This is a genomic window from Paenibacillus sp. ISL-20 (assembly GCF_018613005.1).
Lineage (GTDB): Bacteria > Bacillota > Bacilli > Paenibacillales > Paenibacillaceae > Paenibacillus_AQ.
Genome location: NZ_JAGGRD010000032.1, coordinates 1 through 57,671, shown reverse-complemented (window position 1 = coordinate 57,671; position 57,671 = coordinate 1). Strand labels below are relative to the sequence as shown.

The window sequence follows — 57,671 nt, the reverse complement described above, 5'->3', positions numbered from 1 at the left end:
CCTCATTGGCGGCAGGCTGTGGTGGAGGATTCTTATGGTTCTCCGTATCGGCTGTACCGGTAAGGCCCGAACCCATCTCCAGGATGCTGTCTCCGCTCTGGAAGGTGGCTTGCAGGGATTGGGTGACAAGTTTGTATTTTTCCGTATCGAGCCGGCTCATGGCATACATCACAACAAAAAAGATCAGGAGCAGTGTAATCAGGTCGGCATAGGTGATCATCCAGCGGTCGCGCTGGTCGCCTTCAGCCTGCTTACGATGACGGCGCCGTCTATTCGGCTGTCTCATGCGCGATCCCCCTTGAGGACGGAATGTCCGTGGTGCCAGCGGAAGCGAAGGAGGCTAGCTTTTTACGAACCAATAGTGGGTGCTCCCCGTTTTGAACAGCCATAATTCCTTCGAGCAGCAGCTCCATATTTGCAATTTCTTCTTCGGAACGTGCTTTAATCTTGGACGCAATGGGCAAAAAGATAATATTGGCACTTGCGACGCCGTATAAAGTGGCAGTGAACGCGACCGCGATCGAAGGTCCGAGATCGGTTGGGTCTTGCAGACTGCCCAGCACGTGGATCAATCCCATGACGGTACCGATGATCCCCATGGTAGGAGCATATCCCCCGGCGGACTCGAAAATCTTGGCATACCCTTCGTGCTTCTGCTCGGCGGCATTGATATCGAGCTCCAGGATTTGGCGCACCATTTCCGGATCGCTGCCGTCGACGACCATCTGCATGCCTTCCCGCAAGAAGGGATCCTCGTGATCGGCGGAGATACGCTCCAGCGCCAGGACCCCGTCTCTTCTGGCCGTAACCGACATATCAACAATGGCGTCAATCAGCTCGTCCGTTGAACGGTTGCTGCGGCCGAAGGCCAGCTTGAGCGCAGCGGGGATGGTGCGGAGCCGGGTGGCCGGAAAACTGACGACGACGGCGGCGATGGTGCCGCCGAATACGATAAGCGCAGCCGCTCCTTGCAGCAGGCCGCTCAGATGCCCGCCTTCCCATAAAAACCCTCCGATCAACGCGACCAGACCGGCGAGAATGCCAAAAATAATTGTAATATCCATAACGCTGTATCATCTCCTTAAGGAAGTTAATTGAAGACCATGGGTTCGCTTGAAGCTAGTCCGACATGGAATATGAAGGCTGTGGGGTCATACAAGTTGAAGCACGGAACATTCGCGCTGGAACTTATTGAAATTTTCATTAAACTATTTGCATCAAAAAAACGTAAAGGGTATAATGAGACGGGAACAAATATTCTTATTCTTTACGTAGACACCACTAATTTCCCATAGTATATCATCGGGAAGTTTCGACATATCTTTTAGCATGAATTTCATTTTAGAGTATGAGGGTGATGAAGGGCAATGAGCGATTTAGTTGTCAGTACCAAATCCTTTGAGATCCAGTCTGAATTCCAGCCGCAGGGCGATCAGCCCACGGCTATTGATGCGTTGGTCGAAGGACTCCGCCAAGGGAAAAAACATCAGACGCTGCTAGGTGCAACAGGAACGGGTAAGACGTTTACGATCGCGCAGACAATCGCCAAGGTAAACCGTCCCACACTCGTCATTGCGCATAACAAGACGCTGGCTGCACAGCTGGCCAGCGAGTTTAAAGAATTCTTTCCGAATAACTCGGTGGATTATTTCGTGAGTTATTACGATTACTATCAGCCGGAAGCTTATATCCCTTCCTCCGATACGTATATCGAGAAGGATTCCAGCATTAATGAAGAGATTGATAAGCTCCGCCACTCTGCAACGAGTTCGCTGTTCGAACGGCGCGATGTCATCATTGTGGCGAGCGTATCATGCATATATGGCTTGGGTTCGCCGCATGAGTACGGAGAATTGCTGCTTTCGCTCAGGGTGGGCATGGAGAAGCCGCGCAATGAGATTTTGTCGCGGCTGGTTGATATCCAGTACCAGCGGAACGATATTAACTTCGTTCGCGGTACATTCCGCGTCCGTGGGGATGTGATCGAGATATTCCCTGCCTCGAAGGGGGAGCATGCCGTTCGCGTCGAGCTGTTCGGCGACGAGATCGAGCGGATCACGGAGATTGACGTCTTAACGGGCGAACTGGTTGGGGAACGCGAGCATATCGCCATCTTTCCGGCGTCTCACTTCGTTACCCGTGAAGAGACGATGCGGGTAGCAATCGTGAACATCGAGCGCGAATTGGAGGAACGCCTTGAACTGCTGCGCTCGGAAGGCAAACTGCTGGAAGCGCAGCGCCTGGAGCAGCGTACCCGTTACGACATCGAGATGATGAAGGAAGTCGGATTCTGCTCCGGCATCGAGAACTACTCCGGCCCCCTGACCTTCAGGGAGCCTGGTGCTACGCCATATACGCTCCTTGACTATTTCCCGGATGATATGCTGTTTGTCATTGATGAATCGCACGTTACGCTCCCGCAAATCCGCGCGATGTACAACGGTGACCGGGCACGGAAAACGGTGTTGGTTGATCACGGCTTCCGCCTGCCGTCCGCGCTGGATAACCGGCCGCTGAAGTTCGAGGAATTCGAGGAGAAAGTCAACCAGATCATCTACGTGTCGGCTACGCCGGGACCGTATGAGATGGAGCACTGCGATACGATGGTCGAACAGATCATCCGGCCGACAGGCCTGCTTGATCCGATCATTGATGTGCGCCCGACAGAAGGGCAGATCGATGACCTGATTAGCGAGATCCATGACCGGGTGGAACGTGACGAGCGTGTGCTCGTGACCACCCTCACGAAGAAGATGTCAGAGGACCTGACTGATTACCTGAAAGAAATTGGCATCAAGGTTCGTTACATGCACTCCGATATCAAGACATTGGAACGGATGCAGATTCTGCGCGATCTGCGGCTTGGTACATTCCACGTGCTGGTGGGTATTAACCTTCTACGGGAGGGTCTTGACCTGCCGGAGGTTTCCTTGGTTGCGATTCTGGATGCGGACAAGGAAGGTTTCCTCCGTTCTGACCGCGCCCTTATCCAGACGATTGGCCGGGCTGCCCGGAACTCGGAAGGTAAAGTTATCATGTATGGTGATAAGATCACAGACTCCATGGATCGGGCGATTAAGGAAACCGAACGTCGTCGCAGTATCCAGATCGCTTATAATGAGGAGCACGGCGTTACGCCGCAGACGATCCGCAAGAAGATCCGCGATGTCATCGAAGCAACGAAGGTTGCAGAGGGCAAAGCAGATTATCTGGTGGGAGAAGGACAGAAGATGTCGAAGAAAGAGCGTCAGAATCTGATCCAGCGTCTGGAATCCGAGATGAAGGAAGCGGCCAAGAATTTGCAATTCGAGCGTGCGGCAGAGCTTCGTGATGCGCTGCTGGAGCTGCAAGCCGAATAAATGTTGGAGATACGAATGACAGGGGGGACGGCCTATGCGGTCGTTCTCTTTGTGAAAATATAAGCACCACATGCATGCCATATGGAGTAGGAGATGATATCGTTTGGCCATTGAAAATATTGTGATCAAAGGCGCCCGTGCACATAATCTGAAAAATATCGACGTCACGATACCGCGTGACAAGTTCGTCGTTCTTACGGGGCTTAGCGGCTCAGGCAAATCCTCTCTCGCATTCGATACGATTTATGCCGAGGGTCAGCGCCGTTACGTGGAATCCTTGTCCGCTTATGCACGCCAGTTCCTCGGACAGATGGAGAAGCCGGATGTCGATTCCATTGAAGGCCTCTCGCCGGCGATATCGATTGACCAGAAAACCACGAGCCGCAACCCGCGCTCTACGGTAGGTACCGTCACGGAAATCTATGATTATTTGCGTCTCTTGTTCGCGCGGATCGGACACCCACACTGCCCGGAGCATGGCGTGGAGATTACCTCCCAGACGGTCGAGCAAATGGTAGACCGCATCATGCAGTATCCCGAGAAGACGAGACTGCAAATCCTCGCACCGGTCATTTCCGGGCGCAAGGGCGAGCATAAGAGCCTGTTCGCCGATATAGCGAAGCAGGGCTTCGTTCGGGTGCGCGTCGATGGAGAGCTGCGCGATCTGTCGGAAAGCATCGAGCTCGAGAAGAACAAAAAGCATACGATCGAGGTGGTTGTGGACCGGATCGTAGTTAAGGAAGATATAGAGGCACGTCTGGCCGATTCGATCGAGACGGCACTGAACCTGTCAGGCGGTCAGCTCCTGGTCGATATCATGGGTCAGGAGGAGCTGCGGTTCAGTTCCAACTTTGCTTGCCCGATCTGCGGCTTCAGCATGGAGGAGCTGACGCCGAGAATGTTCTCCTTCAATACCCCTTTCGGTGCTTGTCCCGATTGTGACGGTTTGGGCGTCGAGATGATTGTGGATCCGGAGCTGCTTATACCGGATACGAGCAAAAGCGTGGAGGAAGGTGCCTTTGCCGCATGGAGCGGGGGCACATCCACTTATTATCCGCAGTTTCTGAAATCGGTCTGCGCGCATTTCGGCATTCCGCTGGACAAGCCGGTCAGTACTTTTAGCCAAGAACAGATGAATAAACTGTTGTACGGTACGGGCAATGAGAAGGTTCACTTCCGTTATGAGAATGACTTCGGTCAGCGCAAGGAGGCGTATGTAACCTTCGAGGGCATCATTCCGAACCTGGAACGTCGCTACCGCGATACCAATTCCGAGGGTATTCGCGAATACATCGAAGGTTATATGAGCAGCAAGCCATGCGATGTTTGTAAAGGTCATCGTCTCCGGAAGGAAAGCCTGGCCGTTACGATCAATGACCGCAACATGGCCTATGTCACTAGCCTGTCGATTGGAGAGTCCCTGAAATTCTTCGATCACCTGGAGCTTAGCGAGAAAGAGAAACAGATTGCCAATCTCATTCTGAAGGAGATTCACAGCCGTTTGGGCTTCCTTGTTAATGTGGGTCTGGATTACCTGACTCTCAGTCGTTCGGCGGGAACGCTGTCCGGTGGGGAAGCTCAGCGGATCCGGTTAGCCACGCAGATCGGATCAAGCCTGATGGGCGTGCTGTACATTCTGGACGAGCCCAGCATTGGGCTGCATCAACGGGATAATGACCGCCTGATCTCAACGCTGGAGCATATGCGGGATCTGGGCAATACGCTGATTGTGGTCGAGCATGACGAGGACACCATGATGGCTGCGGACTATATCATCGATATTGGTCCTGGTGCGGGTATCCATGGCGGCCAAGTCATCGCGGAGGGAACCCCGAAGGAGATTATGAATGACCCTGACTCTCTGACGGGCCAGTACCTGAGCGGCCGTAAGTTCATTCCGGTCAACAGCAAGCGGCGCAAGACCGATGGACGCTGGCTTGAGATTAAAGGCGCGAAAGAGAACAATCTGAAGAATATTAACGTGAAAATTCCGATTGGCGTCTTTACGGCGGTAACCGGTGTGTCGGGGTCAGGCAAGTCGACACTGGTCAACGAGATCCTCTACAAGACACTTGCTCGTGACTTGAACAGAGCCAAAGTACGTCCGGGGCAATACCGCGAGATGAAAGGTTTGGAGCATATCGAGAAGGTCATTGACATCGACCAGTCTCCGATTGGCCGTACGCCTCGCTCCAACCCGGCGACCTACACAGGCGTCTTCGACGATATCCGGGATATATACTCCCAGACGAATGAAGCGAAGATACGCGGATACAAGAAGGGCCGCTTCAGCTTCAACGTGAAGGGTGGCCGCTGCGAGGCTTGCCGCGGGGACGGTATTATCAAGATTGAGATGCACTTCCTGCCGGATATCTACGTGCCTTGCGAAGTGTGTAAGGGCAAACGCTACAACCGCGAAACGCTGGAAGTCAAATATAAAGGCAAGAACATCGCTGAAGTACTGGAGATGACCGTTGAGAATGCAACGGATTTCTTCCAGAACATTCCGAAGATTCACCGGAAGATGCAGACGCTGATGGATGTCGGTCTGGGTTATATTACTTTGGGCCAGCCTGCCACCACGTTGTCCGGTGGTGAAGCCCAGCGCGTGAAGCTGGCTTCCGAGCTGTACCGCCGCAGTACAGGCAAAACGATGTATATCCTGGATGAACCGACCACCGGCCTGCATGTGGACGATATCGACCGTCTGCTCATTGTGCTTCACCGCCTGGTGGAGTCCGGGGAGTCCGTCCTTGTCATCGAGCACAATCTCGATGTCATTAAGACAGCGGACTATCTGATCGACCTGGGTCCGGAGGGCGGCAGCGGCGGTGGTACCATCATCGCTACCGGAACGCCTGAGGATTTGGTGAAGGTGCCCGAGTCTTATACAGGGAAGTACCTAAAACCCATCCTGGAACGTGATACGAAGCGAACCAAGGAATTGAACAAGGTGGAAGCGGCACGTTAATAGCTTCGAATCTGTTCCATGCTGGAAGTGAGCTGTGCAGCCCACAGCTTATTGCATTTCATATTTCAGCAGATTGAACAGGTTAGCGTCATAATGGAGTCCCCATGTATTAATGGGGCTCTTTTTTTTATTTTCATATCATCCTCCAATATCTTCGCATTCCAGGATATGGTATGATCTTGATAATTGCGACAAAATGGAGGGATTGTATGAAGAAAATCGCCTGTTCCGTTCTAATAGCTCTGGCAGCAAGTGCTTTATACATAAACTCATCCGATAACGTTCAAGCAAGTGCTGGTGTACCCGTTTCAGATATGATGGGCTTTAATGCGCAGGAAGCCATCCGGTTAACCGAAGGAGGACTCCATCCCGGTGACGGTGGTAGGGATATCCAGCCGAAAGCGGCCATCAACAGGCAGGATTTTGTCATATTAATCGTCAATGCTTTAAATCTGGGCACAGGTGAACTTCCAGGAGGGGCTACCTTCAAGGATGTACCTAACGATCACTATGCTTTCTCCGCAATCGAAGCTGCGGTTCATGCAGGGCTGGTGAAGGGGGTAGGGAACGGAAGATTTGGAGTTGGACAACCGCTGACACGTCAAGATATGGCCGTGCTGTATCAAAGAGCTCTGCAAGGGGTTACCGACAAGGAAACCACGGACGGGGAAGCCACGCAGCTGGAGTTACATGAAGGCTCCTTCAGCCATTATGCTAAGGAGCCTATCGTACTGGCCATGGAGTTAGGTCTCTTTAAGGAATCCACAGCCGATGCTTTGAATCCCAAGGGTATCGTTACTCAGGAAGAAGCGGCTTCGGTTACAGCGAAGTGGTTGAAAGCTGTGGAGCAAATCAACTTGGATAGAGCCGAGGGTGAGGTAGAAACACCACCAGAAAGTCCGCACCCGGTAATCCATGGTGTCGTAACCTCATCATCGGGATCATCATCCACAACTCCTGCCGTTATCGGATCAGTACAGCCCCATGGGGGGACAGAGTCCCTAGCATCTCAGTCGGGTTCGCCGACAACGATACCAACTGCTCCGATGGATCTGAAGTTCCAATATGTGAAGGGTCAGGTTCAATTAACTTGGACGAAGCAGCCAGGTGAAACCTACAATATCTATTACAGCGAGAAGTCCGGAACGGGTTATACATTATTTGCTGACGGAGCGAATGTGAAGTCAGGCGCCTACGTAACATCCGATGTGCGTTTTCAGGAGACCGTCTACTATGTGATCGAGGCTGTGAACAGCTTCGGCAAGAGTGGCTATTCTAACGAAGTTTCGAGCCGCCCGAATAAAATATCCGGTCTTCAGGCCATCCTAAATGAGGAAGATGAATCCATCGGTTTAATCTGGACAGATACGCAGGAAGGCATAAACTATCATGTATATTACATAGGACCTGACGGAGTATTGTATCGTTTGAATGATGAACCTGTAGTGAGCCGTTCCTATCTTATTCCGAACCGCAATATGTTGGCAGGTCCGTCCGGCCGGTATACGATCCATGTGGTTGCTGTGAACAAATTGAATGTAAGCAGTGAACCGTCCAGTGAGGTTGCGCTGGATGTCAAGAAGTATCCTGAGGATCGGATAACGATCACAGATCCCTCTGTGGCATTGCCAAGTGAAGACTTAGAGGAGGAACCGGCAAAAGAGCAGAAACCGATTCCTGAGGAGTATGAGGAACAGGAGTGAACGTTTCTCGAATCCTGCTCGGAGTCACTTGGAATTACGAAGCAGCCTATGCCTGACTCCATAACGCAACTTGATCTAGCTTCTGCCGTGATGAAAGTCATGCTAATATCTGAAAATTTGGTTAAAAACGAGAAATTTTTATGACTTTTTTTCATTTTTAGGGGCGGAGGGCTTGCATCTGGACGGGCACATGGATAACATAGAAGAAGATATGTAAATTTGCCCGAGAAGAAACCCACGAGGAGGTACGTTTCATGATCCTTGCAGCAGCATCGGATGCGAGCGCGACATTTAAGACATTTGATATTTTCATGATCCTGTTTACGATTCTGATCTTTGTTGGTGTGGTTCGCTTGTTGATGGCCCGCCAAAAAAATAAATTCGCAATCGCTTTCGGTCTCGTCAGCTTATTTGTGTTCTTGTACTCTGACTATGCCATGATTACAGGATGGTTTAACAATTAGGTTGGCCTAGGTACCTTATTTTAAAGCGGCTTCATTTGACGAATGTAATGAAATACATACAAACAAGACGCCCGTCTGCTGTTCGCAGTGTGAAGGCGTCTTTTTGTTTCTTCGGGAAAAAGTTACAAGGTCCGCAGGAAAAACGTAAAAGAAATAGGTCTAGAAGCAATGGCTGCAAATGGAAAAACATGATAAATTGAGGAGTACAGGTTGGGTAGAGGATGGAACCGGGGGAGGAACAAACGAATTGAAGAATTTACAATGGCAAAAACGGTCGGCGGTTGCACTGTTAGGGGCCATCATTCTGACAGGAAGCAGCGATGCGGTTGTGCATACAGACATAGCGGCTGCAGCAAGCGCTAAGTCCAAGAATACATATGAACAAAGTGCGGTGCCTCAGGTTATCAGCCGGATGTCGCCATCGGTTGTTGGCATTATCGGAAAGGCACCACAAGGAAGCAGCGAAGTGGATGACAGATACAACCTGGCGCACGGTACGGGGGTGATCTGGAAGTCAGACGGCTGGATCGTCACCAACGCTCATGTGGTGGACGGGCTTACCGGAATCACGGTCGTGACGTCAGACGGAAAATCCTATAAAGCTAAGGGTGTATACAGCGATCCTATGAGTGATATTGCATTGGTCAAAATTAACGCCAAGTCTCTGAAGCCGGCCAAATTTGCCGCATCCGCGCAAAATGCGCTGGTTGGAGAAACGGTGGTTGCCATAGGTACGCCAATCTCCTTCTCGTTACGAAACTCGGCATCTGTGGGTGTGGTAAGCGGCTTAAACCGGAGCGTAGACGGCTCTTATCGCCTGATTCAAACCGATACCGCCATTAACCCGGGCAACAGCGGAGGGCCGCTCGTCAATCTGAAAGGCGAGGTCATTGGCATCAACAGCAAGAAGTTTGCCGCTATTGGCATTGAAAATATGGGCTTTTCCATTCCTGCGGAAACGGTCCATTATATTGTGGATCATTTATTGGAATACGGTGAGGTTCGAAGAGCCGGTCTCGGGTTGGAACTGGAAGAAAGCTGGTCCGCCATCGTGGGTCTGCCTTCAGACGACCCATTGACCGTTACGAAGGTGCTGTCCGAGCAAGCCCGGAAAGTTGGAATCCAAGAGGATGATGTGTTATACGCCATTAACGGAAAGCGCATCTATTCCGTCGTTGACATCAACGAGCGGTTAAAGCCCTTCATCCCAGGCCAGCAGGTTCAGCTATTGATGCAGCGGGATGGAGATATTGTAAATGTAAAACTGACGCTCAGCCAGGATGGTAATCGAGCTGCTTCGTCAAGCGTTGAGGAGGCTGAGTCATGGTGAAGAGAGAAAGAACGGAGTCAAGCCGACGTTTGCGGCAGATGACAGCCGGAACCTTATCGGCTTTGATGCTATTCACGTCGTTGTCACTTCCCGTATGGGGTGATGACGTTGTGCCGGAGAAGCGTATACTGACCGTGCAAAGCGGAAGCAGCACAGCTTCGGTCAATGGCACCTCTTATACGATTGCCAAGCCACAGCAGAAGCAGGGCGTATTGATGGTGCCGCTGGGCGTGTTTAAGAAAGCTTTTGGCAGCGAGATCAAGCTGGAGAGCGAGAACCGGGTACGACTGCTGCAAGGACCGCATACGATTGTGCTCGTTATTGACAACAAGACCGCATGGATTGACGGGAAAAAGGTACAGCTGCCGGTAGAACCCACGATGGTGTCCGGAACGCTGATGGTACCGCTGCGTCCGGTTGCCGCGGGGATTGGCGCCAAGGTAAGCTCCTCCCAAGGCAAGCTGTCCATCAGCCTTATGGTCACGGATAAGGAAGAGAAGCATGACGAGGGCGAAATCAACAATACGACCGGGAAGACCCGAATCGGAAATAGCTATTATAAATGGAGTATGAATTACCCTTCCTGGATGATCGTTGGGAGAGGAACGGATGACGAGAGCGGTGCTGCTTTTAACGATGCTACGGGCCGCTATTATCTTGAGGTTCATGCCTCCTCCCAGAAAGTAAAGCTGAGTCCTGACGATTTATTAGAACGGCTCCTGAAAGAACTGAGCGATTCTGGAGATGTTGTGCTTCACCAAGAGACGGTCGCAAGCGGAGCTCTACCGTATGGCAGAGTTATTTCCCGCGATATCGACGGCGTCTTATGGGAAGGTCGGCAGTACTATGCCAATGATCGCGTCTATGAGCTGTATTTTGCCGATGCAGAAGCGGTTCACTATAAGGATATGGACAAGCACGCGAACTTGCTGGGTTCATTTAGAACGACCTATCAGGCGGGAGACAAAACATTAAAAGACGTCTCTTCCATCGTAGGTGGGCTCCGCGAAGCAGGAAATGAAGAATACGGCATATGGTTTGGCATTCCTGCAGGTTGGGAAATTAACAACAAGGATATGTTATACGGCAGCGAAGGACAAGGTTACCTGTCCGTCTCGGTGACATCCGCTGGGGCAGGGGTTGATGGCACGCTCACAGCTTGGGGGCAGCGGCTTAAAGACTGGCTGTCGGAATCCTTCGTCCAAGATTCATACGAATACGTCGGACTTACGCCTGTGGAGATCTCGGGCGTCAAAGGGCAGATTCAAGAGGTGCGGTACAACTTCGGAGATAAATGGGTGACGGAATATGAAGTGATGATCCAGAAGAACGGCTACCGTTATTATCTGGAGTATGCTGTACCGGATGGCCAGGAACGGACGGCTTCCAACTGGAAGAAGGTGCTGGAATCGATCGAGATTGATTATGAGGTGGTACCGGAGAACTTCGGCCGCATTGGCGATGAAGGCTATCTGACCGATAAAACCAAGATGAGAAGCAAGAACTCTGAAACGTACTGCTACCATATCGATATTCCAAAATATTGGGAACCGCTGAATGATCAGTTCGAGCAGGGAACGGTGGAATATGGTTTTGCAGGAGGCGGGTTCGAAATTAATGCTCAGAAGGATACATCCGCAGACTTCATCGTCAGCAACCTGAAGCGTTATTATAATGAAGCCAGCACGGCTTCTGGGACGACGGTGAAATTGCTTGGTGTGGATAAGATCACGTTTGCTGGTGTGCCTGCCGTGTCGTTCAAGGTGCATCAGGTGAAGAACGGCGTTGGCTTTACGACTCAGGAGATCGTCTTTGAGAACGGAGATATCGTGTACGCGATTACGACGACGTTGAATGATGCCAATGCAACGGAAATGCAGCAAGCCGCGCTTACGCGTGCGTTGTCCTCGTTTGAGCTGGTGAAGTAATCCGAAGGATGGAATTATAAACGTATATCACACACTTTAGTGGGAGTCATATTTTTGATAATGCTGATAGCTGTCCTGCTGCATCCATAGGGGTGCGGGCAGGCAGCTATTTAGTTTTATAAGGAGGATGGTTCGATCCTCACCCGAAATTATAGAACGTATGTACGCTCATGGGATCTGATATGTTAAAATTAAATCGTGAGAGCAATGGATATGTAATTAAACCGGCTTGCAGAAGAGGGAATAAGCGGATGAAAAAAACGATAGGCATGTTCGCCCATGTAGATGCAGGCAAAACTACGTTGGCGGAGCAGTTGTTATATATGACCGATACGATTCAGGAACGCGGTCGCGTGGATCATCAGAGTGCTTTTCTTGATCGACATGACATTGAAAAAGAACGGGGTATCACCGTATTTGCCGATCAGGCCACCATGCATTTTAACGGTTCCACTTATTACTTAATCGATACGCCGGGTCACGTCGATTTCTCGCCGGAGATGGAGCGGGCCATTCAGGTCATGGACGCTGCCGTCGTCGTCATAAGTGCCGTGGAAGGTGTCGAAGGGCATACGGAGACGGTATGGCAGTTATTGCGTAAGCATGGCGTCCCTACGTTCTTGTTTATTAATAAAAGCGACCGGGAAGGCGCGGATGTGGCGCGTGTGTTTGCAGAGATTCGGAGTGAGCTTACCGAAGACGTCTGTATGATCACGGAGGAGGATGTGCTGCACGAAGGCAAGATGCAGTCCTCGCTCATTGAGGCTATCGCGGAGCGGGACGAGAAGCTTCTGGAGCTCTATATGGTACAAGGATATGAGGTTTCTCAGTGGCTGGATACGATGAGCGCGATAATAAGGAAAGGGCAGCTATTCCCCTGCTTTAGCGGATCAGCTCTGCAAAACGTGGGCGTGTCCCATTTTTTGCATCAGCTGGATCTGCTGACGGTTACGGACTATGATCCCGGAGCTGATTTTGCCGGAAGGGTATATAAGATTCGTCATGACGAACAGGGCGCAAGACTGACTTATATCAAAGCCACGGGCGGAACGCTGCGGGTGCGCGATGAGATCGCTTATTTCTCCGGAACGGAGACGGTCACGGAGAAGGTGACGCATATCCGATTGATCAATGGGGGACGCGTGACGAATGTCGATCAGGTGCATGCGGGTGATCTGTTTGTCGTTACGGGTATTTCTTCAGTTGCGGCGGGCGACGGGCTTGGGGCTCTGAGTGGCCGGACGGTATATGAGCTTATACCGACACTGAAGTCGAAGGTGCAATTCGAATCCTCGATTCATCCCAAGGATATGCTGCGCGAGTTCCGTCTGCTGGATGCGGAGGATCCTTCTCTGTCTGTGCAGTGGGATGAGTTCGCTCAGGCGATCCATATCCATGTGATGGGTATCATTCAGCTTGAAGTGCTGGAAAGAATCGTATTCGAGCGCTTCGGTTACCGGATCACCTTCGGTGAACCGGAGATTTTATATAAAGAGACCATAACGGAGGACGTTGTGGGCTGTGGTCATTTTGAACCGTTGAGGCATTATGCGGAGGTGCACCTCCGGCTGGAGCCGGGAGAGCGGAATAGCGGCATCGTGTTCGCCAATGCTTGCCATCCCGATGTGCTTCCGGTCAATTATCAGCATCTGGTTGCCCAGCATGTCGGCGAGAGAGATCATCACGGGTTGCTTACAGGCTCTCCCATCACGGACATCAAGATTACCCTGCTAAAAGGACGGGCGCACAACAAGCATACGCATGGCGGGGATTTTAGGGAAGCCACCTACCGTGCATTACGCCAAGGGCTGGAGAAGACAGTCAATATGCTCCTGGAGCCTTACTATCATTTCAAGGTGAAGGTGGATGCCGAGTATATCGGACGGTTAATGTCGGATCTGACCCAGGCGAAGGCAAGCTTCGAGCCGCCGGAAACGGCGGGAAACAAGGTGACGGTCACGGGATCGGCTCCTGTATCGACCATGATGAATTACAGCATGGAATTAGCCGCCTACACTAAGGGAAGAGGTACGATATCCCTGGTTTACGGGGGATATGGCCGTTGTCATAACGAGGCTGAGGTCATTGAACGTAAAGGATACGATAAAAATGCGGACCCGGAATACAGCTCCTCTTCGATATTTTGTGCGAAGGGAAGCGGTTATGCGGTGCCATGGGATGAAGCGGACCGTCATATGCATATCTAATGCTTGATGTTGCGGAAGCGATAGGTGGTTAGGCAAGATGTTTCGCGGTCGTGAGGGAGTCGTTGGATTTAACATCGTTGACAAGTGAATGGTGCAGCAATGAATTGAATGATGTGTAGCGAGGCAGTATGCTGTGAAGTCAATCATGCGTAACGAAGTGGTTATCAGCAGGATTAAATATCAATGACATTAATTATGTAATGAAGTATGTAGGTAATTGAGCGAATATGAGTTAACGATGTTGAACTAAACAAGCCCCCCGATGATCCAGTTTATATCCGTAATGAGTTACGCACGCGCGTTATGAAATCATCACGCGTGCGCACAGCTTAAAGCCATTATGACGAGAGGGATCCCTTTTCTACAGGATGCAGGCGCGATGGCCGCATTGTCCAATAGGTGATGGCGGTGGTAATGAGCATTAACACACCAGTCATCAAGAATACCGAATGGATGTTAAAGATGCCGCTGATCATGCCGCCCGCGAGCGGCCCGGCCATCCCGCCAATTTGGTTGGCGGTTTGATTGAGGCTAAACGCACGTCCGCGGAATTCACTTGGCGTATGTTTGACAACAAGTCCGTTGAGAGCAGGGAATACGGCACAGAAGAACGCGCCGTAAGCAAAGCGGATGGCCGAGAATGCCCAAATGTTGCTGAACAGGATCTGGGCGAGCGATCCGATTCCGCCGGCGAGCAGACCGATCAGCAGCACCTTTTGAAACCCGATTTTATCAGCCAGGCGTCCCCAGCGGGCCGCAAACAGGATGCTGGCGATCCCAACGATGGAGAACACAAACCCGGCAATCATCGAGGTATGCGAGGAAGAACCGCCGATTTGAGCGATATACAGCGGCAGTACGGGCTCAATTGTCATGACGGAGAACTGTGTCAGCACCGTAAGCATAAGCACGGTCATCAGCGCTTTGTTATGTCCAGCGACCTTAAACGTGTTCATGACGGAGACGCGCTCTTTGCTGGGTACGAATTTTTCCTCTTTGACCCAGAATATGACGAGCAGCGTGGCTGCGAAGCACAGCATCCCTGCTAATCCGAATGCCATTCGGTTGCTGAACAGGGAGGCCAGGGTGCCTCCGATCATCGGGCCCATGATGCCGCCGGTTGCGGTTGCGGTGGACATCATAGAGAGGGCGTAGCCGACTTTTTTCTCGGGTGTGTTGGTGCCTACAATAGCGATTGCACCCGGGATAAAGCCGGAGAGAAGGCCTTGCAGCAGGCGGAGAACCAACACCTGATACTCATTCGTGACGAATGCCATCAGAATATAGATGACAAAGAGCACCAACCCCGCCCGGATAATCATCGGTTTGCGTCCATATTTATCGCCGACGGCACCCCAGAAGGGAGAGGACAAGGCACCCGCAAAAAAAGCGGAACTGAAAAGCAGTCCCGACCACATTTCCGTATGCTTGGTAACGCCGAGCTCAATCAGAAAAAGCGGGAGAAATGGTATGACCATCGAGAAGCTTGATGAAACGATAAATGAGCCGAACCATAATATCCATAAATTCTTTTTCCAGCTTTCCATGTCCTCTTCATCTCCTGATATGCGATTTGTTGTAATCCTTCGAGCTTCGCCTCCTGTCTTTTAAATGGGGTAATGATGTATGTATTACATTTTTCAAGAAATAACAAATGGATAAACTTCGAGGCTTACTGCGCTTATCTTGCAAGAAAAACTTCCTCTAAATGCGGTCTGTCATCTGTGAAAGTATGTCGATAGAGGTTTTTCTTTCGAGATAAGAGAGTTGTTAATGGACTAATCCATCTATGTATCGTATGGCACCCCCACAGGGGAGGCCAGATTCGGATAAAGCAAAACGCCCCCCATTTGGCAAACTGGAATCAACCAGACTACCGCACTAAAGCGAAAGGCGTGCAACTTCATCCTACACCACATGTTTTGGATTGGGAAGAGGCTGGGAATGGGGTTAGAGCGGTTGGCGGCTCTTTTGGAGATGGGTTGGAACCGCCAGGTTATCGCATGAATAAAGGGCTTTCAGGATTCCATTATACAAGGATAAAATATCATAAAAATTATTTTTTGGGGGAGATCTGTTATGAGAGAGACGCTGAAGGATCTATATTCAAATACGTTGTTCCAGCAAGTGACCGACCGGTTGAAGGAGGCATATCCGGCATTCGATGCGAACCGGTTCATGGAGCTGATTCATGATGAAGCCTGGGGACAGGAGGAGTTCAAGCAGCGCATCCGGCATATTACGCTGGCCTTAACGGATACGCTGCCTGCTTCTTATCCGGAAGCCATTGGGATCTTGAAGCAGGTAGCCCCGCACTTTAGAGGCGTGGAATATGTGTTCTTTCCGGATTACGTAGAGGTTAATGGGATGGAGGATCTGGAGACATCGATGGAGGCTTTGGCGGTATTCACGCATTCTTCTACGGCGGAGTTTGCCGTTCGGCCTTTTATCATCCAGGATCAGGAACAGATGCTGGCACGGATGATGACATGGGCACAGTCCGATGACGAGCATCTGCGCCGATTGGCGAGTGAAGGCTGCAGACCACGCTTGCCTTGGGCGCCGCAGCTGCCGGCCCTGATTAAGGATCCGCGTCCGGCTCTGCCGATCCTGGAGCAGTTGAAAGAGGATCCTTCCTTATACGTTAGAAAAAGCGTTGCCAATCACCTGAATGATATCTCTAAGGATCATCCGGACCTTGTGCTTGAGATTGCCGCCAAATGGTATGGCAAACATCCGTTAACGGATTGGATCGTGCGGCATGCGCTGCGTTCGCTGCTGCGGAAGGGGGATATCCGGGCACTGGCCATTTTCGGGTATGAGGAGCTTGAAGAACTGGAGGGACTTGAGGTGCGCGAGCTGCGCATTAAACGTTCCGTGATTGCGATGGGGGACGATCTGGAGTTCGCCTTTCAAGTGGTCAACGAAACCGGCAATCCGATGACGCTCCGCATCGATTACGAGATCGATTATATGAAGGCAAACGGCAAGCTTGCGCCGAAACGTTATAAATGCTCAGACAAGATCTATGCGCCAGGAAGCTGGAAGGTGGAGAAGAAGCAGTCTTTTAAACCAATCTCCACCCGCCGTTTCTACTCCGGCGATCATCGTCTTCACATTGTCGTGAATGGCAAGCGTTTAGCGAGCATGGATTTTGTGCTGGAGGGTGCGGAATAAGAGTAGGGCATGTGGTCAGGACGTGCATTGGCAAACCTAGGGTGCAGGACGTGCACTAGCAAACCTGTGGTGAAGGATTCCTGGACCGCTTGACGGTTCGAAGCGATTCCGTTCCCAAGGATTGTACATCGTGCGCACTGCTCCCAATGCGTACGGTGCGTGGTCCGGGGCATGCTTGGATGGCTGTCATCCGCTGAGATGTTAAGGAGGCTCTGACTAAAGGATTCGGAGATCGAAATGCAAATCCCTGGTAAAGGAAAGGGGAGGTAATCTCTTTAGACAAATAAAAGAGATAAGAACACAGCCCGCACGGATTATCATCCGCCAGTAGCAGCCGCTGCGGATGATGTGAGGCAAGCCTTCGAGTCGGAAGGCTTGTTTTTTGGTTTTTAAGATATAGAGTGCCATTGGGCGGATTATGGCAGCTCTATCAAAAGTGTGGAAATCAAGTTAGCAGGTAGAAGAGAAGCTGGACTTTTGGTAAACTAGATAAGTTGAAAAGCTTTAAAATGGTTTACAATCACATGATATAGATGTCGGATGCCCTTTCTATGAAAATAGAGTATGGCTTGCAGGTTTCAATGAAAGAATAGTAGTACACAGCACGCCGGCTTGAACCGGTCTGGGAGGATATAGATGGACACGAAAGCACTACGAAGAGAAGACGTGGAGTTGCTGGCACCGGCAGGGGATTGGGATTGCATGCGGGCCGCGGTGGCGAACGGGGCGGACGCGATCTTTTTTGGGGTCGAAAAATTTAATGCGCGCGCACGAGCGAACAATTTCCGAATGGACGAGCTGTCCGAAATTATGGCCTTTTTGCACAGTTATGGGGTTAAGGGGTTCCTGACCTTCAATATTCTGGTGTTCGAGAACGAGCTGGAGGATGCCAAGGAGTTGATCGATGCATGCGTGGATGCCGGCGTGGACGCGGTGATTGTGCAGGATTTGGGTCTGGTGAAAATGATTCGCGAGATTTCTCCGGATTTCCCGATCCATGGCTCTACGCAGATGACGATTACGTCGCCGGAAGCCGTCGAGTTCACGAAGCCGTTTAATATGGAACGAGTCGTACTGGGACGCGAGAACAATTTGAAGCAAATCCAGAAGATCGGAGAGCAGGCGAAGCTCCCGATGGAAGTATTCGTGCATGGTGCGTTGTGCGTGTCATACTCAGGCCAATGCCTGACTTCCGAAATGTGGGGCGGCCGTTCTGCCAACCGCGGAGAGTGCGCGCAGGCCTGCCGTCTGCCGTACGATCTGATTGTGGATGGCGAGCAGAAGCCGATGGGCGACGTCGCCTACCTGCTATCTCCGAAGGATCTGGCGGCGATCGATCTGATGCCGGAGCTGATTGAAGCGGGCGTGACCTCGTTCAAGATTGAGGGCCGGTTGAAGAGTCCGGAATACGTGGCTAACGTTGTGAGTAAGTACCGGAAGGCGATTGACCGGTATTTTGACGGAGAAGATGCGAGACCGAGCAAGGAAGAGGTGCGTGAGCTGCAGCAGAGCTTCTCCCGCGGCTTCACCCATGGCTTCCTGGATGGAACGAATAATAAAAAGCTGGTCGAGGGTACCTTCCCGAAAAGCCGCGGCGTATATCTCGGCCGGGTAGAGCAGATTCTGCGTGACGGTGTTGTCTGCAAGCTGGATGCACCGCTGAAGCGTGGGGACGGCATCGTATTCGATGCAGGCGACCCTACGAAAAAAGAAGAAGGCGGACGTGTTTACGACGTGCGCCGCAAAGGCGTCAAGCTGGAGGGTGAAGCGCAGGAAGGCTGGATCGTCGATATCGTTCCCGGCCGGAGCGATGTGGACCTGCGCAAGCTGCATGTCGGCGACCGGATCTGGAAAACCAACGATCCGGCGCTGGATAAGCGCTTCCGTCAGACGTACGAGACGGAGAAGCCGTACCGGGTATTCCCGGTACATGTGCGTGTCAGCGGCCGTCCCGGACAGCCGCTGTCGACCTGGTGGACCGATGTGCAGAAGGGCACGACGGTCCAGGTGAATTCGGAGCTGGAACTGGAGATCGCTCAGAAGCGGCCGCTCAGCCAGGATATCCTGGAGGAGCAGCTTGGCCGCCTGGGTGGAACGGTGTTCCAGCTCGAGGCACTTGACGTCGACCTGTACGGCGACGTCATCGTGCCGATTCGCGAGCTCAACAGCATCCGCCGCCGTGCGGTGGAGCTGCTCGCTGGCGAGCGGCCGAAGCCGCCCGTGTACGTGAAACGGGCGGTGTCGGTGTATGGCGATGCGGCTGTGCCCGCATCGCCCGTGGCTCGCGGTGAGGCGAAGCTCACCGCGCTGTGCCGCAGCCTCCCGCAGGTTGAGGCTGCGCTTGCGGCCGGCGTCGAGATGATCTACGCCGACTTCGAGTTCATCAAGCAGTTCCCGGCAGCGGTGGAAGCCGTGCGTGTAGCTGGCAAACAGATTGCGCTGGCGACGCCGCGCATTCATATGCCGGGCGAGAACGGCTACCACAACAACATCCTGCGCCTTCAGCCGGACGCCGTGCTGGTGCGCAACACCGGTGCGCTGTATTTCTACCTGCGCCACCGGATGGAGAACCCGGGGGCGAAGCATCCCCGGCTGATCGGCGACTTCTCCCTGAACATTGCCAACCACAAGGCGGTTGACCTGTTCGTCGAAGCCGGATGTGACGCTGTCACGCCTTCCTATGACCTGAACATCCAGCAGATGGTGGATCTTCTCGGCAAGGCCGACACGTCCAAGATGGAGATCGTCATTCATCAGCATCTGCCGATGTTCCATACGGAGCACTGCGTATACTGTACGTTCCTCAGCGAAGGAACGGACTTCACGAACTGCGGTCGTCCGTGCGAAGAGAGCCGCGTGTCCCTGCAGGACCGGATCGGCATGTCCCATCCGGTTCGGGTCGACGAAGGCTGCCGTAACACGGTGTACAATGCCATCGAGCAATCGGGCGCCGAGTATCTGGCCAACTTCATGGAGCTGGGCGTTTCCAGCTATCGCGTGGAGTTTCTCGAGGAAACGCCGGAACAAGTCCACGAGGTCATCGATCTCTACAACCGCGCCCTGAGCGGCGAGATCAGCGGCACGCAGGTGTGGAAGAAGCTGAAGGCCACCAACCAGCTTGGCGTCACGCGGGGGCAGTTGGTGAAGTAAAAATGCATGCGTATTGCGTATATACCGAGCGATATAAAGCTTATTAATATGGAGTGATGCCAGATTAGGCATCACTCTTTTTCGCTTCGGAACGCTTCGTTTCAGCGCGTTCATGGCGGTGCTTGGATCGATAATTGAATAGAAACCCGACGTTCGGCTCGACGATCCACCCGAAACCGCGCTTGATCCAGGACGAGGATAGCAGCCAGGTTAAGACAGCGCCAAACAGGATTAGCAGCAGTTTGCCTCCCGCGGACCGGAACGCTTCGAACCATTCAAGATGCTGCATCGTTTTGACGATAAACCCGTGAAGCAAAAAGACGTACATGGTATTGACCCCCGGTCGGTGAAGGGCGTCTTTGACTCTGGGATGAGGGAGAGGACACACAGTCCCATGATGACGGTGAAGGCATAGGTGATGATTCTGTAGAAGCCGGCATACCAGGACTCCAGGCCGAACTCCTGGTAAGGCAGCGCCCCGTAGAACCAGTTGGTGTGCAGGATCAGCAACAGCGTGTACAACAAGGCAAACCCTGCGGCAAGCAGGACTAGCGATAGCAGCTGAAATTGACGGGTCTTGATGACATCCAGCCATTCTCTTTTAAAATAATATCCTACAAGAAAAAAGGGCAGAAAATACAGCGTGCGCGAGATGCTCGCGTAATAATCGACATCGATCGAGTACCCGAGCATGACCGACATCACGACACAAACGACGAGCGGGTATTTGAGCATCAACAGATATGGCAGAAGCATTTTCCATAGCATCATGCTGAACAGGAACCATAAAATCTAGTTAGGGTAGAAGTACGTGAAACCGAGCCGATCCAAGCTTTGCATGTAATAGTCCCAAGACCACCAACAGGATCAGTATGAATTTGAGGTTATCGAAGTAGACGTCTCTCTCTTTCATCTTTAACCAGCTCCTTTGGCTTTTTAGTCCATCGAAGTTTCGTACTAGTATATCGGAGAGGTCTTGGACATTACCATGGTTAAACCTGGAAGGGGTTATCTCCGGTTATCAGCCCCTCCTTGCGAGAGCCGCACCAACAACCGATATAAGACCAAAGTCATTTTCAGCTCCTTAGCATTCGACTCGAGATGGGGGAGAAACTTTAGCATGACGCAAGCGGATGCTGTCCGGCGGATGGTTGATCACGATGGAGGACGTGACCGATACCGATTTCAGCCTCTTGATGGCGCTTGCTTCGCAAACGTTTGGCATATACTGTCCCAATAACCAATTTACCGACTGTTATAACGTCAAATTTGGCGAAGGGAAGGGCGACACGTTCAAAGTCATGGAGAATTGGGTGGCTTATGATCCCAAGTAAGCTATCTCCACGAAAAGCTTCATGGCCGGAGGCGCTAAGATCAAATGAAAAAGCAGTTATAAAAACAATACCTACCCATTGACCTATTTAGGTGTCTGATGCGGATCGTGCCGTCTTTGGGAATGTGCAAGTTGTGCTTAATCATGACCGGAGCTTGAGCATTCGCATGCAGACCAACCACGAATACGGAGAGACGTTTTCGGCCTTTACTCTGAAGATGCCTGACTTTGACAAAAATCGATTTTAATGTCGAATGACCATTCGGAACATGCTACAATAGCATTATTCGGGAAAATACGGAAATGGAGACGATAGTTAGAAATGAACATTCGTAAAGCGATTATACCGGCAGCGGGACTCGGCACTCGCTTCCTACCGGCTACCAAAGCGATGCCGAAAGAGATGCTTCCCATAGTGGACAAGCCGACCATCCAGTACATCATCGAGGAAGCAGTAGCTTCCGGCATTGAGGATATTATCATCGTAACCGGGAAGGGTAAACGTGCGATCGAGGACCACTTCGACTCCTCTTTTGAGCTTGAGCATAATCTGGCGGAGAAGGGCAAGTGGGGGCTTCTCGAAGAGGTTAGGAAGCCATCGGACATGGCTGATATCCATTATATCCGGCAGAAGGAGCCCAAGGGGCTCGGACATGCGATCTGGTGTGCGCGCAAGTTCATCGGGGACGAACCGTTTGCAGTGTTGCTTGGTGACGACATTGTAGAGTCGGAGGTCCCTTGCCTGAAACAGATGATGAAGGTCTACGACACCTATCAGTCAGCCGTTGTAGGCGTGCAGCCTGTAGCTTGGAATGAAGTTGATCGGTACGGCATTGTGGACGGCCTAAGAAAATCGGAAAGAATCTATGAAACGTCCAGGCTCGTTGAAAAACCTTCTAGAGATGAAGCACCTTCCAATTTGGCCATTATGGGGCGTTATATTTTACCCTCGGTTATTTTTGATTTATTGGAGGATCAAGAAGCTGGCAAGAATGGCGAGATTCAGCTGACCGATGCTCTGTCTGTACTAGCCCGCCGGAGTCCGATATTAGCCTACAATTTTGAGGGCATACGCCATGATGTCGGTGAGAAGATGGGCTTTATTCAGACCAGTATTCACTATGCACTGCAGCGAGAGGAATTACGAGAGGATTTATTAGCTTATATGAGTAAAGTAATGGAGAAAGTGAGATAGTCATTTAGGCAAAAATATAGCGGGTGTGTTCCGGTAGAGGTTGAGCTACCGAACGCACCCGCTATTTTATTTAGAATTGAAGATCTGACAGTTGCTTGACGTTTTGTTCCGCATTCGGATCAACTTGCTTTAACTTCTCAAGCAGCACTTCATCGTTCTGGTCTAGCTTATTTAGCGCGGCAAGGTACCATCTGACGATCTCTTGCGCAGATGGCTGAGACAGGTCATCCTGGATGCCTATCTTGAGCGCATTTGCCGCCTGTTCCGGTTGATTCATCATGAAGTGCATTTTGCCTGCATGCAAGATCATTTCTGGCGTGTTCTCAAAAGGATTACCTTGTAGTTGCCCTTCTGGTAATGTGGTTAGATGCTGAATGCCGGCTTGGACATCAGTGAACACCTCAGTTGCTTGCTTGAAGTATTTGTCTTTCGTGTCGGTGTCTCCAGCTCCTAGAGCTTTTGTTCCCAGATCGTATCCTTTATTGATAATTTGCTCATACCATGTAATATCCCATTTGAACTTATGAGCATTCTCAATGAGAACTTCAAACGCTTGTTCGGGTTCCTGCTTCATTTCATAACCTTCAACTAAACGCTTAAGCATAGACTTATTATATGGTTCGTCTTTCAATGCGGTATTAAGCAGATCAACAGATGCATTATAGAAACCCTCATCTTGATTTTGCGTGTATATGGTTTGATAAAGTGATGCCAATAACAGTATAGAGTCAGGATGGCTAGGGCGTATGCTTAAGTCTTTGTCAAGAGGAGCTTTGATCTCTTCAAACGATGTGCTCACCTGAACGATTCGTCGCGCATCCGTGCCCGCCTCAGCGGCTTGAACATAGCGGATAGAAGTAACCAGTACAATAATAGCGCACAGACCGACAACGGCACTGTATATGCCTCTAGCGGTCGAATCTTGTAGACTCCATTTTTTAACCGGTTTACTATCCATGACAGCCGCCATTCCGCCAAGTCCCAGAAATACTAGAATTCCCATGAACACGTAACTCATGTTAAAGTCCAAAATACTATGAATCAAAATCGAAAGGACGATAATGAGATAAAGGAAGTGACTATTGCGTTCTTCTTCATTGCCTTTGATATAACCGCGAATATACTTATAGAAAATAAACAGGATAAACGACATGAAGACTACAAATCCGAAAATGCCAACCTCGATCAAGTACTGTAAAAAGAAGTTATGTGCTTGACGGCTTGTATAAGGGTTGTTCTGATACTGCTCATATAGTGAAGCCCAAGCGCCGCCGCCGGCTCCGATGAGAGGGTAGTCTGCTAGCACCTTCAGGGCATCCTTATAGAATGTAAAGCGTTCCAGAACACTATGCTGATTAAAGTTGATGTTCTCGAGTCGGACGCTGATGTTTTGGGGTAGTACATTTTTCAATCCGGTACCGATGAATAGGAAGATCAACATACCTCCTATCACAACGGAACCGATCGGAATCCATAGGTTGGAGGTTTTTCTAGCCGACCAATTGCCTAAGGACTGTTCGAGTTTGGGAGCAATAAAACGTTGAATAACCCATCCAAGGAGTCCTACAATAGCGGACGTACCAAGCAAAATTCCCCAGCCCTTAAGGGCGCCACTGCCGCTGAAGGTTTCATTCAATTTCAACCCTAACTCTGTTACCGGCTTGGAAATGATCAACGAAGCCACACCTGCTATACCGCAATACAGGATCCACAATAATTGTTTAGCTGGCTTTAGGAATAGGAGCAGCAGAACAAACACAACAGGTAACATCACCAGTCCGCCCCGTGACAGCGTTAAGAGCAGGGATACAATGATGGGCACCAGCATGAAGCTATGAAAGGCTTGGCCATACCATTTTCGCGATGTAGTAACGAAAAAGACCGCTGCGAAAAGGAATGCCATTAGAAAAGCTGCATAAGTATTGGCGTACTGGAATACGGAAGTGAGACGCAGACCATTGGAGTCAGTCATGACGGCATGGGCATATGTCCCATATTGAACCGTGTTGGAAAACCACTTGGTTATCGCACCAGCAGTTGTGCCTTGTCCAAACCAATGAAGTAAGCCGAACCCGACGATTAAATAAGCAACCGTCATAGTTGTGGCTTGGATGATCCGATTCCCCATTTTGTCGCTTAACACGTATAATCCGATGATGAACATAATGGCATAGATACAATTAATGATGACCATATTCATGGCAAGAACATGGGAGGCGGCGCTAATGAGTGAGAGTATGTAAGTTACGGGAAGTAAAAGCACACTCACAGCTAGCCAATCTCTTTGATCTTTTAGTTGGATGCTTTTATAGGACTGAGCAATCCAGAGAATTACTAGTAGACATGCTAAGATAGCAGCCCAGAAAATCGGTTTCTCAAATTGTAACTTATTACCGTTAAATAGAGCCGTTTGGAATGGTGTCCAAGCTAGGAAAAGAACAATTCCTGATATTAACGCCCAAAACAAAGCCGATCTCGTCTCAGCTTTCCTCGACGCAGCGGCTTTTTTACCGTATACTGGATTCGACAACGTATTTAGCTCCTTTTCTTGTAGATACGACAATATTTTAGCATATGAGGATGCGAGGAGCTATACGCATTAGACTTTTCAACATTATTTGCAAAGAGGAAGGGTGTAAATATTAGCAAATGTTTTCTAATAATAAGTATTTATTAAAACAATTGGTAAAAAGAGATGTGTTATTACGGTATAAGGGATCAGCATTAGGAATGTTGTGGTCTTTTGTTATTCCGATACTAATGCTAGTAGTATATACATTTGTTTTCAGTGTAGTATTTGAGGCTCGATGGAATGTTCAATCAGATAATCATTTACAATTCGCATTAATAATTTTTAGTGGTATGACGATTTTTAATTTCTTCTCGGAAGCTATTAATAGATCCCCTAGTTTGATGGTTAACAACAGTAACTACGTTAAAAAGGTGATTTTCCCTTTACACTTATTACCACTTTCGACAGTGCTTTCTGCATTTGTTCATATGATAATTAGTTTTGTCATCCTTTTAGCTGGAGTTGCGGTATTAGGTGATGGAGTGCATCTATCTCTTCTGTATACACCAATTGTTCTAGTTCCTATATTTTTATTTACACTGGGAGTAAGCTGGATTTTGGCATCTTTAGGTACTTACATTAGGGATATAAGTTATTTAATTAATGTATTAACTAGTGCACTTATGTTTCTGAGTCCAATCTTTTACCCGATTGATTCTGTACCAGAAGATTTAAGAGTTTTATATTATATAAACCCTGTGAGTTATACAGTTGAGGATATGCGTAGTATTGTGATATGGGGAACAGCGCCCAATTTTCAATGGTTGTTGATTGGATCAGCGATTGGTGCCGTAGTTTCTTTAATTGGTTACTATTGGTTTAATAAAACGAGGAGTGGTTTTGCTGATGTTTTATGAAAATGTTATATCTTTAAAGAATATCACTAAGGTATATAAAATGTACAATAAGCCACAAGACAGACTTAAACAATTTCTATATAGAAAAAAACGCGATTTTTTCAGGGAATTTAGGGCTCTTACGGATGTTTCATTTGAGGTTTCAAAGGGAATCACCTTGGGAATAGTCGGGAAAAATGGATCGGGGAAAAGCACTTTATTACAAATAATTGCTGGTACAGTAAGTGCCACAGAAGGGGAAGTAAATATAAAAGGAAGGATTGCTGCTTTACTTGAGCTCGGAAGTGGTTTTAATCCTGAATTTACTGGTAGGGAAAATGTTTACCTCAATGGGAGTATCATGGGGCTGTCAGAGAGAGAAATTAATGATAGGATGACTCAAATTGAGGAATTTGCTGAAATTGGTGATTTTATTGATCAGCCAGTAAAGTCTTATTCTTCTGGCATGTTTGTTAGACTTGCCTTTGCTTGTGCGGTAAATGTCGATCCAGATATATTAATAGTAGATGAGGCACTGGCAGTGGGAGATATGCAGTTCCAACTAAAATGTATTGATAAAATGAAAGAATTTAAAAAGCAAGGAAAGACCATTATATTTGTAAGTCATGATACGTATTCAATCAAAAATTTTTGTGATGAAGTTATTTGGATGAAGGAAGGGTCCATTTATAGACGTGGTAATGTACAGGTGGTTACAAATGAATATGAAAACTATATGAAGGATAAGGATTCTATAAAAATAAAAGAACATAAAGATGAAGGCATAGAAAAAAACGTTCTTGAAATAAATACAGTCCGATTTAAAAATAATGACGGAATAATAAAACATACATTTGATATGCAAGAGTTGATTTCTGTTGAAATTGACTATGTTCTAAAGAAAGATATGCCAGGTCTTGTAGGTGGAGTAGCTATTATAGATCAACGTGACACCTACGTTTGCGGTATTAATACTAAACTTGATAAATATGAACTGCCGAGTTCACCCGGGTACTACAAGCTTGTTTGTAATTACACTAATTTACGTTTACTTCCTGGCACATATCATATAGATATTGGGTTCTTTGAAAGTTCAGGATTAGTTAGACTCGATTACAAGACTAAATTTGGTTCTTTCGACGTGATTTCTAATGTTTATAACGCAGAGGGAATATTTCTGTTAGAACACAATTGGAGCGTAGGGAGGACTTCAAATGAAATATGATCTAAACGTGGATTTGACTTCTAATACTTCACATTCACTTATTCTAAGTAGAATTCAACCATGTACTAGAGTATTAGAATTTGGGTCTGCTACAGGGTATATGACTAAGTATATGAAAGAAAAGCTTAATTGTGAAGTAGTATGTATTGAAATAGATTCCGAGGCTGCACAAAAAGCTAGCAAATATGCAGAACAGATGATTTTAGCTGATATAGATACACTGAGTTGGCAGGAAAAGATCAAGGGACAGAAATTTGACTATATATTGTTTGCGGATGTATTGGAGCATCTGCGTAGACCTGATGCTGTCTTGATTACTGCAACTAGTTTTTTGAATGAGGATGGGTACGTAATGACATCCATACCTAATATTTCACACAATTCAATTATTATGGAACTGCTGGAAGGTAAATTTAATTACCAAAAAGAAGGACTTCTAGATGACACGCATATCCACTTTTTCACAAGGAAGAGTGTTTTATCACTTTTAAAAGATGTTGGTTTAGAACCAGTGGAATGGTTGACAACTATGAGAACCCCTGAAACTACTGAATTTAAACAAAATTACAACAATTTCCCGCTAGCTGTTCAAAGTTTACTTAAAAATAGGATTGATGGGGATGTATACCAATTTGTAACTGTGTCAAAAAAATGTTCAACAGAATGGGATTTATCCAGGTATGATCAAATACAGCACGAGAATTATTTAGATGGTGACTATTGTCAACTTTATTGGAGAGCAGAAGGAGATTTTAGTGAAATTTGTTCAGCACTCTTGCCAGTAGATTTTAATAAAGGGTTTTCAACGTACAGGTTTGAAATCCCTAATGGAAACTGGAACTCATTGAGATTTGATCCAGCCAATACTCTAGTATATGGTGAAATAAAAAATATCAGACTTATGAGTGTAAATGAAAATGAAGTCAGTAAAAAGAGAGAAATTTCGCTTGAAGATTTATTGTCAATAAGTGAAATTATTACTTTGGACAAGCAGAAGTATAAATTTATATCACTAGATAATGACCCGCAGATTTTATTAAAGGATTTAAACTTAGAGATTAACAATAGATATTACTTGGAATTAGAAATGAGACTTGAAAATAATATCCCTAACATAATTAAAGAATTATTAACTTTTAATGATAAAATACAAGAGCTTCATATGGTAGAGAAAACTGAAAACGAACAACTTAAGAAAGTAATTATGGATAACGAACTTCAATTTAAAGAACAACTCCAACTTTATAGAAATAAGATACAAGAATTGGAATACAATATCTCGGAGATGGCTAGCGAAATCAGTGGATATGAAGCTAAAGTATTTCAAGTAGATAGTGAATTGAAGAGTACTCAAGAAAAACTAGACAATTTAAAAAGAGAAAGGGAGGCTATTTATTCCTCCTACTCTTGGCGTATAACATCACCTTTTAGAGCTTTGGCAAACAAAATTAGAGCAAGAAAAGAGGAGTAATTTTTTGTGAGTAGGATAAAGAAATGCGATATCGTAATTCCTGTATATAATGCGCTAGATGAACTTAAAGAGTGTGTAGAATCTCTAATTAAACATACAGACTTGAATAATAATCGGATTGTTATTATTAATGATTGTAGTTCAGATAAGAATGTAAGTGTATATTTGAATAATCTGAATAACCTTAGTGGAGATAGTATTATTGTTCTAAACAATACTTCTAATTTAGGGTTTGTTGGAACTGTTAATAGAGGCATGAGTTATTCTGATTCGGATGTGGTTCTACTTAATAGTGATACGATTGTTACTGATTCTTGGTTGAAAAAGATGCAAAATGTTGCTTACTCTGATCAAACGATTGCTACAGTAACCCCCTTAACGAATAATGGTAGTATATGTTCTGTTCCAGTATTCTTGGAGGACAATGAAATACCCGAAGGATACTCAATTGATTCCTTTGCACGATTTATTGAGAAAATTTCGATGAAATATTTTATGGAAATACCAACAGCAGTTGGTTTTTGTATGTACATTAAAAGAAACGTGATTAATGAGGTTGGTCTATTTGATGATAAAACGTTTGGTAAGGGCTACGCGGAGGAGAATGATTTTTGTTGCAGGGTCATAGAACATGGTTATAAAAATGTGCTAGATGATCACACTTTTATATATCATAAAGGTTCTATGTCGTTTCAAGGAGAGAAGCTTGAACTACTTAAAAAAAACTTGGAAATATTAAATGATAGATATCCATATTATGAGAGAAATGTCCATGATTTCATTGTGAATAATCCTTTGAAACCAATACATGACAATATAAACATTAGAAAAGATCTTCATAAATATTTTCATGAAAATGGGAATGTTTTATTTGTTTTACATAATTTCTTTGATGAACCATACAATCACCCTGTTGGGGGGACTGAGTATCATGTAAAGGATATTGTAATGGGGTTAAAAGGATATTATGCATTTGTCATCGTAACAAATGGATATGAAATTGTGATGAAACAGTATTTTGATGGAGAATTTATTGCAAAATATCACTTTCCCTTTCATAATCAACTTACTTTACAGCACTTTCATCATAAGGAATACAGTGAAATAATTGAAAATATTATTAAATCTTTTGATATTACATTAGTGCATATCCATCATCTACAAAAACATAGTTTCGATGTCCCATACATTGCAAAAAAACATGATTTAAAAGTTCTATTCACATTGCATGATTATTATTTGATATGTCCAAGAGTAAATTTGTTGGACGAGAATAATAATTACTGTCTCAGTATGAGATCCCAGCAAAAATGTTCAGCATGCTTGCGTAGTTCGCATGGGTTTCATACAGTATTTATAAACAAGTGGAAACAAGAAGTTGAGAAAATGTTGCCATATATCGATCTTTATATTACTCCTTCCCACTTTACTGAAAATCTTTTTAAGGATGAATATCCGGTTATTTCTGACCGAATCATGACTATACAACATGGGAGTTCTAATGGATCCACCCCTAATCGAAACGATAGGGCTGATGAACGGAAAGAGTGGAATATCGGGTTCCTCGGAGGGCTTTCCCCTAATAAAGGTAGTGATTTGATTTATAGACTAATCACTAAATTTCCTAAGAAGAGTATTAAATGGCATTTAATTGGAGGGCTTGGTGATCAGAGACTTAATCTAATAAATCAAGAAAATGTGATAAAGCATGGAGAATATAAACGTGAGGAACTAAGTGGGATTTTGGACGAATTAGAATTAGACTTGATTTGTTTACTTTCACCTTGGCCAGAAACGTTTTCTTATACATTATCTGAGGCGTGGGCTCACAATATTCCAGTTTTAGTTACTCCTATGGGGGCTTTAAAAGAAAGAGTTATTGAAGTTGGTGGTGGTTGGATAGCTGATTCAATGGAGCTAGATGGTATTATATCGAAGTTAAATCAAATTGTGGAAAATCATAACGAAGAGTTTATGGAGGTCAAAACGAGAATAAGCAAATATAGATTTGAAAACAAACAAGAGATGGTTGAGAAGTATCTAGATATTTATAGTCGATATTCCGTGAAAATTAATTTTAATGTCGAAGGCGGTTTTCTGAATCGTGATATTATGCTTGCCTTAAAATACTATCTTCCAGATACTAATTTTGCATCTTCAGGAGAATATTCGAATCAAGTTCAACAACTCCAAAATGAACTACAAAAAATGAGATCAACTATTGGTTGGAAAGTTCTAAATAAATTAAGAGACTCAGACAGTATAGTACTTAGAGTTGGTAAAAAAGTAATATATCTTTTTCTCAGATTCAAAAAAAGACAATTCAGTAAAGGTCTATAAATGGCAACCTAATACCTGATTAACTTATAAAAGGTGAGATTATATTTAATGAAGGAAAACAAGATATCGACTATTCAACAAGTATATAATCAAAAGGATAATTTTTTTGATTTACTTCGTTTTGTATTGGCCATTGCTGTGATATTTTCTCACTCATTTATACTGCTTAAGGGGCAAAGTAATGGTGAGGATCCACTTACAAGTATTTCAAACAATCAGATTTCTATGGGAACATTGGCTGTGAACTGTTTCTTCGTAGTAAGTGGCTTCTTAATAATGCAGAGTTTAACCTCAAATAGTTCCTACATCAAATATTTTCTGAATAGATTTTTGAGAATATTTCCTGCATTTTTCACCTCTTTGTTCCTTGTCTCAATTATCATTGGTCCTTTAATATCGAGTTTTTCAATTAAGGACTACTTTGCAATAAATAATAGTGGTCCATTAGAATTTATTTTTAAAAATATGAGTTTTAATATATTTGGATATTCCTGGACTGTTAGAGATGCGTTTGTTAATAATCCATTTCCGGGATCAGCGAATGGTTCGATGTGGACACTTAAACATGAGTTTGCCCTTTACTTAATCCTGCCATTATTAAATTATTTTCTTATTGTAAAATTTAGAAAGTTATTTTTGATTATGACATTTGTTCTAACTTTACTTAGTATAGTTAATATACTCTATGATTATAAATTATTGAATTTAGTGGGGGATTATTATTGGGTATTAAGTATCAATGAATATACTAACTTCATAAGATTAGCACCTTATTTTATGATTGGATCACTATTATATCTCTATAGAGACAGAGTTGTAATTTCTCATAGACTAATAATTTTATGCCTAATATTAATCATTGTAGGTTTTAAAGCTGGTTTACTTAATATTGTTTTGATGTTTACGATACCTTATATTCTAATAGCAGTGAGTGTGAGTATTAAGTTCTCGGTTTTCAGAAAATACGGTGATTTTTCATATGGTATGTATATATATGCATTCCCAATACAACAGTTATTATCATACTTATGGGGGGATTGGTTGAATGTACCATCATTTTTTGTACTGAGTACATCTATAACGTTGATTACAGCAATTATTTCGTGGCATTTTATCGAGAAGAGGGCTATGAAACTTAAAAATATTAGTTTTAGGAGGAATAAGAATCAAATATTGGAAAAGAGTGTCTAATATTAGTGCATGTTTATCCACGGTAATTCTACTATTAGGTATCCTTTTATACCAAACGATACCTTCCATAAAGGGAGATTTTGTTCTAGTTAAAGATAGATACAACATTATTGTCGACGCTGAGAGAAAAAATTATCAAAATATAATTAGGGATGATTATGAACTTCAAGATTTAATTTCAATAATGGAAAATATTAATGACAAAGAATACACTTACATGTACATTGACCTCTCAGATGAACAAGGGACTATGAATTATTACAGAATGAGATATTCTTTACTGCCTGCAAAAAGTGTAAAATATCAGCATTATGGTTACCAACCTTTTGATGAGAAATTATATCGAGATCTCATAAAACAATTTAAAGTCGATTATATTGTTGTGCATAAAGATAATGGTATTTTGGATTATCTTGGGGAAGATTATATAAATAAAGAAAATATCGTCTTAAGGTTATTAGAGAAATCGTACAGTGATTTGCGCTCTGGAATAGAAATTATCAAGTAAGGAGATCACATGTTTAAATTAATTATTTTTGTAATGATTGTTTCATTAATTGGGTTTTCAGTGATAATTTCTCTGCCTAAAAAAATGAATGTAGTTACTTCTGTTTCTCTAATATTCCCCATAGGTTCTGTTGTAATAACACTATATTGCTGGCTTCTATCGTTAATTCGTATAGACTACAGCTTTGAAGTTATTTTTATTCCTTTAATAGTTTTAGCGCTAATAGGAGTTGCCTATAAACTGTTTTCAAAGAAAACTAATTCATCACAAAACTCACAAATTGAAGAAAAAGTTAAGCAATCACTGTTCTTGAGAATTATATTTGTTTTCGTAATTGCAGTTCTCGTTTTAAAATTTGTAACAATCTTGTTTTATAGTATTTCCACAAAAGTATACCAGCCTGATGAATATTCTCAATGGGCCTTTCAAGCGAAAATGATTTATTTAGGTAAAGGTTTAGAAAGCTTTTATGGGGGGATGGGCTTTGAAACAGGATTCGAAACGTATCCAAGTTTTATACCTTTATTAGTAGCATGTTATTATTTCTTTAGCGGTGAAATTATTGATTCATTTGTTAGAGTTATTGGCCCTATTTTCTTGGCCAGTTTATTGATCTTTATTTATACCCAATTGAATAGTTTTGTTAAAAATAAACTAATAAATCTATTGCTTATTGGAATTTATATTAGTTCAGGATTCGTTGTGTTTGAGATGTCAAGTGGATTGTATGCCGACATTGAATATACATATTTCTACACTATATCAGTGGTTATGTTTATCAAACATTTAATTCAGAAGTCTGATATCTCGGCACTAATATATTCTGGCATGTTTATGGGATTCGCCTCATGGGTGAAAACAGATGGCCAATACTTAGCTTTTATACATTTAGCTATTATCTGCCTGATTTATATAATAAATCATTTATCCAAAGAGAAAATTAGGAACATATTTATCTATGCAATTATTTCATTTGCTATACCGGTATTGTGGAAATTATACACTTCATTAAATGAGTTCCCAATATCGAGGTGGGCTCTTAATCCTAAGCCAGAATATACGCTTCCGATGATCTCTGCATCTATACAACAAATATTAAATACCACGAATTGGGGACTTTTTTGGGTACTGGTATTTGCATTTATGGTTGTAAATTTATATGTCGGATTTAATAAGCAACAGGCATATATGTTGTTAATTATCTTCTCTAATATTGTATTCTTATATATTTCTTATATTTTTATGTTTGGAGAGGAAGCTAAATCTGCTGCATCTTTCTCAAGATATATACTAAGAATAGCACCACTTTCATTGTTATATGTTTCGACTGTGTTATGTATTGTGTTGAAGAAAAATATGGAATTCGGGGTACGATTAAATGAAAATTCTAATAATAATTCCAGCATTTAATGAAGAACATAACATCACGAATTTATTGGATAATATTAACAAATTTAAAGCTGCAAATATTGAAGTCATTGTGATAAACGATAAATCTACTGATAATACTCTTTTTGAATTAATAAAAAAGGATGTACAGTTTATTGACCTACCTTGTAATCTTGGCATTGGAGGCGCTGTACAAACTGGATATAAATATGCAAATCTACATAACTTCGATATAGCAATTCAAGTTGATGGGGATGGGCAGCATGATCCTAGCTATATAGAGGAACTAATTAATCCTATTATTGAAGGTAGAGCTGATATGGTAATAGGTTCTAGATATATCAATAAGGAAGGTTTCCAATCTACATTACTTAGAAGAATTGGGATTCGATATTTCAGTAGAATGATTAAACTTTGTACTGGTCAAATAGTAACTGATCCCACATCAGGTTTCAGAGCGTGTAATTCGAAAGTTATTAGTCAATTTATTAGTTATTATCCAATGGATTATCCAGAACCTGAGTCAATAGTTTCTCTTTTAAGAACAGGCTATAGGATTACTGAAATCCCAGTAGTTATGGTGAAAAGAGAAAATGGTCAATCTTCTATAAATAAATTTAAATCAATATATTATATGATAAAAGTATCTATCGCTATACTTATTGACATATTACGGAAAAAGCAAAGCTATACACAAGCTTAGTAGGAGGTAAGTTAGTGATTCCATTTAAGCTTCAATTTTTTCTTCTAATAGTTTCATTATTGTTATTAGCATTCTTTATTTTAAAGATTAGAGCATATAAGTTAGAATTAAAGTATACAGTTCTTTGGATAGTAATAATCTTAATAAGTATTTTACTAGCATCTTTTCCATACTTATTGTCTTTTGTATCACAAATGTTGAGTATAGAGACACCTACGAATACACTTTTTCTATTTGCGTTGATAGCATGTTTATTCATCTTGTATAGTCTGACTGCAACCATATCTGGATACTCACTGAAAATTAAGGAATTATCTCAAGAATTAGGGCTATTGAAGAATGAAATGAAAAGGTTGAGAGGTCGTGATGAGAACGTGGAGTGAAAGAGAGCCAAAAGAAGTTTTTGGAATAGTTAGCCAATTCACAAAATATGCCTTAGTGGGTATTATTGGTACTGGCATTCAAACTTCAATATTAATAATGTTTGTTGAAGTATATAATTTTCAAGTTATAGTAGCAACAACAATGGGATTTATTTGCTCTCTTCTTGTATCATTTTTTATTAATTTTAGGTGGACATTCGGCAGAAACAAACTTACGATATATTCTTTTGTTAAATACCTTATAGTTTCATTATCAGGTTTATTACTTAACATTTCCATTTTGTATATAATGGTGGATTTATTAGGAATTTGGTATATTTGGGCTCACATTCTTACTTTAGTAGTGGTTCCTATTAGTAACTTTACTTTGAATCGAATGTGGACCTTTTAAACTATTTCAAATTACGGAGGGCTCCTATGAAAGGTATTATTCTAGCGGGAGGCACAGGTTCCAGATTGTTTCCCTTAACAAAAGTAACAAACAAACATCTTCTCCCAGTTGGAAAATATCCGATGATTTTTCATGCCATTCATAAACTTAAACAGGCTGATATTCAGGATATTCTAATTGTAACAGGGAAAGAACATATGGGTGACGTCGTTAGCTTGCTCGGAAGTGGAAGTGATATGGGTGTTACCTTTACGTATAAAGTACAGGATGAAGCAGGCGGGATCGCTCAAGCTTTAGATCTTGCTGAAAGCTTTGTTGGAATTGATCAAATGGTTGTTATTCTAGGAGACAACGTTTTTGAAGATAATCTATCGCCGTTCGTTCAGAATTTTAGAGAGCAGCAACATGGAGCGAAAATTCTTATTCAAAAAGTAGAAGATCCTAAACGCTTTGGTGTGCCTGAGCTTCAAGGGGATCGAATTATCTCTATAGAAGAGAAACCATCTCTCCCTAAATCTGATTATGCTGTTACAGGTATTTATATGTTTGATCATCATGTGTTTAACATTGTAAAAACTTTGAGGCCTTCTGCACGCGGAGAACTTGAGATCACGGATGTGAATAATGCATACATTGCAAGAGGTGAGCTCACGTATGATATTTTGAGCGGGTGGTGGACTGACGCGGGAACCCATGCTTCGTTGGCAAAGGCTAATGAGTTGGCGCATAATGTAATATTCACTGAAGAGTTTGGCAAACTCAAAGTATAGGAGGTATTGAAATGATTGTTACTCCTTTATCATTAAACGGGTCTTCTATTATTGAACCCAAGGTCCACGGTGACAGCCGTGGATTCTTTATGGAAAGTTACAACGATTCGCTATTTAAGCAACATGGCATTACCTATAACTTCATCCAAGACAACCAATCTTTATCCGCCGAAGCTGGGGTTTTGCGGGGGCTTCATTATCAGCTTAATCCCAAGGCTCAGACGAAACTTATTCGCGTCCTTACAGGTGCCATCTATGACGTCATCGTAGACATCAGAAAAAGCTCCCCTACCTTTAGTCAGTGGGTTGGTGTCATCTTGAGCGAACATAACCATCGTCAGCTGCTGGTGCCTAAAGGCTTCGCTCATGGTTTTTGTACACTGGTGCCCAACACCCAGGTTCTTTATAAAGTGGACGCATACTATTCCCCCGAAAATGACCGCGGCATATTATGGAATGATCCGGCTTTGGGAATTGATTGGCCAACGTCGAATCCGATTCTATCGGATAAAGACCAGCGGCACCCGCTGCTGAAAGACGCAGAGATGAATTTTGACTAGGGGGCAGTGAAGATGAAACTACTTGTTACCGGCGGTGCCGGTTTTATAGGCAGTAACTTTATTTTATATATGATGCAACAGTATCCGGATTACCAGATCGTGAATATGGATGCACTTACGTATGCAGGTAATTTGGAAAACTTGAAATCGGTTGAGGGTCAGGCAAACTACTCGTTCGTGCAAGCAGATATTGCTGACAAAACAGCAGTAGATAGAGTTTTCCAACAAGGCATCGACGTTGTGGTTAATTTTGCAGCAGAGTCACACGTAGATCGCAGTATTCTGGAACCGGAAATCTTTGTGAACACTAATGTTTTTGGTACACAAGTTCTTCTGGATGCAGCCAAGAAATATGGTGTGACCAAGTTTGTCCAAGTATCCACGGATGAAGTGTACGGTTCTCTGGGGGATACGGGGCTATTCTCTGAAACGACACCACTTGCTCCCAACAGTCCATACTCAGCTAGTAAGGCAGGTGGGGATCTGCTCGTTAGAGCTTATCATGAAACCTTTGGATTGCCGGTTAACATTACCCGCTGCTCGAATAATTACGGTCCCTACCAATTCCCTGAGAAGTTGATCCCTTTTATGATCTCTCGCGCTTTGAACGATGAATTACTACCGGTCTATGGCGATGGCCTGAACATCCGTGATTGGCTCTATGTGGAGGACCATTGCAGTGCGATCGACTTGGTCATACATCATGGTCAGCTTGGCGAAGTTTATAACATCGGGGGCAACAACGAGCGGACCAATGTTCATATCGTCAAAACCATTTTGAACGAGCTCGGTAAGCCGGAATCATTAATTACTTACGTAGAAGATCGTCCTGGCCATGACCGTCGTTACGGTATTGATCCTGCAAAGATCACCAGTGAACTGGGGTGGAAGCCACAGCACAATTTCGAAACGGGAATCAAGGAAACCATTAGGTGGTATTTGAGCAACAAAGAATGGTGGACGAGAATTCAATCCGGCGCCTATCGTGATTATATGACCCAGCAGTATGGTCGCCGTTTGGGTGGGAACGAATGAAGGTTTTAATCACAGGAGCACAGGGGCAGCTGGGGCAGGATATGGCACGGATATTTAGCAGAGCAGGGCATGAGGTTTTTAGTTACGGTAGAGAAGAACTAAACATAACGGATTTAGATCATAGCCTCCATGTAGTTTCAACTTGCCGACCCGACTGGGTCATTCATTGTGCAGCTTATACGGCAGTAGATGCTGCACAGACGGATGTGGAAGGTGCTTATCTCGTGAATGCAATAGGTACTAGAAACATGGCTCTTGCCGCCGAAAAAATCGATGCCAAGATCGTATTTGTTAGCACGGATTACGTTTATAGTGGTACGACCGAGAGGCCTTATATAGAGTATGATTCCCCCGACCCACAAAGCGTTTATGGAAAGTCCAAGCTTGCTGGGGAGCAGATGGTTCAGAGTTTTTGCTCTCGTTGGTTTATTGTACGAACTTCCTGGCTGTTCGGTCTGAATGGCAACAATTTTGTAAAAACGATGCTTCGTCTTGGACAAGAAAAACCGAAACTGCAAGTGGTTAATGATCAAAAAGGTTCGCCCACCTACACGGTAGATTTGGCACGTTTCTTGTTAAGCATTATCTCCACTGAAAAATATGGTATATATCATGCCTCGAACAGTGGCTCTTGTACTTGGTATGAGTTTACTGGCGCCATTTTTGAAGAAGCTCGTGAACAATTGGGACTGGACATAACAGCTGAGCTGCAGCCTTGTACTACGGCCGAGTTTCCTAGACCGGCTCCACGTCCGGCCAATTCGGTCATGGATCATTTAGCTATCCGTCTAAACCAGTTGGAGGATTTACCGCATTGGCGTGATGGGCTCAAGCAGTTTATGCTGGATATCAAGCAGCACCCTGAACTATACTTAAAATAAATACAGCGACTTGACAGGCCTGATCTGTATGATCAGGCCTCAAGTTATATTTAGCAGTGATTTGGAGGTTATAAAAGAATGAAACAGGTTCAGGTCCTGCTGTCTTCCTATAATGGGGAGGATTATATATCCGACCAGCTTCAAAGTATTTTAAAGCAAAGTTATCCTCATATCTCCGTCCTTGTACGAGATGATGGATCAACCGATCAAACGCAAGCCTTATTAAAGGAGTATACTATAGCTCATTCTGACCGAATCAAAGTGATCACCGGAAGGAATATAGGGGTTGTTTCCAGTTTTTTTGAGCTGGTTCAGCAATCCGACCCCCATGCAGATTATTACTGTTTCTGCGATCAGGATGATGTATGGCTGGAGCAGAAAATTGAGCGTGCTGTAAGTATGCTAAGTTCTCAAGCGTATCATATTCCTGCGATGGTATTCACATCAACGGAGCTTACCGATAAAGATTTGAATTCTCTTGGCACTTGGCCCAAGGCCCCTTTGAAGGAACCTTCATTTTATAATGCCTTGGTGCAAAATATTGCTGTTGGAGCAACCATTACGATAAATAGGGCAGCGAGAAATAAATTTATTGAGGGAAATCAGACCGATCCGAACAAGATCATTATGCATGACTGGTGGTTTTACTTATTGGTATCTGGTTTCGGCAATGTAATGTATGATAAGAATCCTTCGATACTGTATCGCCAGCATGAAAATAATGTTGTAGGTGGGAGTAACTCTTTATTCAACAAACTAAAACAGAAATATCGCAGTTACATAAAATATAAGGGGAAACATCTTCTTATCAAGCAAGCAAGTGAGTTTTATCGAGTTTACGGTCACTTAATGGACAATGAAAAGAGAGAGCAGCTTGAACTTTTTATTGCCCTTAGGGAACGGGTTAGAGAAAAAATCTATTTTCTTTCAAGATCAAAACTTTATCGTCAATCAATTATAGAGCAGTTACTCTTTCGCTTTTTAATTCTTGTGGGCTATATATAAAGAGTCATCAATAACTAGATTTTAGTAATTGAAGTTCTTTATTCCTGCCCGGCCTGCGTCTTTATGCTATAATGTCGATAGATTACTATATTTGTCAGGAGACGTTATGCAATGGATTTAAGCATTTTAATCGTGAACTACAACACATGTCAGCTGACGGTGGATTGTTTGCGATCCGTGTTCGCATCGGAGACGGAGTATACATACGAAGTTATTTTGATAGATAACAACTCGAGGGACGATTCTGTTCAGACCATCCGAGAGTTATTCCCGCAGGTCAAGCTAATCGAGAACACGGAGAATACCGGCTTTGCCAAAGCCAACAATCAGGGGATGGAAGTGGCGGAAGGTCGCTATATGCTGCTGCTAAATTCCGACACGATTATCCAGCAGGATACGATCGAGACGATGGTCGCTTTTATGGACTATAACCCGATCATTGGTGCTTCTGGCTGTAAAATCGTCCTTCCGGACGGTTCGCTGGATAAGGCCTGCAAAAGAGGGTTCCCAACGCCGTCGGCTTCTTTTTACTATGCCTTCGGGCTCAGTAAGCTGTTCCCGAACAAGCCGGAGTTTAACCAGTATCAGTTGGGATACTTGAATCCGGACGTAGAGTATCCGGTGGATTGTTTGGTTGGTGCGTTCATGTTGGTACGTCGGGAGACGATTGAGCAGGTTGGTGGCTTGGATGAAACCTTTTTTATGTACGGGGAAGACATCGACTGGTGTTATCGCATCAAGCAGGCGGGATGGGGAATTCACTATTATCCTCGGACGACGATCATCCATTATAAAGGCGGCAGCGCCCGGCGCAGGCCGTTCAAGATTATTTATGAGTTCCATCGCGCGATGATTCTTTTTCATCGGAAGCATTACCGGCAGAAATACAACATATTCGTTAATGGAGCCGTCTATGCAGGCGTTGGTCTGAAATTGCTCCTATCCTTGCTTATGAACCGGCTTAAGCCCATTCGTCCAGCAACGATAACGCAATCTTCAGGTGGAGTGGAGGTGAAATCATGATCCGCCAGAATCAGGGGTTTTTGACCAAATTATATATGATTACCGATTTTGCTTTTATCCAACTGGCATTCTTGTTTGCATGGTGGATCAAGTTTGAGAGCAGCTGGTTTCCGTACGAAGAGCCGCTCCCTCTTGAAACCTATACTTTGTGGAGTTTCGTTTATGGCGCAGTGGCCTTGGCTGTTGGCATCATGATCTCCTTATACTCACCGAAGCGGAAAAAGCGCTTTGCCGACGAATTCATGAAAATCTTCCAGGTGCATTTTATCGGGATGTTCATTCTCTTAAGTATTATGTTCTTTGTTAAAGAGGTGAATATCTCTCGTTGGTATCTTGCCATCTACATGATTCTAAACGTAGCCTTCATTATTCTATACCGTTATTTCCTAAAGAAATCCCTCAAGCATTTTCGGGAAAAAGGCTACAATCGCCAATTCGTGCTCATCGTGGGTGCAGGTACGCTGGGCAAGCGCTTCTTCAAAAATCTGAAGCAGTACCCGGAGCTTGGCTATGAAGTCATCGGTTTCCTGGATGATTACCAGCAGTGGGACGACATCGAAGCCAGACGGCTTAAACCCATTCTCGGTTCGGTCAGCGATTTGCATAAGGTGCTGAATGAAAAACTCGTCGACGAGGTCGTCTTGGCCCTACCATTGGATGCGCACCACAAGTACCCGGAGATCATTGCCGCTTGTGAAAAAGCCGGTGTGCGTACGCTGATTATCCCGGACTTTTTCGATTACCTCCCGGCACGGCCGGTGTTTGATAACTTTGCGGGAATGCCAATGATCAACGTGCGCGATATCCCGTTGGATCTTGCGGCAAACCGGCTGTTCAAGCGAGCGTTTGATATTGTATTCGCCTTAGTGGCGATTATTCTGACCCTGCCGGTGATGATCGGGATTTACCTGGGTATCCGATTGACCTCCCGAGGCCCTGTCATTTTCAAGCAGGAGCGGGTCGGGTTGAACCGTCGAAACTTTTATATGTATAAATTCCGCTCCATGAAGCCGCTCCCGGAGGGGGCACCGGATAGGGGCTGGACCGTGGAAAATGATCCGCGCCGCACCAAGTTCGGCTCTTTTCTTCGGAAGACCAGTCTGGATGAGCTGCCTCAGTTCTTCAATGTCCTGTTCGGTCATATGAGCGTGGTAGGCCCTAGGCCGGAGCGACCTTATTATGTTGAACAGTTCAAAGAGGAAATTCCAAAGTACATGGTGAAACACCACGTACGCCCGGGCATCACGGGATGGGCGCAGAGCAACGGCCTGCGTGGGGATACTTCGATTGAGGAACGGATCAAGCACGATATTTTCTACATCGAGAATTGGTCCATTCTGTTTGATATCAAAATCATTCTGCGCACGATCCGCAACGGATTCAAGAACGCATACTGATCATAATCGATGTTAACGTCATTTGGCATGAGCCAGATGGCGTTTTTTTGTTTGCGTACCTGTCCCAGACGCTTATATGCTCCCCAGGTCCCGACTCACGCAGAAAGATATCGAATGCTGTCGCTTCTTGTAAGGATGTGGCGTATCAGAGAATTAACTTCGGACATTTGATCCATTCATCAAGCCAGAGACATGCATGTGCACCACATCGGACAATAGTCAATCGGATACATTTACAATATATAACTATAATACTATTATAATGAAATGAGAGACTCGTCAATGTCTTCAGTGGCCCATATGTAGGATCGTTAGTACGCAAGGATGATCCAATTCTTGATTTTCTTTGTGAGCTCTAAGCCAATGTCTTTTAATGACCTTGTTTTCATGTTGTCACTTCATTTGCCAGATGGAAGTTAACATCCAATATGGGGAGGAATCGAAATGGAACACGCGAAGGTTCAGGATTTCATTGAAAGCAGTCAACAGCAATGGGACGAAGAGTACAGATCCAACATGTGGGATTATTTATCGGACATCACGGAATATGCCAGATACTCGGTCGTGTACGGTTACATAAGAAAGTATATTGGAGACGAGGGCATTTTGGATATGGGATGCGGGGCCGGGATATTGTATGACATGCTCCTTGATGTTGAACAGTTGAATTACACGGGTGTCGACCTGTCCGAAGAAGCGATCAGAATCGCATCCAGCAAAACATCAAGGAACCTATTCCAGCGCGCGGACATCAATCATTATGTTCCTCATAAGTGTTACAACGTCATTGTGTTTAATGAGTCATTGCAATACGTGCCCAACACCCCGAACAAACTGCTAGAATATGCGCGTTACCTGACCCCGGATGGCGTGATCATCTCTTCTCTATATTCACACAAGAACACCAAAGATCCTGATTATCTCATGGTAGAGCATAAGATTGGCGAGATTGAAAGCTGCGGATTATTTGATATCGTGGATAAAGTCAGCGTGTTTAACCACAACGCGGGATTGAAATGGTATATTCATCTTTTGAAGGCCAAAAGCTAGTGATCAGCAGTATCCATAAAATCATTCCGTCATTTGGCAGCAGCCGAGTGGCGGTTTTTTGTTTGGCCCACCCTTCAACCGGGTATTTACCTAGCAACAGCGATGAACGAAACAAAGGGTGGGGATACCATGAAACGGATCGTAGCTGTCCTTCTATTATTTTCCGCCATTATGATACTGCTTCAGACTCATCTTGAGATGGATGAGGAAGAACCGCAAGGATTCGCGGCCTATCGCCTGATTGCGCACGCCATGGGGAGTATCGGTGAACAGCCCTATACGAACGCTTATGAAGCCATGGTCGTTAACTACGAGAAAGGCACTCGGGTATTCGAGATTGATTTGATGCTGACGGAGGACCGTAAAGTCGTCGCCAGGCATGAGTGGACGGAGAGCATGACACAGCAGCTAGGCCAGAAGGAAAAACTCCCGGACGATAAGCAGGCAGCCCGTCTGAGCCATGAGGAATTCATTAATACACCGATTTTGGAGCAATACCAACCGATGGATATTGAGGGGATAATGGATATGATGGAGCGTCATCCCGATATCTACATCGTGACAGACACGAAGGAGCAGGAGGATCAGGATATTCAATACCTGTTCACGGAGATTGTAAACGCTGCGAATGAGCGGGACCCGGAGCTTCTGGATCGGGTGGTCATCCAAATTTATAATGAGCCCATGCTCGATATGGTTCTGGACATCTATCCGTTTGAGTCAATTATCTATACGCTGTATGCCACGCAGGATTCACCTGCCGAGATCACGGCTTTCGTGCAGGAGAACAACATTGACGCCGTTACCATGCCGGAGTACAAGGTCAGCCCGAATTTCGTAGCCAAGCTGAGGCAAGCGGGTGCCGTGACTTATGTCCACACCATTAATGACACCACGACCGTGAACAATTATGAAAAATGGGGCGTGTACGGCGTTTATTCAGACCTGCTGACAGAGCCGGAACTGGAGCAGAACAGTTTGAGATATACGATTAAAAAGTGACTGGCATAGAGAGGGCATGGCATTAATTCATGTTGCATGGCCTGTCTATGAAATAGGCTATTCTTCATATAAAGTGATGCTGAACATCGAAGTCCGTTGTCTCCAAAAGAAGACGCGGGCTTTTTCATAATATGAGAAAGTACAAACTTCGAAACATGGCCTACCTTGATATTACATGGAAACCACCATCTAAATGTGGTCTGGGATTGTACGTCGTGCGGTCTGTGATTGTACGTCGGTAGACGCTTTTCTTAGCGGAGTATCAGCCCTAATCCCTTTTCAGCGGCGCGGTTCGGATATCGACTGAACGGATAAACGACAATTACCAAAAAAATGTTCGTATTTTATGCGAACATAAATTGACTTGCTTACCGTGCTAGCATAGACTTATTTTAGTATAATAGTAACCCGTGAACGTGGAGGAATGACGCTTGAAAGAGATGATGCAATCCTGGAGGCATGTGTTTAAGCTGGACCCCGACAAGGAGATCGATGACGAGACCCTTGATGTGGTATGTTTGTCAGGAACCGATGCCATTATGGTCGGAGGCTCAACCGGAGTCACTTATGAAAATACCGTGGACCTGCTGTCCCGAGTTCGACGTTACGAGCTGCCGTGCGTGCAGGAAGTATCCGATCTGGAAGCCGTTGTACCCGGATTTGATCTATATATGGTTCCGATGGTCATGAATACGCAGGATCCGACCTGGATCATGGGCCGGCATCGCGAAGGAATCGAACGCTACGGGTATATGATACCGTGGGATCTGGTTGTGACCGAAGGGTATATCGTGTTGAACGAGAACGCCGCGGTGGCGAAGCTGACCGGAGCAGAGACTTCGATTGATGCGAGCGGAGCCGCTGCTTATGCGCAGATTGCGGACAAGCTGATGAATCTTCCGATTGTGTATTTGGAATACAGCGGCGCCTTTGGGGATATGGAGACCGTCCGCACAGTGCGCAGATCGCTGGATAACGCCCGTTTGTTCTACGGTGGAGGAATAACGAACGCACAGCAAGCGTCGGAGGCTGCAGCTATCTCTGATACGATCGTTGTTGGCAACGTTGTGTATGATCATCTGGAGCAGGCGCTCGAGACGGTCAAGGCCGTGAAGGGCTGACTGGTCTCGGTTATATGATCTGCTGAAAAAATATTGAGACGCGTTACGGTAACCTCAGGTTCTAATAGTGTGTCTTTTCCATCTGCCTTGGGGCGGTTAAGCATGTATTTTGTATTTATTTCATTTAAATATTGTAATTCATCAAGTCAAGCAACGCAGAACTCACAGTGTATTAAATACAGATACGTCGGTAATCTGTATTCATATTTATTCTCTTTAAATTTCAGCTATCTGCCAGACCCTAACCTATTTTTTCGCTTTTCATCGTTACCCAAGTTTCTCCCTTATCAAATCTACACCTATTAGGAGGCAACACTATGCATTCCATTGATATACACGACGCCGTCAGACGTCTGAATCCACAGCAGCGTCAAGCCGTTGAAGCAACCGACGGACCGCTGCTCATTATGGCGGGTGCCGGTTCCGGCAAGACGCGGGTGCTGACGCACCGGATCGGTTACCTGATAGCCACGCGCAAAGCGGCTCCATGGAGCATCCTTGCAATTACATTTACGAATAAAGCAGCCCGCGAGATGCAGGAGCGGGTATCCAAGCTGGTTGGCCGCGAAGGTCAGGACATCTGGGTATCGACGTTCCACTCGATGTGCGTGCGGATTTTGCGTAGAGACATTGAACGGATTGGTTTCACCTCGAATTTCAGTATTTTGGACTCGACGGATCAGCTGTCGGTTATTCGGAACGTAATGAAGCATCACAATATCGATACGAAGAAATTCGAGCCGAAGGCGATTCAAGGGGCCATGAGCGCCGCCAAGAATGAGCTGATCTCCCCGCAGCAGTATGAACAGAAAGCCGGAGACTATTTTGAATCCCTTGTAGCCAAGGTCTACACAGAATATCAGAAGCGCTTGAAGAGCAACAATTCGCTTGATTTTGACGATCTGATCATGACCACGATTCAGCTGTTTAAGGAAGTGCCGGAGGTTCTCGATTTCTACCAGCGCAAATTCCAGTACATCCACGTGGATGAATATCAGGATACCAACCGGGCGCAATACATGCTCTGCCGGATGCTGGCGGACAGCCATCATCGCATCTGCGTCGTCGGGGACAGCGATCAGTCGATCTACCGCTGGCGTGGCGCGGATATCACCAACATCCTGAATTTTGAGCAGGATTATCCCGAGGCGCGGACGATTCTGCTCGAGCAGAATTACCGTTCTACAGCGAACATTTTGAACGCTGCCAACAATGTCATTGGTCTGAACACTGGCCGCAAGCCGAAGAATCTGTGGACCGAGCAAGGTGAAGGACCGAAGATCAAGGTGTTCCGCGGAGATACGGAGCATGATGAGGGGTATTTTGTTACCTCGGAAATTAGCAAGAACATTAAAGATGGCAAGAATTATCAGGACCATGCGATCCTGTACCGGACCAATGCGCAGTCCCGGGTTATCGAGGAAATTCTGATCAAGTCGGATATTCCGTACCAGATTGTCGGGGGCATCAAGTTCTATGATCGCAAAGAGATTAAGGACATGCTTGCTTACCTTCGCCTGATTTCCAACCCGGACGACGATATTAGTTTAACGCGGATCATTAATGTGCCAAAAAGAAGCATCGGCGACACAACCGTCGGGAAGCTGGCTGCTGCAGCCGCAGAGCGGGGCATCTCGATCTTCCGCGTTCTGGAAATCGTGGACGACCTCGGCTTCGCTGGACGGACGCGTAATGCGCTAGTGGGCTTCTACGACATGATTGCCGCGCTCAGCCGAATGGTTGAGTTTCTGTCGGTCACCGAGCTTACTGAAAAAATATTGGAAATGTCCGAATACCGCCTCGAGCTGCAAAACGAGAATACGATCGAATCCAGGTCCCGCCTTGAGAACATCGACGAGTTCCTGTCGGTGACGCAAGAGTTCGAGAAGAACAACGAGGATAAGTCGCTCATCTCCTTCCTCACAGATCTTGCTTTGATTGCGGACATCGACTCGATGAACGATGACGAAGAAGATCGCGATGATGCTGTCGTGCTCATGACCATGCACAGTGCCAAAGGCTTGGAGTTCCCAGTCGTGTTCATCATCGGCATGGAGGAAGGGGTATTCCCGCACAGCCGTGCCTTTATGGATAACGAAGAGCTGGAAGAGGAGCGCCGACTTGCCTATGTCGGTATCACACGTGCGGAGAAGCAGCTGTTCCTGTCGTGTGCGCGCATGCGTACGCTATTTGGCCGTACGACGGCGAACCCGCCTTCACGATTCCTGGAGGAAATTCCGGAAGAGCTGAAGGAAGACACCCAGATGGCGAATGACCGATACCGCCGCGGCGGCGGTAGCAATGTGGGCGGATCTTACGCTGGGCGCGGCTTCGGAGGCGGTGGAGGCAGCAACTTCGGCGGTGGACGCAACGTGGACCTCTCCCTTAGCGGATCGACCGCTTCCCCGCAAGCCGCACCGAAGAGCCGGGTGACCATGACAACCGGTGCGCCATCCCGTTCGGCAGCTTCTTCGGACAACGGCGATTTTAAAGCTGGTGACAAAGTAGCCCATGGCAAATGGGGAACCGGTACGATTGTAGCGGTCAAAGGCAGCGGCAATGACATGGAATTGCAGATTGCATTCCCGGCGCCTGTGGGTGTGAAACGTCTGCTTGCCGGCTTCGCGCCGATTACGAAGGTGGAATAAGGGTTACAACTTATATTATTGAAGGAGGATTGCCCCTGCATGGATTTCAAGGAAAAGATGGAGAAGCTCATTGCGGAGCTGAACAATTACAATTACCATTACTACACGCTGGATCAGCCGCTTGTAAGCGACAAGGAGTATGACGCACTGTACGACCAGCTGGTAGCGTTGGAGGCAGAGACCGGCGTGACGCTCCCGGATTCTCCGACCCAGCGGGTGGGTGGGGAGATTCTGAAAGGTTTTGCCCCGCATCGCCATTTGGCTCCGTTATGGAGCCTTGATAAGGCTCAGAACATCGAGCAGCTCCGTACCTGGCATGATCGCGTCGTCAGGCTGGTCAATGACTACAATACGAAGAATCCCGGCAATCCTCTGCCTACTCCTTGTTATGCACTGGAGCTGAAGTTTGACGGGTTGACGCTGAATCTGACCTATCAGGACGGTAAGCTGGTTCAGGCGTCGACACGGGGCAACGGTGCGGTTGGCGAAGGCATTTTGGCTCAGGTGAAAACCATCAAGTCGGTGCCGATGACGATCCCGTACACGGAAGGTACGATTGAAGTGCAGGGCGAAGGCATCATGAACCTGTCTGTGCTGGACAAATACAATCAAACAGCGGCTGAGCCGCTCAAGAACGCGCGTAATGCCGCCGCAGGGGCGCTCCGCAATCTTAATCCGAAGGTAACGGCCGAGCGTAAGCTGAACGCCTACTTCTATAATGTAGGTTATTCGGATGGAATCACCTTTACCGATCACAAGGAAATGATGGATTTCCTGCGCGAGAACAGGCTCAAGGTCAATCCGTACATTTTCTATTTTGAGCAGTTTGATGATGTAATGGAGCAATTGGCCGATATCGAGAAACGCCGTTCCGAGCTCGATTATCTCATTGATGGGGCGGTTGTGAAGGTGACCGACTTCCGTATTCGCGAAGCTCTTGGATATACCGACAAGTTCCCGCGCTGGGCTGTCGCTTACAAATTCGAAGCGGAAGAAACGACGACCGTGCTGCAGTCGGTAACCTGGAATGTAGGGCGGACCGGAAAAATCACACCATTAGCGCGTGTAGAGCCCGTTGAGCTTGCAGGAGTCACCGTGCAAAATTGTACGCTGAACAATATCGGGGATATTGAGCGCAAGAACCTCAAGTTCGCCCTGGGCTCGCGGGTCTTTATTCGCCGTTCGAATGACGTCATTCCCGAGATCCTCGGCAAAGTAACGGAGGAGCAGGATGGGGAAGAGATATTGTTCCCGGATCAATGCCCATCCTGCGGTTTCCCGCTGGAGCAGCGCGGCGCTCATCTCTTCTGCAACAACAAGACGGGGTGCAAGCCGCAAATCGTGGCCCGCATCACGCATTTTGCTTCCAGGGATGCCATGGACATTGAAACGTTCAGCGATAAGACTGCGATCCAGTTATACGACGAACTGGGTGTGAGAGAACCGGCAGATCTTTATACGTTATCTTTTGATAGTTTGCTGAAACTGGAGCGCTTCGGCGAGAAAAAAGCCCAGAATCTGCTGGATGCCATCGAGAAGAGCAAGGAGCGGGATCTCGCATCCTTCCTCTTTGCACTGGGTATACCGAATACCGGCAAATCTACAACCAAAATGCTGGCTGATCATTACCGTGATCTGGACCGCGTGATGGCGGCAACAGCAGAAGAATTGGTCGAGCTGCCGGACGTAGGCGGCATCGTGGCCGAAAGCATCGCTGGATACTTCGCGGACCCATTTGCCCAAGCGAGCATTCAGAGAATGCTCTCACTGGGTGTCCAAGCGAAGGCTCCGGAAGCACCGAAGCCAGTTAGCACCGATTCCTATTTCAGCGGCAAGACGGTCGTGCTGACAGGGACCCTCCATCTGCTGACCCGTGAAGAGGCAACGGAACGCTTGGAAGCGCTCGGTGCCAAAGTCACCGGTAGTGTGTCCAAGAAAACCGACCTCCTCATTGCAGGCGAAAAAGCCGGCAGCAAGCTGACCAAAGCCCAGCAGCTCGGCATCGACATCCTGGAGGATGAAGAAGAGTTTGTGCGGTTGCTGAACGAATCATAGGATTGACTGGATATATCTTGCAGAAGCAGTTGCACCGCTTAGAAACCGAGGCTATTTCATAGTCTCGGTTTTTCTTTTTCCTCGATTTCATTTCTCCTCCTTACCTCTTATGTAAGCCTTAATTCCTTTGAATCTATGACGCTTCCTGGCATTCGTCAAAACCTCCTATACAATCGACTGGATTTAACAAAAACATACAGAAAAGGATGAAGGAATCTAATTTCAGATTCTAGAATAATTTACCACGGGTCAGTCTTATGCGGAAAGGAGTGGATACCATCGATAGGCAGCACAGTTATGCTGATGACATCCCAGACCCTGAATTGATTGAGAAATCTAATTTTTTGGGAGGGGCAAAGCCTTGAGTAAAAAGTTATGGTCCGCACTACTAAGTTTTATATTAATGCTATCATTGATTGCACCAGCGGCTGAGGCCGCTCCGGCAGAACGGCAGATCGAACTGGGCAATCAGCTCAGTGCCGATGAAGCAAGGCAGTTAAAGGATATTCTAAAACAGAGAGCTAAGCTAGCGGAGTTTCCCAATCTCGATCAAAGTCTACAGAAGTCTGCTGGGGGTCCAACAAGAGTCATTGTAGAGTTATCTACTGAGCCAGTGGCTTTGGCAAAAGGCCTATCCTCCATTCAGGGCCAATCTTTTAGTTCTTCGGCAGAGGCGAAGGTCGAAGCCCAGGTACAATTGGAGCAGCAGACTTTTATTCGCAGTCTGGACACGAAGAATATATCACACGAAATTTCGAACCAATACAGTTACGCATTCAATGGGGTGTCCATGGAGATCGATGGCAGCAAGGTTGAAGCGCTGCTTGATATTCCAGGCGTTTTAGGCGTTTATCCCGATCTGGAGGTAACGGTTGGACCCAAGGGCGAAGTGAACCCATATATGAAAGATACGGGGCCATTCATCGGTGCTCCGGAAGTATGGGATCTCGGATATACAGGTAAAGGCATTAAAGTCGGCGTTATTGATACAGGTATTGATTATGTTCACCCTGTCCTGAAAGATGCTTATAAGGGCGGATATGACTTCGTTGACAATGATAATGATCCGTACGAGACTACTCCACTCGACTGGGAGAACGATCCTTCCAATCCCCCGCAGGTCGATGACAGGGGAAGTATGTATTGGACGGATCATGGAACGCACGTAGCGGGTACCATCGGAGCTCGCGATGTCGGCGAATATGGAGTCGTAGGCATTGCGCCGGGCGCGGATATCTATGCTTACCGCGTTCTTGGGCCCTACGGAAGCGGCTATTCCAGCTGGGTACTGGGAGGTATTGACCGTTCCGTTCAAGACGGGATGGATGTAATTAACCTCTCGCTTGGCAATTCCCGAAATGATCCGGACTATGTGACGTCCGTAGCACTTAACAATGCTGCGCTGGCGGGTGTCACGCCAGTCGTTGCAAGCGGAAATACAGGGCCAAACCGCTGGACGGTTGGAGCGCCGGGGGCGGCGGCTTTTCCTATAACAGTAGGAAACTCTACGGGTCCAAGTGACGAAATTGCGGCAACATCGCATTTTTTAACGGATACGGAATTGCCGGGTGAGCCAATTAATAACAATGACGGCAGGTTGAAACCTGGAACGGAGCCCACACAACCCGTTACGCCTGAAGTGCAGTCGGATTTAGGAGCACAGTCAGATGAAGCATTTGGGCCAACATCGACTGAAGATGCCCGACCGATTGATAAATCTGCCCAGGCAGCGTTGACTGATGACACGGCTGCTATAGATGGAACTGAGCCTTCCGTCGATACGGAGCAGGATTTAAAGCCAGTTCAATCGGGAGATGGTGCAGAAGAGGAGCCTGTCACTGATGAAGTGCCTGTTGAATCTGTCAAGGATGTAGAAGTGCCTCCGGCAGATGATGTCACTCCGATTACTGTGGTAGATGCTACGTATAAGCTTGAATTAATGGCTTGGAACCTGGCTGAGGACCCAGAAGTCGTCCTTGATGGAGATTTTGGACTTTTTTATGCGGATCTGGGTAAGCCAGAGGACTTCGCAGATAAAGACGTAGCAGGTAAAATCGCTTTGATTAAACGCGGCGAACTCGCCTTTGTCGATAAGATTGCCAATGCGAAAGCAGCAGGCGCGACGGGTGTCATCGTATTCAACCAGAACCCTGGCCCAATCGGCGTCTTGCTTGGGGACAGCTTCTCCTTCATTCCAACCTTTAGTATGAGCAAAGAAGACGGCGATTATATCAAATCGCTGCTCAATGCCAACCCGGATCTGAAAGTGAAGTTTTCGGATTTTATTAAAAACCGAACCGCAGGCGATGAGATTAATGATTCCAGCTCCAGAGGCCCGGCTAAAAAGACGCTGGACATCAAGCCTGACGTGGTAGCACCGGGAACGAGCATTTTGTCATCCGTTCCGGCATACGGGAAGGACATTGCAGATGCAGATTACAGTCAGTCCTATGACCGTTTGACAGGTACCAGCATGGCATCCCCGCATGTGGCAGGGCTTGCGGCTCTCATTTTGGAGAAACACAACGATTGGACTCCATTCGATGTCAAAGTCGCACTGATGAATAACGCCAAAGTATTGAACACCGAGTCTTATGATGTAACGGATCAAGGAGCCGGGCGCGTACAAGCACTCAATACGATCCAGGCAGAGGCTCTGGTGAAGGTCCTGGACAAGACTTCGTATCAGGAGAACGGAACAAGTAAAGAGCAGGATAATATTACGGGAAGCATTAACTTCGGTAATTTTACAGGAGCAACCGCACAAACTGTTCAGAAGAAAATAAAAGTTGAGCAGATTGGTGACATTGGTGGTCAGTTTGAGGTTGAGGTTAGTACAACTCAATCTACCCCTGAAGTAGCTGTCACGGTGGATCAACCTTCTTTTGATTTAAGTGGCGAGAAAGAACTGGTTGTAACGCTTCAAGTTCCGGCAGGTGTATCCGGGGTTTCAGAGCAGCAGGGCTACATTATTTTTAAAAATGATACTCGTACTTACTCTGTACCCTATGTAGCTTACTTTAATCTGGAAATGACCGGTGTCAAATATACCAAGGTTTACAGTGAGACCGAGAACTATCTGGCGCACTTCCCTCTGAACGAACAAGGAGAACTGGGTGAACTGAGTGTAGGTTTTGAATTCTATAATCCTATGGGAATCGTCATCGTAGATTTGTATGATAGCCTTCACCCAGAATCAGGACCAGATCAAGATGGAGTGATTGGGCAAATTTTTGGTACGGATGAGTATCTCTTTAATGCTAATACGGAATATACACTCGACTGGGATGGGGAGTACCACAACTATTCATCCGAGGAAATCGAAGAGGTCAAAGACGGCTTGTACTCGGTTGAGCTTCGCTCTCTCGGCACTAATGGGAATATTTATTCTGATTACGCCACAATTCCATTCTTCGTGAAGAGAACGGCACCAGAGATCAAAACCGAGCTTGATGTCAAAATCTCTGGCAAGAACAATCCCGCATTAACCGGCAAGGTCGATGACCTCTATGTAACGGCAGTTCCAGCAATGTGGGATGAATGGGCAATCGATTTTGACGTCAGTGAATGGCTGGATGCCACTTATGTCATTAAAAGAGCTAATAAAACGGTAGCGAAGGAAGGCAGCTTTGATGTCGAGCAGGATGGTTCCTTTAACATTGCATTAGATGGATTGTCTTCTGGCAATTACACTGTCGAACTTTCCGTCAAAGACCATCAAGGACTTCAAGGAAAGGCTTCCGTATCTTTGCAGCTGACGGGCGCGCCTGGACCAGGCAACCCGGATCCAGGTAACCCAGGCGGCGGATCCGGCGGCGGAGGTGGAGGAGGCTCGTCCTCCGGTGGCGGTTCCACAGGGACTCCGTCCACTCCGGCTCCTGAAGTATCTGGGGATGCCAAAGTAACCACGAAGAAAAATGCGGATGGTACCGAGTCCGCAACGGCTGCTCTGTCTGAAGCTGCTGTTACAGCAGGAATTACCGGAGACGGCAAAGAAGTGAAGCTGGATGTATCGAAGCTGGATTTCAGCAAATACAGCGATGTAGCCCTTACCCTCGGTAAGGCCACCGTGGATAAATTGAAAGCATCCGGCAAACCGCTTGTTATTACGGGTAACGGCTTTTCCCTGACAGTTCCTGCTGATGCTTTGGATGATTTTACAACGAGCAGCGGATTCAGCTTAGCGGTTTCCGTAACTGCAAGCAAAGGGGGAGCCGCGGCGGGCAGCTTGAACGCTGTATCCCCGATCGTTTCGGTCAAACACGGGGACAAGTTTAAACATCCGCTTTTGCTGACATTGAACTATGACCCAACAAAAGTGAAGGATTCGCGTAAAGTAGGTGCCTACCTGCAGTCGGAACAAGGAGACCTGCAATCCGCAGGATTGCTGCAATCGGCTGCGCGCGGATCGATCACGTTCCGTGTTAACGGTCCAGGATCTTATGTGGCTGCCGAGAATAATGTGACTTTTAACGACATCGTCAGCCACTGGGCTAAGGATGAGATCGAGGTTGCTGCCTCGCAGCATATCACGAACGGTACAGGTGCAGGTCGCTTCTCTCCGAACAATGCGGTGACCCGTGCCGAATTCGCTACATTGCTTGATCGTATTTTCGAGACAGGCATTGATTGGGAAACACGCAGCAAAGAAGCAGGAGCGAAGAATCCGCTGACCCGTGAGGATATGGTAGTTATGATTGCGGAAGCGTTGAAGATTGATTCTGATACAGGCTCCTTGTCGTTCAGCGATACGAATCTAATTTCGGAGGATGCACGTGCGGCCGTAGCTTTTGCTGTGAACAAAGGTCTGGTGAAGGGAGTAAACGGCAACCGATTCGCACCGGGTGAAACCTCCACTCGGGCTCAGGTATCCGTGATTGTGTACCGTTTGCTTGATTATCTGAACAAGATCTAAATTCGACAGGGTCGAATTTTCACTTAAAAGAAGGGTTTAAAGCAATGGGGAGTTGTCCATGGTTTTTCTTAAACCAGGATAGCTCCCTTTTTATTGATGGGATGAATATTTTGATTTTTAATTTACCGGATGTGCTATATTTTTGGCAGAGAGGTGGTAGTTATGAAAAATAAAAAATGGTAAGGTTATATCCCCATATTGATCTTATCGTTATTTCTTATCATTATGGTATTAAAAGGCTTGATTCAGTCTGATGGGGGAACGGAAGGTCTCCGCTTAACGATCGAGTGGCTAACGAAGTACGTGCTTCCATGGATATTCCTATACTGGTTTATCAAACTCGTTAGAAAAATAAAATAAAAAACACTCACCAGATGCACGCAAAGTGCGGCCGATGAGTGTCTTTTTTATATGTCGATTAATCCCTCGCCCACTGGTCCAGTTTGTCATCACCGGGAAGAAGCAGGGCAAGCAGACCAAGCAGCGGCAGGAAGCCGATGGCGATCATGACATTGCCGATTCCCCAAGCATCCCCAAGATTACCGAGTACAAGCGAACCAATCCCGCCCATGCCAAAAGCGAACCCGGTGATCAGCCCGGATACCGTACCGATATTCCCAGGATGCAGCAATTGGGCATACACAACAGTAACTGAGAAACTGGACAATAGGACAAATCCGCCGATGAGCAGCAATACAGCCGCCCAGAATGGCGAGGCGAATGGCAGAATCAACGCAATGGGTGCCGTACCGATCATGGAGAGCATGATCATATTGCGGCGGCCAAAGCGGTCGGCCAGCGGACCGCCAAAGAAGGTGCCCACAGCTCCGGAAGCGAGAAACAGAAAAATATAAATCTGAGCATTATCAATCGTGATCTTGTATATATCCATGAGGTAGAAGGCATAATAGCTGCTGATGGCTGCGCCATACCAGGAGCGAATAAACACGAGAATGACGAGCACCAGCGTTGCATTGCGCACTCTCTTGCGGCGGGCGGGATCAAGCATGCGCCCGGCAGCCTTCTTTTTAAATGTGTAACCAGCTTTCAGCATACCGTGATACCAATGGGCAACATAGGATTGCACGATGATACCAGCCGCAGCAACGAAGGTGAAACCGATTGCGCCAAACTGTCCGAATGGTACGAAAATGTATCGTGTCAGGAGCGGAGCAAGTGACTGTCCGGCATTGCCCCCTACTTGAAAGATCGATTGGGATAACCCTTTTCGCATACCTGCAGCCATATGAGCGACCCGCATTCCCTCAGGGTGGAAGGTCGCCGAGCCTAATCCGATCAGAACGACCGCGAATAGAACCAGGAGATATGTATGTGCATATGCAAGAATAAATACGCCTGCAAACGTGAAACACATACCGATCGGAAGCAGAATCGGTGTCGGCCTTCGATCCGCGGCGTACCCGATAACCGGCTGAATGATAGATGATGTGAAGTTGATAGCAAAGGAGATCCAACCGATCTGCGTAAAGGTAAGCAGCAGATTATCCTTTAATATAGGAAAGATAGCAGGGATCACGGACTGAATCGAATCATTAAACAAATGCACGAAACTGATGGCGATCAGAATTTTATATACGGTGGCTTGATGTGCTTCTCCGTGCGCAGGACTTGGAGTATCTTTGGGCTTTTGGAGAGCGATGCTTTTGTCTGCCATTCGGCGAACTCCTTTCTTATTAGGTGTAGTCGGGCTCTAAAAAAGCGATGAACTAACCTTAAAACCTTTTTTATAGGAAATCAATTACAATTCGAGATGATACTACGTGAATTTGAGGTCCATGATAAAGCACATTTATAGAGAGTCCACCGACAGACTGGGTTATATATCGATCTCTATAAGGTATAAATCATGATAGGATCGATGTTGTGCGAAACTTTACATATTTTCTTCTAAAAATGCTTGCTATATCTTTTGTATCATGGTATATTACTAACTGTCGCTTTTGACGAAAGCTTTTGAAGCTTGTCGAACGGCGTCGAAAAAAAGTGTTGACATCAAGTTAAATACTTGGTAAGATATAAACCTGCGCTGCTGATTGAAGATGATCGGCAAAGCAGCCAACAAGTTCCTTGAAAACTGAACAAATGGATCACGTCAATGTAACACAAGCAAACGTTAATACGTTAGCTTTGAAATGAGCAAGTCAAACACTTTATTGGAGAGTTTGATCCTGGCTCAGGACGAACGCTGGCGGCGTGCCTAATACATGCAAGTCGAGCGGACTTGATGGAGTGCTTGCACTCCTGAAGGTTAGCGGCGGACGGGTGAGTAACACGTAGGCAACCTGCCCTCAAGACTGGGATAACTACCGGAAACGGTAGCTAATACCGGATAATTTATTTCACGGCATGGTGGAATAATGAA

41 protein-coding genes and 1 rRNA gene (1 of these 42 running past the window's edge) are annotated in these 57,671 nt (G+C 46.2%); 35 read left to right on the top strand and 7 right to left on the bottom strand.

Annotated elements, in window-relative coordinates:
- Together J7E85_RS19465 and J7E85_RS19460 are read right to left on the bottom strand one after the other, a co-directional pair.
- Window positions 1-286: the start of a flagellar motor protein MotB gene (locus tag J7E85_RS19465; protein WP_215160589.1), read on the bottom strand. The gene continues 530 nt to the left of window position 1, outside the view; 286 of the gene's 816 nt are visible here — the first part of the coding sequence; the start codon lies at window positions 284-286; the stop codon falls past the left edge of the window.
- Window positions 270-1,064, bottom strand: a complete 795-nt coding sequence (locus J7E85_RS19460) for a flagellar motor protein (RefSeq protein ID WP_215160587.1) — start codon at window positions 1,062-1,064, stop codon at window positions 270-272. The genes J7E85_RS19465 and J7E85_RS19460 overlap by 17 nt, the downstream gene beginning before the upstream one ends.
- Window positions 1,065-1,367: 303 nt before the next feature.
- Between J7E85_RS19460 and uvrB the strand changes: the two genes are divergently transcribed.
- The 7 genes from uvrB to J7E85_RS19425 all read left to right on the top strand — a co-directional run bounded on the left by uvrB (window position 1,368) and on the right by J7E85_RS19425 (window position 13,962).
- On the top strand, window positions 1,368-3,359 hold the full coding sequence (uvrB, locus tag J7E85_RS19455; protein WP_098749165.1) for an excinuclease ABC subunit UvrB: 1,992 nt from the start codon (window positions 1,368-1,370) through the stop codon (window positions 3,357-3,359).
- A gap of 103 nt (window positions 3,360-3,462) precedes the next feature.
- On the top strand, window positions 3,463-6,330 hold the full coding sequence (uvrA, locus tag J7E85_RS19450) for an excinuclease ABC subunit UvrA (protein WP_215160585.1): 2,868 nt from the start codon (window positions 3,463-3,465) through the stop codon (window positions 6,328-6,330).
- 209 nt (window positions 6,331-6,539) lie between these two features.
- On the top strand, window positions 6,540-8,033 hold the full coding sequence (locus J7E85_RS19445; RefSeq protein WP_215160583.1) for an S-layer homology domain-containing protein: 1,494 nt from the start codon (window positions 6,540-6,542) through the stop codon (window positions 8,031-8,033).
- A gap of 254 nt (window positions 8,034-8,287) precedes the next feature.
- On the top strand, window positions 8,288-8,497 hold the full coding sequence (locus J7E85_RS19440; RefSeq protein ID WP_071219760.1) for a hypothetical protein: 210 nt from the start codon (window positions 8,288-8,290) through the stop codon (window positions 8,495-8,497).
- 247 nt (window positions 8,498-8,744) lie between these two features.
- Window positions 8,745-9,827: a S1C family serine protease gene (locus J7E85_RS19435; protein ID WP_215160581.1), complete on the top strand. Its 1,083-nt coding sequence runs from the start codon at window positions 8,745-8,747 to the stop codon at window positions 9,825-9,827.
- Window positions 9,821-11,755, top strand: coding sequence for a copper amine oxidase N-terminal domain-containing protein (locus J7E85_RS19430; protein ID WP_215160579.1), 1,935 nt, complete (start codon window positions 9,821-9,823; stop codon window positions 11,753-11,755). Before J7E85_RS19435 ends, J7E85_RS19430 begins: the two co-directional genes overlap by 7 nt.
- Window positions 11,756-12,006: 251 nt before the next feature.
- A complete protein-coding gene (locus tag J7E85_RS19425; RefSeq protein WP_215160577.1) occupies window positions 12,007-13,962 on the top strand; it encodes a GTP-binding protein in 1,956 nt (651 codons plus the stop codon).
- Window positions 13,963-14,300: 338 nt separating this feature from the next.
- On the opposite strand, the gene J7E85_RS19420 is transcribed toward J7E85_RS19425, so the two are convergent.
- Window positions 14,301-15,509 (bottom strand): MFS transporter, encoded by a 1,209-nt coding sequence (locus J7E85_RS19420; protein WP_215160575.1) that lies wholly within the window; start codon window positions 15,507-15,509, stop codon window positions 14,301-14,303.
- A gap of 532 nt (window positions 15,510-16,041) precedes the next feature.
- On the opposite strand from J7E85_RS19420, the gene J7E85_RS19415 reads away from it, so the two are divergent.
- Together J7E85_RS19415 and J7E85_RS19410 are read left to right on the top strand one after the other, a co-directional pair.
- Window positions 16,042-17,139, top strand: coding sequence for a DNA alkylation repair protein (locus J7E85_RS19415; protein WP_215160573.1), 1,098 nt, complete (start codon window positions 16,042-16,044; stop codon window positions 17,137-17,139).
- Window positions 17,140-17,775: 636 nt separating this feature from the next.
- Window positions 17,776-20,289, top strand: coding sequence for a U32 family peptidase (locus tag J7E85_RS19410; protein WP_215160571.1), 2,514 nt, complete (start codon window positions 17,776-17,778; stop codon window positions 20,287-20,289).
- A 64-nt stretch (window positions 20,290-20,353) separates the two neighbouring features.
- On the opposite strand, the gene J7E85_RS34135 is transcribed toward J7E85_RS19410, so the two are convergent.
- The gene (locus J7E85_RS34135) at window positions 20,354-20,578 is read right to left on the bottom strand and encodes a hypothetical protein (protein ID WP_251035851.1); all 225 of its coding nucleotides are present in this window, start codon (window positions 20,576-20,578) and stop codon (window positions 20,354-20,356) included.
- Window positions 20,521-21,060, bottom strand: a complete 540-nt coding sequence (locus J7E85_RS34130) for an acyltransferase family protein (protein ID WP_251035850.1) — start codon at window positions 21,058-21,060, stop codon at window positions 20,521-20,523. The genes J7E85_RS34135 and J7E85_RS34130 overlap by 58 nt, the downstream gene beginning before the upstream one ends.
- A 380-nt stretch (window positions 21,061-21,440) precedes the next feature.
- On the opposite strand from J7E85_RS34130, the gene J7E85_RS19400 reads away from it, so the two are divergent.
- Both J7E85_RS19400 and galU read left to right on the top strand, forming a co-directional pair.
- Window positions 21,441-21,623 carry a hypothetical protein gene (locus tag J7E85_RS19400; RefSeq protein ID WP_215160569.1) on the top strand — a complete coding sequence of 61 codons (183 nt, stop codon included), beginning with the start codon at window positions 21,441-21,443 and terminating at the stop codon, window positions 21,621-21,623.
- 321 nt (window positions 21,624-21,944) lie between these two features.
- Window positions 21,945-22,817 (top strand): UTP--glucose-1-phosphate uridylyltransferase GalU, encoded by an 873-nt coding sequence (gene galU, locus J7E85_RS19395; protein WP_215160567.1) that lies wholly within the window; start codon window positions 21,945-21,947, stop codon window positions 22,815-22,817.
- Between the two features lie 70 nt (window positions 22,818-22,887).
- Here galU and J7E85_RS19390 read toward each other — a convergent pair whose 3' ends face one another.
- On the bottom strand, window positions 22,888-25,347 hold the full coding sequence (locus J7E85_RS19390; protein ID WP_215160565.1) for an O-antigen ligase family protein: 2,460 nt from the start codon (window positions 25,345-25,347) through the stop codon (window positions 22,888-22,890).
- A gap of 119 nt (window positions 25,348-25,466) precedes the next feature.
- Here J7E85_RS19390 and J7E85_RS19385 point away from each other — a divergent pair, with 119 nt between their 5' ends.
- The 23 genes from J7E85_RS19385 (at window position 25,467) to J7E85_RS34610 (ending at window position 55,288) form a co-directional block, all read left to right on the top strand.
- Window positions 25,467-26,246 (top strand): ABC transporter permease, encoded by a 780-nt coding sequence (locus J7E85_RS19385; RefSeq protein ID WP_164817524.1) that lies wholly within the window; start codon window positions 25,467-25,469, stop codon window positions 26,244-26,246.
- Window positions 26,236-27,450, top strand: a complete 1,215-nt coding sequence (locus J7E85_RS19380) for an ABC transporter ATP-binding protein (protein WP_127594771.1) — start codon at window positions 26,236-26,238, stop codon at window positions 27,448-27,450. Before J7E85_RS19385 ends, J7E85_RS19380 begins: the two co-directional genes overlap by 11 nt.
- Window positions 27,440-28,921 carry a class I SAM-dependent methyltransferase gene (locus J7E85_RS19375; RefSeq protein WP_215160563.1) on the top strand — a complete coding sequence of 494 codons (1,482 nt, stop codon included), beginning with the start codon at window positions 27,440-27,442 and terminating at the stop codon, window positions 28,919-28,921. The genes J7E85_RS19380 and J7E85_RS19375 overlap by 11 nt, the downstream gene beginning before the upstream one ends.
- A gap of 6 nt (window positions 28,922-28,927) precedes the next feature.
- Complete coding sequence (locus J7E85_RS34120; RefSeq protein WP_353049529.1) at window positions 28,928-31,261, top strand: glycosyltransferase; 2,334 nt, start codon at window positions 28,928-28,930, stop codon at window positions 31,259-31,261.
- A 48-nt stretch (window positions 31,262-31,309) separates the two neighbouring features.
- Window positions 31,310-32,452: an acyltransferase family protein gene (locus J7E85_RS19365; RefSeq protein WP_215160561.1), complete on the top strand. Its 1,143-nt coding sequence runs from the start codon at window positions 31,310-31,312 to the stop codon at window positions 32,450-32,452.
- Window positions 32,445-32,960, top strand: a complete 516-nt coding sequence (locus tag J7E85_RS19360; RefSeq protein WP_215160559.1) for a hypothetical protein — start codon at window positions 32,445-32,447, stop codon at window positions 32,958-32,960. The genes J7E85_RS19365 and J7E85_RS19360 overlap by 8 nt, the downstream gene beginning before the upstream one ends.
- 9 nt (window positions 32,961-32,969) lie before the next feature.
- Window positions 32,970-34,370 (top strand): hypothetical protein, encoded by a 1,401-nt coding sequence (locus J7E85_RS19355; RefSeq protein WP_215160557.1) that lies wholly within the window; start codon window positions 32,970-32,972, stop codon window positions 34,368-34,370.
- Window positions 34,339-35,052: a glycosyltransferase family 2 protein gene (locus J7E85_RS19350; RefSeq protein WP_215160555.1), complete on the top strand. Its 714-nt coding sequence runs from the start codon at window positions 34,339-34,341 to the stop codon at window positions 35,050-35,052. The genes J7E85_RS19355 and J7E85_RS19350 overlap by 32 nt, the downstream gene beginning before the upstream one ends.
- Window positions 35,053-35,066: 14 nt before the next feature.
- The gene (locus J7E85_RS34880; protein ID WP_215160553.1) at window positions 35,067-35,435 is read left to right on the top strand and encodes a DUF2304 domain-containing protein; all 369 of its coding nucleotides are present in this window, start codon (window positions 35,067-35,069) and stop codon (window positions 35,433-35,435) included.
- Complete coding sequence (locus tag J7E85_RS19340) at window positions 35,419-35,826, top strand: GtrA family protein (RefSeq protein ID WP_251035853.1); 408 nt, start codon at window positions 35,419-35,421, stop codon at window positions 35,824-35,826. The genes J7E85_RS34880 and J7E85_RS19340 overlap by 17 nt, the downstream gene beginning before the upstream one ends.
- A 26-nt stretch (window positions 35,827-35,852) precedes the next feature.
- Complete coding sequence (locus tag J7E85_RS19335) at window positions 35,853-36,596, top strand: sugar phosphate nucleotidyltransferase (RefSeq protein WP_215160549.1); 744 nt, start codon at window positions 35,853-35,855, stop codon at window positions 36,594-36,596.
- A gap of 11 nt (window positions 36,597-36,607) precedes the next feature.
- The gene (gene rfbC, locus J7E85_RS19330; protein ID WP_215160547.1) at window positions 36,608-37,156 is read left to right on the top strand and encodes a dTDP-4-dehydrorhamnose 3,5-epimerase; all 549 of its coding nucleotides are present in this window, start codon (window positions 36,608-36,610) and stop codon (window positions 37,154-37,156) included.
- A gap of 12 nt (window positions 37,157-37,168) precedes the next feature.
- Entirely contained in the window at window positions 37,169-38,191 is a 1,023-nt protein-coding gene (gene rfbB, locus J7E85_RS19325) for a dTDP-glucose 4,6-dehydratase (RefSeq protein WP_215160545.1), read from the top strand.
- On the top strand, window positions 38,188-39,072 hold the full coding sequence (rfbD, locus tag J7E85_RS19320; RefSeq protein ID WP_215160543.1) for a dTDP-4-dehydrorhamnose reductase: 885 nt from the start codon (window positions 38,188-38,190) through the stop codon (window positions 39,070-39,072). Before rfbB ends, rfbD begins: the two co-directional genes overlap by 4 nt.
- A 78-nt stretch (window positions 39,073-39,150) precedes the next feature.
- Entirely contained in the window at window positions 39,151-40,077 is a 927-nt protein-coding gene (locus J7E85_RS19315) for a glycosyltransferase family 2 protein (protein ID WP_215160541.1), read from the top strand.
- A 111-nt stretch (window positions 40,078-40,188) separates the two neighbouring features.
- The gene (locus J7E85_RS19310; protein WP_215160539.1) at window positions 40,189-41,100 is read left to right on the top strand and encodes a glycosyltransferase family 2 protein; all 912 of its coding nucleotides are present in this window, start codon (window positions 40,189-40,191) and stop codon (window positions 41,098-41,100) included.
- Window positions 41,097-42,497 carry an undecaprenyl-phosphate glucose phosphotransferase gene (locus tag J7E85_RS19305; RefSeq protein WP_215160537.1) on the top strand — a complete coding sequence of 467 codons (1,401 nt, stop codon included), beginning with the start codon at window positions 41,097-41,099 and terminating at the stop codon, window positions 42,495-42,497. The genes J7E85_RS19310 and J7E85_RS19305 overlap by 4 nt, the downstream gene beginning before the upstream one ends.
- A gap of 444 nt (window positions 42,498-42,941) precedes the next feature.
- Window positions 42,942-43,547, top strand: coding sequence for a class I SAM-dependent methyltransferase (locus J7E85_RS19300; RefSeq protein ID WP_215160536.1), 606 nt, complete (start codon window positions 42,942-42,944; stop codon window positions 43,545-43,547).
- A gap of 129 nt (window positions 43,548-43,676) precedes the next feature.
- Entirely contained in the window at window positions 43,677-44,549 is an 873-nt protein-coding gene (locus J7E85_RS19295; protein ID WP_215160533.1) for a phosphatidylinositol-specific phospholipase C/glycerophosphodiester phosphodiesterase family protein, read from the top strand.
- A gap of 431 nt (window positions 44,550-44,980) precedes the next feature.
- Window positions 44,981-45,670 carry a heptaprenylglyceryl phosphate synthase gene (gene pcrB / locus J7E85_RS19290; protein WP_215160531.1) on the top strand — a complete coding sequence of 230 codons (690 nt, stop codon included), beginning with the start codon at window positions 44,981-44,983 and terminating at the stop codon, window positions 45,668-45,670.
- 317 nt (window positions 45,671-45,987) lie between these two features.
- Window positions 45,988-48,318 (top strand): DNA helicase PcrA, encoded by a 2,331-nt coding sequence (pcrA, locus tag J7E85_RS19285; RefSeq protein WP_215160529.1) that lies wholly within the window; start codon window positions 45,988-45,990, stop codon window positions 48,316-48,318.
- Between the two features lie 39 nt (window positions 48,319-48,357).
- Window positions 48,358-50,373, top strand: a complete 2,016-nt coding sequence (gene ligA / locus J7E85_RS19280; RefSeq protein WP_215160527.1) for an NAD-dependent DNA ligase LigA — start codon at window positions 48,358-48,360, stop codon at window positions 50,371-50,373.
- A gap of 361 nt (window positions 50,374-50,734) precedes the next feature.
- The gene (locus tag J7E85_RS34610; RefSeq protein ID WP_215160525.1) at window positions 50,735-55,288 is read left to right on the top strand and encodes a S8 family serine peptidase; all 4,554 of its coding nucleotides are present in this window, start codon (window positions 50,735-50,737) and stop codon (window positions 55,286-55,288) included.
- A 418-nt stretch (window positions 55,289-55,706) separates the two neighbouring features.
- On the opposite strand, the gene J7E85_RS19270 is transcribed toward J7E85_RS34610, so the two are convergent.
- Window positions 55,707-56,963 carry an MFS transporter gene (locus J7E85_RS19270; protein WP_215160523.1) on the bottom strand — a complete coding sequence of 419 codons (1,257 nt, stop codon included), beginning with the start codon at window positions 56,961-56,963 and terminating at the stop codon, window positions 55,707-55,709.
- 496 nt (window positions 56,964-57,459) lie between these two features.
- Between J7E85_RS19270 and J7E85_RS19265 the strand changes: the two genes are divergently transcribed.
- A 16S ribosomal RNA gene (locus J7E85_RS19265) occupies window positions 57,460-57,671 on the top strand; the annotation flags it as partial.

Bases quoted from the DNA above. Each gene is read 5' to 3' on its own strand.
- ligA (WP_215160527.1), top strand. From the start codon at position 48,358: ATGGATTTCAAGGAAAAGATGGAGAAGCTCATTGCGGAGCTGAACAAT.
- J7E85_RS19380 (WP_127594771.1), top strand. From the start codon at position 26,236: ATGTTTTATGAAAATGTTATATCTTTAAAGAATATCACTAAGGTATAT.
- rfbD (WP_215160543.1), top strand. From the start codon at position 38,188: ATGAAGGTTTTAATCACAGGAGCACAGGGGCAGCTGGGGCAGGATATG.
- J7E85_RS19420 (WP_215160575.1), bottom strand. From the start codon at position 15,509: ATGGAAAGCTGGAAAAAGAATTTATGGATATTATGGTTCGGCTCATTT.
- J7E85_RS19335 (WP_215160549.1), top strand. From the start codon at position 35,853: ATGAAAGGTATTATTCTAGCGGGAGGCACAGGTTCCAGATTGTTTCCC.
- J7E85_RS34130 (WP_251035850.1), bottom strand. From the start codon at position 21,060: ATGATGCTATGGAAAATGCTTCTGCCATATCTGTTGATGCTCAAATAC.
- J7E85_RS19350 (WP_215160555.1), top strand. From the start codon at position 34,339: ATGAAAATTCTAATAATAATTCCAGCATTTAATGAAGAACATAACATC.
- J7E85_RS19310 (WP_215160539.1), top strand. From the start codon at position 40,189: ATGGATTTAAGCATTTTAATCGTGAACTACAACACATGTCAGCTGACG.
- J7E85_RS19425 (WP_215160577.1), top strand. From the start codon at position 12,007: ATGAAAAAAACGATAGGCATGTTCGCCCATGTAGATGCAGGCAAAACT.
- J7E85_RS19410 (WP_215160571.1), top strand. From the start codon at position 17,776: ATGGACACGAAAGCACTACGAAGAGAAGACGTGGAGTTGCTGGCACCG.
- J7E85_RS19365 (WP_215160561.1), top strand. From the start codon at position 31,310: ATGAAGGAAAACAAGATATCGACTATTCAACAAGTATATAATCAAAAG.
- J7E85_RS19440 (WP_071219760.1), top strand. From the start codon at position 8,288: ATGATCCTTGCAGCAGCATCGGATGCGAGCGCGACATTTAAGACATTT.
- pcrA (WP_215160529.1), top strand. From the start codon at position 45,988: ATGCATTCCATTGATATACACGACGCCGTCAGACGTCTGAATCCACAG.
- J7E85_RS19430 (WP_215160579.1), top strand. From the start codon at position 9,821: ATGGTGAAGAGAGAAAGAACGGAGTCAAGCCGACGTTTGCGGCAGATG.
- galU (WP_215160567.1), top strand. From the start codon at position 21,945: ATGAACATTCGTAAAGCGATTATACCGGCAGCGGGACTCGGCACTCGC.
- J7E85_RS19340 (WP_251035853.1), top strand. From the start codon at position 35,419: ATGAGAACGTGGAGTGAAAGAGAGCCAAAAGAAGTTTTTGGAATAGTT.
- J7E85_RS19445 (WP_215160583.1), top strand. From the start codon at position 6,540: ATGAAGAAAATCGCCTGTTCCGTTCTAATAGCTCTGGCAGCAAGTGCT.
- J7E85_RS34135 (WP_251035851.1), bottom strand. From the start codon at position 20,578: ATGCAGCATCTTGAATGGTTCGAAGCGTTCCGGTCCGCGGGAGGCAAA.
- rfbB (WP_215160545.1), top strand. From the start codon at position 37,169: ATGAAACTACTTGTTACCGGCGGTGCCGGTTTTATAGGCAGTAACTTT.
- J7E85_RS19415 (WP_215160573.1), top strand. From the start codon at position 16,042: ATGAGAGAGACGCTGAAGGATCTATATTCAAATACGTTGTTCCAGCAA.
- J7E85_RS19375 (WP_215160563.1), top strand. From the start codon at position 27,440: ATGAAATATGATCTAAACGTGGATTTGACTTCTAATACTTCACATTCA.
- J7E85_RS19355 (WP_215160557.1), top strand. From the start codon at position 32,970: ATGTTTAAATTAATTATTTTTGTAATGATTGTTTCATTAATTGGGTTT.
- J7E85_RS19315 (WP_215160541.1), top strand. From the start codon at position 39,151: ATGAAACAGGTTCAGGTCCTGCTGTCTTCCTATAATGGGGAGGATTAT.
- J7E85_RS19305 (WP_215160537.1), top strand. From the start codon at position 41,097: ATGATCCGCCAGAATCAGGGGTTTTTGACCAAATTATATATGATTACC.
- J7E85_RS19460 (WP_215160587.1), bottom strand. From the start codon at position 1,064: ATGGATATTACAATTATTTTTGGCATTCTCGCCGGTCTGGTCGCGTTG.
- uvrB (WP_098749165.1), top strand. From the start codon at position 1,368: ATGAGCGATTTAGTTGTCAGTACCAAATCCTTTGAGATCCAGTCTGAA.
- J7E85_RS19270 (WP_215160523.1), bottom strand. From the start codon at position 56,963: ATGGCAGACAAAAGCATCGCTCTCCAAAAGCCCAAAGATACTCCAAGT.
- J7E85_RS19385 (WP_164817524.1), top strand. From the start codon at position 25,467: ATGTTTTCTAATAATAAGTATTTATTAAAACAATTGGTAAAAAGAGAT.
- J7E85_RS19295 (WP_215160533.1), top strand. From the start codon at position 43,677: ATGAAACGGATCGTAGCTGTCCTTCTATTATTTTCCGCCATTATGATA.
- J7E85_RS19300 (WP_215160536.1), top strand. From the start codon at position 42,942: ATGGAACACGCGAAGGTTCAGGATTTCATTGAAAGCAGTCAACAGCAA.
- rfbC (WP_215160547.1), top strand. From the start codon at position 36,608: ATGATTGTTACTCCTTTATCATTAAACGGGTCTTCTATTATTGAACCC.